Origin of the sequence: Mesorhizobium sp. C268A (assembly GCF_040324475.1) — a bacterium.
GTDB lineage: Bacteria > Pseudomonadota > Alphaproteobacteria > Rhizobiales > Rhizobiaceae > Mesorhizobium.
Genome location: NZ_JAMYVX010000003.1, coordinates 789094 through 844088 on the forward strand (window position 1 = coordinate 789094; position 54995 = coordinate 844088).

At 63.1% G+C, this 54995-nt stretch carries 57 protein-coding genes and 2 pseudogenes (2 of these 59 only partly in view); 21 read left to right on the plus strand and 38 right to left on the minus strand.

Going from position 1 to position 54995, the window contains the following annotated elements; all coding sequences use genetic code 11:
* A protein-coding gene (locus NKL06_RS30685; RefSeq protein ID WP_023690860.1) for a serine hydrolase domain-containing protein crosses the window boundary here: on the minus strand, positions 1 to 882 show its 5' portion. It extends 498 nt beyond the left edge of the window; only the first 882 of its 1380 coding nucleotides appear in the window; the start codon lies at positions 880 to 882; its stop codon lies off the left edge, out of view.
* A 283-nt stretch (positions 883 to 1165) separates the two neighbouring features.
* On the opposite strand from NKL06_RS30685, the gene NKL06_RS30690 reads away from it, so the two are divergent.
* Positions 1166 to 1963, plus strand: coding sequence for a glycoside hydrolase family 25 protein (locus NKL06_RS30690; RefSeq protein ID WP_023682151.1), 798 nt, complete (start codon positions 1166 to 1168; stop codon positions 1961 to 1963).
* A 32-nt stretch (positions 1964 to 1995) separates the two neighbouring features.
* Positions 1996 to 3225: a lytic murein transglycosylase gene (locus tag NKL06_RS30695; protein WP_023690859.1), complete on the plus strand. Its 1230-nt coding sequence runs from the start codon at positions 1996 to 1998 to the stop codon at positions 3223 to 3225.
* A 135-nt stretch (positions 3226 to 3360) separates the two neighbouring features.
* Here the strand turns inward: NKL06_RS30695 and NKL06_RS30700 are convergent.
* Positions 3361 to 4149: pseudogene (locus tag NKL06_RS30700) on the minus strand (LysR family transcriptional regulator); the annotation flags it as partial.
* A gap of 131 nt (positions 4150 to 4280) precedes the next feature.
* Here NKL06_RS30700 and NKL06_RS30705 point away from each other — a divergent pair.
* A complete protein-coding gene (locus NKL06_RS30705) occupies positions 4281 to 5012 on the plus strand; it encodes an SDR family oxidoreductase (RefSeq protein WP_023690857.1) in 732 nt (243 codons plus the stop codon).
* Here the strand turns inward: NKL06_RS30705 and NKL06_RS30710 are convergent.
* Complete coding sequence (locus NKL06_RS30710; RefSeq protein WP_023668250.1) at positions 5009 to 6229, minus strand: alanine racemase; 1221 nt, start codon at positions 6227 to 6229, stop codon at positions 5009 to 5011. The genes NKL06_RS30705 and NKL06_RS30710 overlap by 4 nt on opposite strands.
* A 211-nt stretch (positions 6230 to 6440) precedes the next feature.
* Between NKL06_RS30710 and NKL06_RS30715 the strand changes: the two genes are divergently transcribed.
* Positions 6441 to 7358 carry a DMT family transporter gene (locus NKL06_RS30715; RefSeq protein ID WP_023682155.1) on the plus strand — a complete coding sequence of 306 codons (918 nt, stop codon included), beginning with the start codon at positions 6441 to 6443 and terminating at the stop codon, positions 7356 to 7358.
* Between the two features lie 451 nt (positions 7359 to 7809).
* Here NKL06_RS30715 and metF read toward each other — a convergent pair whose 3' ends face one another.
* Positions 7810 to 8727 (minus strand): methylenetetrahydrofolate reductase [NAD(P)H], encoded by a 918-nt coding sequence (gene metF, locus NKL06_RS30720; RefSeq protein WP_023690856.1) that lies wholly within the window; start codon positions 8725 to 8727, stop codon positions 7810 to 7812.
* Positions 8727 to 9749: an ArsR/SmtB family transcription factor gene (locus tag NKL06_RS30725; protein WP_023690855.1), complete on the minus strand. Its 1023-nt coding sequence runs from the start codon at positions 9747 to 9749 to the stop codon at positions 8727 to 8729. The genes metF and NKL06_RS30725 overlap by 1 nt, the downstream gene beginning before the upstream one ends.
* A gap of 167 nt (positions 9750 to 9916) precedes the next feature.
* On the opposite strand from NKL06_RS30725, the gene tsaA reads away from it, so the two are divergent.
* Both tsaA and NKL06_RS30735 read left to right on the plus strand, forming a co-directional pair.
* Positions 9917 to 10423 carry a tRNA (N6-threonylcarbamoyladenosine(37)-N6)-methyltransferase TrmO gene (gene tsaA, locus NKL06_RS30730; RefSeq protein WP_023690854.1) on the plus strand — a complete coding sequence of 169 codons (507 nt, stop codon included), beginning with the start codon at positions 9917 to 9919 and terminating at the stop codon, positions 10421 to 10423.
* Positions 10420 to 10734: a DUF2293 domain-containing protein gene (locus tag NKL06_RS30735; protein ID WP_023668245.1), complete on the plus strand. Its 315-nt coding sequence runs from the start codon at positions 10420 to 10422 to the stop codon at positions 10732 to 10734. Before tsaA ends, NKL06_RS30735 begins: the two co-directional genes overlap by 4 nt.
* A gap of 6 nt (positions 10735 to 10740) precedes the next feature.
* Here the strand turns inward: NKL06_RS30735 and NKL06_RS30740 are convergent, their stop codons facing one another.
* Positions 10741 to 11247 carry a hypothetical protein gene (locus NKL06_RS30740; protein ID WP_023682159.1) on the minus strand — a complete coding sequence of 169 codons (507 nt, stop codon included), beginning with the start codon at positions 11245 to 11247 and terminating at the stop codon, positions 10741 to 10743.
* Between the two features lie 151 nt (positions 11248 to 11398).
* On the opposite strand from NKL06_RS30740, the pseudogene NKL06_RS30745 reads away from it, so the two are divergent.
* Positions 11399 to 12360: pseudogene (locus NKL06_RS30745) on the plus strand (D-amino acid aminotransferase).
* Between the two features lie 145 nt (positions 12361 to 12505).
* Positions 12506 to 13348, plus strand: coding sequence for an SDR family oxidoreductase (locus tag NKL06_RS30750; RefSeq protein ID WP_023690853.1), 843 nt, complete (start codon positions 12506 to 12508; stop codon positions 13346 to 13348).
* Positions 13349 to 13407: 59 nt separating this feature from the next.
* On the opposite strand, the gene NKL06_RS30755 is transcribed toward NKL06_RS30750, so the two are convergent.
* Positions 13408 to 14019, minus strand: coding sequence for an MOSC domain-containing protein (locus NKL06_RS30755; protein ID WP_023690852.1), 612 nt, complete (start codon positions 14017 to 14019; stop codon positions 13408 to 13410).
* A 196-nt stretch (positions 14020 to 14215) separates the two neighbouring features.
* Between NKL06_RS30755 and NKL06_RS30760 the strand changes: the two genes are divergently transcribed.
* Positions 14216 to 14782, plus strand: a complete 567-nt coding sequence (locus tag NKL06_RS30760; RefSeq protein WP_023690851.1) for a methyltransferase family protein — start codon at positions 14216 to 14218, stop codon at positions 14780 to 14782.
* Here NKL06_RS30760 and NKL06_RS30765 read toward each other — a convergent pair whose 3' ends face one another.
* From NKL06_RS30765 to ettA, 5 genes are all read right to left on the minus strand, one after another.
* Positions 14783 to 15904, minus strand: coding sequence for a beta-ketoacyl-ACP synthase III (locus tag NKL06_RS30765; protein WP_023690850.1), 1122 nt, complete (start codon positions 15902 to 15904; stop codon positions 14783 to 14785). It lies immediately after the preceding gene.
* A gap of 131 nt (positions 15905 to 16035) precedes the next feature.
* A complete protein-coding gene (gene tam, locus NKL06_RS30770; RefSeq protein ID WP_023690849.1) occupies positions 16036 to 16824 on the minus strand; it encodes a trans-aconitate 2-methyltransferase in 789 nt (262 codons plus the stop codon).
* Positions 16821 to 17087, minus strand: coding sequence for a type II toxin-antitoxin system RelE family toxin (locus NKL06_RS30775; RefSeq protein ID WP_023668237.1), 267 nt, complete (start codon positions 17085 to 17087; stop codon positions 16821 to 16823). The genes tam and NKL06_RS30775 overlap by 4 nt, the downstream gene beginning before the upstream one ends.
* Entirely contained in the window at positions 17084 to 17332 is a 249-nt protein-coding gene (locus tag NKL06_RS30780; RefSeq protein WP_023668236.1) for a DUF6290 family protein, read from the minus strand. The genes NKL06_RS30775 and NKL06_RS30780 overlap by 4 nt, the downstream gene beginning before the upstream one ends.
* Positions 17333 to 17394: 62 nt before the next feature.
* Complete coding sequence (ettA, locus tag NKL06_RS30785; protein WP_023688009.1) at positions 17395 to 19044, minus strand: energy-dependent translational throttle protein EttA; 1650 nt, start codon at positions 19042 to 19044, stop codon at positions 17395 to 17397.
* A gap of 235 nt (positions 19045 to 19279) precedes the next feature.
* On the opposite strand from ettA, the gene NKL06_RS30790 reads away from it, so the two are divergent.
* The gene (locus NKL06_RS30790; protein ID WP_023690848.1) at positions 19280 to 20566 is read left to right on the plus strand and encodes a GGDEF domain-containing protein; all 1287 of its coding nucleotides are present in this window, start codon (positions 19280 to 19282) and stop codon (positions 20564 to 20566) included.
* Positions 20567 to 20571: 5 nt separating this feature from the next.
* On the opposite strand, the gene NKL06_RS30795 is transcribed toward NKL06_RS30790, so the two are convergent.
* The 4 genes from NKL06_RS30795 to NKL06_RS30810 all read right to left on the minus strand — a co-directional run bounded on the left by NKL06_RS30795 (position 20572) and on the right by NKL06_RS30810 (position 23696).
* Positions 20572 to 21186 carry a hypothetical protein gene (locus NKL06_RS30795; protein ID WP_155927127.1) on the minus strand — a complete coding sequence of 205 codons (615 nt, stop codon included), beginning with the start codon at positions 21184 to 21186 and terminating at the stop codon, positions 20572 to 20574.
* 70 nt (positions 21187 to 21256) lie between these two features.
* A complete protein-coding gene (locus tag NKL06_RS30800) occupies positions 21257 to 22270 on the minus strand; it encodes a ribonuclease T2 family protein (protein ID WP_023690846.1) in 1014 nt (337 codons plus the stop codon).
* Positions 22271 to 22368: 98 nt separating this feature from the next.
* A complete protein-coding gene (locus NKL06_RS30805) occupies positions 22369 to 22791 on the minus strand; it encodes a MarR family winged helix-turn-helix transcriptional regulator (protein ID WP_245267064.1) in 423 nt (140 codons plus the stop codon).
* Positions 22792 to 22814: 23 nt separating this feature from the next.
* On the minus strand, positions 22815 to 23696 hold the full coding sequence (locus NKL06_RS30810) for an alpha/beta fold hydrolase (protein WP_196814066.1): 882 nt from the start codon (positions 23694 to 23696) through the stop codon (positions 22815 to 22817).
* Positions 23697 to 23837: 141 nt separating this feature from the next.
* Here NKL06_RS30810 and NKL06_RS30815 point away from each other — a divergent pair, with 141 nt between their 5' ends.
* The 3 genes from NKL06_RS30815 (at position 23838) to NKL06_RS30825 (ending at position 27674) form a co-directional block, all read left to right on the plus strand.
* Entirely contained in the window at positions 23838 to 24770 is a 933-nt protein-coding gene (locus NKL06_RS30815; RefSeq protein WP_023690843.1) for an alpha/beta fold hydrolase, read from the plus strand.
* Positions 24771 to 24852: 82 nt separating this feature from the next.
* Positions 24853 to 26028 carry a CaiB/BaiF CoA transferase family protein gene (locus tag NKL06_RS30820; protein WP_023690842.1) on the plus strand — a complete coding sequence of 392 codons (1176 nt, stop codon included), beginning with the start codon at positions 24853 to 24855 and terminating at the stop codon, positions 26026 to 26028.
* Positions 26025 to 27674 carry a thiamine pyrophosphate-binding protein gene (locus NKL06_RS30825; RefSeq protein WP_023690841.1) on the plus strand — a complete coding sequence of 550 codons (1650 nt, stop codon included), beginning with the start codon at positions 26025 to 26027 and terminating at the stop codon, positions 27672 to 27674. The genes NKL06_RS30820 and NKL06_RS30825 overlap by 4 nt, the downstream gene beginning before the upstream one ends.
* Before the next feature lie 246 nt (positions 27675 to 27920).
* Here the strand turns inward: NKL06_RS30825 and NKL06_RS30830 are convergent, their stop codons facing one another.
* A complete protein-coding gene (locus NKL06_RS30830; protein ID WP_023690840.1) occupies positions 27921 to 29204 on the minus strand; it encodes a cystathionine gamma-synthase family protein in 1284 nt (427 codons plus the stop codon).
* A gap of 122 nt (positions 29205 to 29326) precedes the next feature.
* Between NKL06_RS30830 and NKL06_RS30835 the strand changes: the two genes are divergently transcribed.
* On the plus strand, positions 29327 to 29785 hold the full coding sequence (locus NKL06_RS30835; RefSeq protein WP_023690839.1) for an Lrp/AsnC family transcriptional regulator: 459 nt from the start codon (positions 29327 to 29329) through the stop codon (positions 29783 to 29785).
* Positions 29786 to 29833: 48 nt separating this feature from the next.
* Here NKL06_RS30835 and NKL06_RS30840 read toward each other — a convergent pair whose 3' ends face one another.
* From NKL06_RS30840 to NKL06_RS30855, 4 genes are all read right to left on the minus strand, one after another.
* Entirely contained in the window at positions 29834 to 30805 is a 972-nt protein-coding gene (locus NKL06_RS30840) for an ABC transporter substrate-binding protein (protein ID WP_023690838.1), read from the minus strand.
* 38 nt (positions 30806 to 30843) lie between these two features.
* Complete coding sequence (locus tag NKL06_RS30845) at positions 30844 to 31998, minus strand: ABC transporter permease (RefSeq protein ID WP_023682179.1); 1155 nt, start codon at positions 31996 to 31998, stop codon at positions 30844 to 30846.
* Positions 31995 to 32873 carry an ABC transporter permease gene (locus NKL06_RS30850; RefSeq protein WP_023690837.1) on the minus strand — a complete coding sequence of 293 codons (879 nt, stop codon included), beginning with the start codon at positions 32871 to 32873 and terminating at the stop codon, positions 31995 to 31997. The genes NKL06_RS30845 and NKL06_RS30850 overlap by 4 nt, the downstream gene beginning before the upstream one ends.
* 330 nt (positions 32874 to 33203) lie before the next feature.
* Positions 33204 to 33995, minus strand: coding sequence for an ABC transporter ATP-binding protein (locus NKL06_RS30855; protein WP_023687997.1), 792 nt, complete (start codon positions 33993 to 33995; stop codon positions 33204 to 33206).
* Positions 33996 to 34105: 110 nt separating this feature from the next.
* Between NKL06_RS30855 and NKL06_RS30860 the strand changes: the two genes are divergently transcribed.
* Positions 34106 to 34510 (plus strand): cupin domain-containing protein, encoded by a 405-nt coding sequence (locus NKL06_RS30860; protein ID WP_031207984.1) that lies wholly within the window; start codon positions 34106 to 34108, stop codon positions 34508 to 34510.
* A 17-nt stretch (positions 34511 to 34527) separates the two neighbouring features.
* Here the strand turns inward: NKL06_RS30860 and NKL06_RS30865 are convergent, their stop codons facing one another.
* From NKL06_RS30865 to aptA, 6 genes are all read right to left on the minus strand, one after another.
* Positions 34528 to 34911, minus strand: coding sequence for a hypothetical protein (locus NKL06_RS30865; RefSeq protein ID WP_031194883.1), 384 nt, complete (start codon positions 34909 to 34911; stop codon positions 34528 to 34530).
* Positions 34912 to 34927: 16 nt separating this feature from the next.
* Positions 34928 to 35305 (minus strand): hypothetical protein, encoded by a 378-nt coding sequence (locus NKL06_RS30870; RefSeq protein WP_023690833.1) that lies wholly within the window; start codon positions 35303 to 35305, stop codon positions 34928 to 34930.
* The gene (hydA, locus tag NKL06_RS30875) at positions 35302 to 36753 is read right to left on the minus strand and encodes a dihydropyrimidinase (RefSeq protein WP_023682186.1); all 1452 of its coding nucleotides are present in this window, start codon (positions 36751 to 36753) and stop codon (positions 35302 to 35304) included. The genes NKL06_RS30870 and hydA overlap by 4 nt, the downstream gene beginning before the upstream one ends.
* A gap of 62 nt (positions 36754 to 36815) precedes the next feature.
* Positions 36816 to 38066 carry a Zn-dependent hydrolase gene (locus NKL06_RS30880; RefSeq protein ID WP_023690832.1) on the minus strand — a complete coding sequence of 417 codons (1251 nt, stop codon included), beginning with the start codon at positions 38064 to 38066 and terminating at the stop codon, positions 36816 to 36818.
* A 3-nt stretch (positions 38067 to 38069) separates the two neighbouring features.
* Complete coding sequence (locus NKL06_RS30885; protein WP_023690831.1) at positions 38070 to 38516, minus strand: endonuclease domain-containing protein; 447 nt, start codon at positions 38514 to 38516, stop codon at positions 38070 to 38072.
* A 112-nt stretch (positions 38517 to 38628) separates the two neighbouring features.
* Positions 38629 to 39957 (minus strand): omega-aminotransferase AptA, encoded by a 1329-nt coding sequence (aptA, locus tag NKL06_RS30890; protein WP_023687994.1) that lies wholly within the window; start codon positions 39955 to 39957, stop codon positions 38629 to 38631.
* A gap of 255 nt (positions 39958 to 40212) precedes the next feature.
* Between aptA and NKL06_RS30895 the strand changes: the two genes are divergently transcribed.
* Positions 40213 to 40842 carry a TetR family transcriptional regulator C-terminal domain-containing protein gene (locus NKL06_RS30895; RefSeq protein ID WP_023668211.1) on the plus strand — a complete coding sequence of 210 codons (630 nt, stop codon included), beginning with the start codon at positions 40213 to 40215 and terminating at the stop codon, positions 40840 to 40842.
* Positions 40843 to 40851: 9 nt separating this feature from the next.
* On the opposite strand, the gene NKL06_RS30900 is transcribed toward NKL06_RS30895, so the two are convergent.
* Positions 40852 to 41724 (minus strand): helix-turn-helix transcriptional regulator, encoded by an 873-nt coding sequence (locus NKL06_RS30900; protein ID WP_023668210.1) that lies wholly within the window; start codon positions 41722 to 41724, stop codon positions 40852 to 40854.
* A 99-nt stretch (positions 41725 to 41823) separates the two neighbouring features.
* On the opposite strand from NKL06_RS30900, the gene NKL06_RS30905 reads away from it, so the two are divergent.
* Complete coding sequence (locus NKL06_RS30905) at positions 41824 to 42663, plus strand: SDR family oxidoreductase (protein ID WP_023690830.1); 840 nt, start codon at positions 41824 to 41826, stop codon at positions 42661 to 42663.
* The gene (locus tag NKL06_RS30910) at positions 42660 to 43382 is read left to right on the plus strand and encodes an SDR family oxidoreductase (RefSeq protein ID WP_023690829.1); all 723 of its coding nucleotides are present in this window, start codon (positions 42660 to 42662) and stop codon (positions 43380 to 43382) included. Before NKL06_RS30905 ends, NKL06_RS30910 begins: the two co-directional genes overlap by 4 nt.
* Before the next feature lie 3 nt (positions 43383 to 43385).
* On the opposite strand, the gene NKL06_RS30915 is transcribed toward NKL06_RS30910, so the two are convergent.
* The 6 genes from NKL06_RS30915 to NKL06_RS30940 all read right to left on the minus strand — a co-directional run bounded on the left by NKL06_RS30915 (position 43386) and on the right by NKL06_RS30940 (position 48482).
* A complete protein-coding gene (locus tag NKL06_RS30915; RefSeq protein ID WP_023690828.1) occupies positions 43386 to 43763 on the minus strand; it encodes a DoxX family protein in 378 nt (125 codons plus the stop codon).
* A 76-nt stretch (positions 43764 to 43839) separates the two neighbouring features.
* Positions 43840 to 44298, minus strand: coding sequence for a carboxymuconolactone decarboxylase family protein (locus NKL06_RS30920; RefSeq protein ID WP_023690827.1), 459 nt, complete (start codon positions 44296 to 44298; stop codon positions 43840 to 43842).
* Positions 44299 to 44324: 26 nt separating this feature from the next.
* Positions 44325 to 44843: an RrF2 family transcriptional regulator gene (locus tag NKL06_RS30925; protein WP_023690826.1), complete on the minus strand. Its 519-nt coding sequence runs from the start codon at positions 44841 to 44843 to the stop codon at positions 44325 to 44327.
* 109 nt (positions 44844 to 44952) lie between these two features.
* Entirely contained in the window at positions 44953 to 46266 is a 1314-nt protein-coding gene (gene preA, locus NKL06_RS30930) for an NAD-dependent dihydropyrimidine dehydrogenase subunit PreA (RefSeq protein WP_023690825.1), read from the minus strand.
* 12 nt (positions 46267 to 46278) lie between these two features.
* Positions 46279 to 47121 carry a class I SAM-dependent methyltransferase gene (locus tag NKL06_RS30935; RefSeq protein ID WP_023690824.1) on the minus strand — a complete coding sequence of 281 codons (843 nt, stop codon included), beginning with the start codon at positions 47119 to 47121 and terminating at the stop codon, positions 46279 to 46281.
* A gap of 5 nt (positions 47122 to 47126) precedes the next feature.
* Entirely contained in the window at positions 47127 to 48482 is a 1356-nt protein-coding gene (locus tag NKL06_RS30940) for an NAD(P)-dependent oxidoreductase (protein ID WP_023690823.1), read from the minus strand.
* Positions 48483 to 48890: 408 nt separating this feature from the next.
* On the opposite strand from NKL06_RS30940, the gene NKL06_RS30945 reads away from it, so the two are divergent.
* Positions 48891 to 49274, plus strand: a complete 384-nt coding sequence (locus NKL06_RS30945; protein WP_023807319.1) for a hypothetical protein — start codon at positions 48891 to 48893, stop codon at positions 49272 to 49274.
* Between the two features lie 46 nt (positions 49275 to 49320).
* Here NKL06_RS30945 and NKL06_RS30950 read toward each other — a convergent pair whose 3' ends face one another.
* Entirely contained in the window at positions 49321 to 50013 is a 693-nt protein-coding gene (locus NKL06_RS30950; RefSeq protein WP_023690821.1) for a gamma-glutamylcyclotransferase, read from the minus strand.
* A 193-nt stretch (positions 50014 to 50206) separates the two neighbouring features.
* On the opposite strand from NKL06_RS30950, the gene NKL06_RS30955 reads away from it, so the two are divergent.
* Complete coding sequence (locus NKL06_RS30955) at positions 50207 to 50983, plus strand: VOC family protein (RefSeq protein WP_023690820.1); 777 nt, start codon at positions 50207 to 50209, stop codon at positions 50981 to 50983.
* Between the two features lie 76 nt (positions 50984 to 51059).
* Here NKL06_RS30955 and NKL06_RS30960 read toward each other — a convergent pair whose 3' ends face one another.
* Positions 51060 to 51548 (minus strand): hypothetical protein, encoded by a 489-nt coding sequence (locus NKL06_RS30960; RefSeq protein ID WP_023690819.1) that lies wholly within the window; start codon positions 51546 to 51548, stop codon positions 51060 to 51062.
* 207 nt (positions 51549 to 51755) lie between these two features.
* Here NKL06_RS30960 and NKL06_RS30965 point away from each other — a divergent pair, with 207 nt between their 5' ends.
* A complete protein-coding gene (locus NKL06_RS30965) occupies positions 51756 to 52148 on the plus strand; it encodes a DoxX family protein (protein ID WP_023690818.1) in 393 nt (130 codons plus the stop codon).
* A 93-nt stretch (positions 52149 to 52241) separates the two neighbouring features.
* Here the strand turns inward: NKL06_RS30965 and NKL06_RS30970 are convergent, their stop codons facing one another.
* Positions 52242 to 54683, minus strand: coding sequence for a GcvT family protein (locus tag NKL06_RS30970; protein ID WP_023690817.1), 2442 nt, complete (start codon positions 54681 to 54683; stop codon positions 52242 to 52244).
* Positions 54684 to 54761: 78 nt separating this feature from the next.
* Positions 54762 to 54995, minus strand: the 3' portion of a protein-coding gene (locus tag NKL06_RS30975; protein WP_023690816.1) for a trimethylamine methyltransferase family protein. Its footprint extends 1305 nt past the window's final position; 234 of the gene's 1539 nt are visible here — the last part of the coding sequence; its start codon lies off the right edge, out of view; the stop codon is at positions 54762 to 54764.

The following is a 54995-nucleotide window of genomic DNA, read 5'->3' on the forward strand; positions in this document are numbered from 1 at the left end:
CGACAGCATCACCGCCGTGCCGCTCGAATAGGAAAAGACCTTGCCGACGTCGCCGGTCAGCGGCTTGGCCTCGGCGAAGCCCGCCATATCCGGTTCGAGGTAGAGCATGCGCGTCACATCGGCAACGTCGCCATAATCCTCGTTGAACTCGAGTCCGCTCGACATCGCCATCATATCGGCAAGGCTGATGGCGGCGCGGCCGTCCGCCTTCCATGAGCCGAACAGGCCCTGATTGGTCACCGCCATCTTGCCGTCCTTGACCAGCGTGCCGACGAGCGCGGCGTTGACTGTCTTGGTCATCGACCAGCCCAGCAGCGGCGTTTTCGCCGAAAAGCCGTCGCCATAACGCTCCGCAACAATGCGGCCATTTTTGACCACCACCACGGCGCGCATGCCGATGCCGGTCATCGCCGCACCGTCGAGGATCTTGTTGATTTCGGGATTTTGCGAGGCATCGACTCGATCTCCCTCGGGCCACAGATCGCCCTTGGTGGCCGCCGACGCCTCGGCAGGGATTGACGTGCGCCGTGCCTTGCCGACGTCGCCATCAGGAACCGAGGCGCAACCCAGGCCGGCGCGCGCAACGGCAACGCTCTTGCCGAGGAAGCCAAGCAGCCCGGCCGAGACGGTCCCCCTGTTCTTGTCGACCGACACCTTCATCAGCCTGAGAAGCGGATGGCCGGGCGCCTGCACGTCGATGGCAAGCACCTCATTGGGATCACGGCCGGCGATAAAAACATTCGAGCAGACAATCTTGGCGGAATAGCCGGAACCGACGCGGATCAGTTCGGGCGGCGCGACGTAGAGCCAGGTAAACAGGGCGGCTATGGCCAACACGACCAGGCCGAGCAGCCATTTGATGATCTTCACGGCGATCCGCATCTTTCCGTCCCTGCTTTTCCGCTGCCCGTGGCTTGCGGCCCGATTTATGTCATCGATTTGCCGCCATTGCTTCCGCAAAATCGGTGTTCTTGTCGAGCGCCGTCAACCTGTTATCAACCATGATCGGCGATCACTGGTGCATGTCGCCCAAAAGTGCGCAGCGGTTTTGGAACAACGACATGCACGAAAATAGCGTATCAGGCGATGCTGTGGGGCGATCGCCTGAGGGGCACCTGCAACGACAACCCAACAGCGACCGGCTGATTCCGGCTCGGGAAATGCGATGCGCCGTTTCGCGGCCCTCATCACGTTGACGCTGCTGGCCGCCTGCTCGACCGCCGGCGATCTCGTGCCCTCGATGTCGCCATCCAGCAGCCCGACGGTTGCCGTGCGTGCACCGCGTTTCGAAGACTCCAAGCCGCATGAATGGGATAGCGGCGCGCCTTGGAACTATGCCGTTCACGGCACCGACGTCTCCAAATACCAGACCTCGGTCGACTGGCCGACGGCCAAGGCCAGCGGCATCTCCTTCGCCTTCATCAAGGCGACCGAGGGCGGCGACCGTTTCGACGAGTATTTCAACGAGCATTGGTCGCGCACCAAGGCCAATGGCATTCCGCGCGCGGCCTACCATTTCTTCTATTTCTGCACGCCTGCCGCCACCCAGGCGCGCTGGTTCATCCAGAACGTGCCCGTCGACCGCTCGGCCATGCCGCCGGTGCTCGACATGGAGTGGAACCCGCAATCGCCGACCTGCCGGCTGCGCCCGGATTCAGCGACGGTGCGGGCCGAAATGACCACCTTTCTCGAGATGATCGAGCGGCACTATGGCAAGAAGCCGATCATCTACACCTCGGTCGACTTCTTCGACGATAACGACCTTGCGACCTTCCGCGGCTATCCCTACTGGCTGCGCTCGGTGGCCGGCCACCCCCGCCAGAAGTACGGCAGCCACCCTTTCACCTTCTGGCAATACACCGGAACCGGTATCGTGCCCGGCATGAACGGCAAGTCCGATATCAACGTCTTCAACGGCACTGAGGCAGCCTGGAAAAAGTGGCTGCGGCAGAACACCCGTTGACACCGGCTCTGCCGCCTGCTTTTCGACGTCCCATGCGCACCTACCTGCAGCCACTGGGATATTTACGCCGGAAACAGTCGAAGAGCCGCCTGCGCTCCGGGCTGCTCGCGGCCCTGCTGCTCGGCGCTACGGCGATGCCGGCGGCGGCGCAGGAATGCGGCGGCGACTTCGAAACCTGGAAGCAAGGCGTGGCGGCGGAAGCCAAGGCAGCCGGTGTCGGCGCTGTCGGCCTTAACGCGCTGGAGGCCGCCACCATCGACGACAAGGTGCTCGCGCGTGACCGCGCCCAGGGCGTCTTCGCCCAGACCTTCATTCAGTTCTCCAACCGCATGATCTCGGCCTACCGGCTGAAGCAGGGCGCGGCCAATCTGAAGAAATACGCCGAAATCTTTGCGCGCGCCGACCAGCAGTTCGGTGTCCAGGCGCCGATCATCACCGCCTTCTGGGGGCTGGAGACCGATTTCGGCGCCGTACAGGGCGATTTCCACACGCTGAGCGCCTTGGTGACGCTGTCGCATGACTGCCGCCGCCCGCAGCTGTTTCGGCCGCAACTGCTGCCGCTGTTGACGCTGATCGATCGCGGCGTCGTTCCGGCCGACGTCACCGGCGCCTGGGCCGGCGAGATCGGCCAGACCCAGATCCTGCCTTCCGATTATCTCGCGCGCGGAGTCGACGGCGACGGCGACGGCATCGTCGACCTCAGGCGCAGCGTACCCGACGTGATCATGACCACGGCCAACAAGGTGCTGTCGCGCGGCTGGAAACGCGACCAGCCCTGGATCGAGGAAGTGCGCGTGCCCGAGGACATGCCCTGGGAGCAGACCGGCCGCACCAACAAGTTGCCGCTGTCGCAATGGGCCGCCTGGGGCGTCACCAATCCCGATGGCACGCCGCTGATCGACAATGGCCTGAAGGCCGGCCTGGCGCTGCCGATGGGCCGCAAAGGTCCGGCCTTCCTCGCCTACGACAATTTCGACGTCTATCTCGAATGGAACCAGTCCTTCACCTACGCGCTAACCGCCGCCAACTTCGCCAGCCGGCTGGCCGGGGCACAGCAGTTCGACCCGCGCAATCCCGAAACCGGGCTCAATGGCGACCAGATGAAGGAATTGCAGACCAAGCTCGAAGCCAGGGGCTATGACGTCGGCACCGTCGACGGCATTCTGGGCACCAACACCCGCGAAGCCATCCGCAAGGAACAGATGCGGCTCGGCATGCCGGTAGACGGCTGGCCGACGCCGGAGCTTTTGGGGAAACTGTGAGTAGAATCTGCCCAAGCTGGGTTCCTTATTCCCTACTCCTTGCCCGGAAGAAGTCGATAAATGCCCGCAAAGCCGGGGGACGTGCCTCGAACTCGGGTGATACAGGAAGAAGCCTGGAAAGCTGGGCGACCAGGGCTCTAGAAATCTCATCAGCCTGCCCGCATCGATCCAGGACTGGACCTGATAGTCGATCATGTAGGCAACGCCTGCTCCACCCAGCGCCGCGTTCAGCATCAGCTCGGTGTCGTTGACAGTCAGGCTGCCCTCGACGGCGATTTCCAGAGACCGTTTGCCGCGCGCGAACTCCCATCGATAGAGGTTGCCGCCACCAGGCCACTGGAATTTTATGCATTGGTGCTGATGCAACTCCTGCGGATGGCGCGGTATGGCCCGATTTTCGAGATAGACGGGAGCGGCCACCGCCGCCATCTGCAAATCCCCGCTCAGTTTCACTGCCACCATGTCCTTCTCCAGCCGCTCGCCAAGCCTGATTCCGGCATCGAACCGTCCTCGAACAATGTCGGTCAGCGTATCGTCGACGATGACGGTCAGCGCTATATCAGGATAGGCGCGTTGGAAGTCGCCAAGGATCGGGCCGATGAACCGCACCGCGGCAACACGCGGCACGTTTATTCGTAGCGAACCCGCCGGCCGATCACGCGCGGCATGAATGTCCGCTACGGCGCCCTCTAGCTCTTCGAACGCAACGGCAAGGCGCGCAAACAGCGTCTCGCCGGCACCAGTGGGTGAAACACTACGCGTCGTGCGATTCAGCAACCTGACGCCGATGCGAGCCTCCAGTTGCCGGATCGACTGGCTGAGCGCCGGCGGGGAAACACGCAGCCGGGCGGCGGCGCGGACGAAACTACGCTCTTCCACGATTGCGGCAAATGCCTTGAGCTCGGCGAATTCAGAACCGCGCATTGTGTATCCCTAGATTAACAAGCTAGTCAGATAATAGGCCATTATCTGATCAGTTGCATGGCCCTATTTCTCGACTAGCGGACCCGTCGGATGAATCCGGCACGGGCCTGAATGATTGAAGGAAACGTATCATGCCCAAGTCCTTGCAAGGCAAAACCGCACTCGTCACCGGCAGTTCGCGCGGCATTGGGCGAGCCATCGCCGAAGGCCTCGCCTCCAAGGGCGCTGCCGTCGTCGTCAACTATGTCGGCAACCACGAAGCCGCTGACGAGGTCGTGGCCGCCATCGCCGGCAAGGGAGGAAAGGCGATCGCCGTCCAGGCCGACATATCAAGCGTCTCGGATATTCATCGCCTGTTTGACGAGGCTGAGAGTGAGTTCGGCGCGATCGACATCGTGGTTGCCAATGTCGGCGTCGCCGTCATCAAGCCTCTGACCGAGGCAACCGAAGCCGATTTCGACCATGTCTTCGGCACCAATGCCAAGGGCACGTTCTTCGTGCTTCAGGAAGCAGCGCGCCGTGTGCGAAACGGCGGCCGCATCATCGCGGTCTCCACCGGCGGCACCAAGATGTTCTTCACGCAAACGGCGCTCTATCTCGGCAGCAAGGGCGCCGTCGAACAATTCGTCCGTGTGCTCTCGCGTGAACTCGGACCGCGCGGCATCACCGTGAATGCGCTGTCGCCTGGCTTCACCGACACGGACCTGCTTCCCGAGCGCGATCGCGCCGTGGCGGCCGGCATGTCTCCATTTGGCAGGATCGGCGCGCCCCGCGACGTTGCCGATGTCGCGGTCTTCCTGGCCAGCGACGAGGCCCGCTGGCTGACCGGCGAGAATATCCAGGCCGGTGGCGGGGTCGCTTAGTCCGCCATCGTCTCCAGGCTGGCGAATCCCTGCGGCGCATCGCCTTCGTCAAACGGCGTCGTCACCTCGACGAAGGTATCGGGATAAAAGCCGTTGAAGCGGGTTCTCAGCGACAGCGAATAGGCGCCGATATGGCCGATCTCGATCCAGTCGCCGGTGTCGACGGTTTCCGGCAGCCAGAACGGCCGCGACAGGATGTCGACGGAATCGCAGGTCGCGCCGCAGACCTTGAACGGCACGATGTTCTTCTCCTCGCCATTGCGCGAGCGGATCGCCGGATCGGGGATGAAGCGGGCCGGCAGTGTGATCTTGCCGGTCCAAGAATCCGACAGCGACGCCCAGATGCCGTCATTGATGTAGAGCCGCTTGCCCTTGCGCAGCAGCACCCGCACGATCAGCGACAGGCAGCGCGCCACGATCACCCGGCCGGGCTCGGCCACCAACGGGATCTGGTCGAACTGGTATTCCCTCAGGTCGCCCGACAGCCGCGACATGATCTGGCCGAGCGACGGCATCTCGATCTGCTTGCGATTGGGGTCATGGCCGTACTCGGCGGGAAAGCCGCCGCCGACATCGAGGCCCGCAATGTCGAAGGTCAGCCGGTTGCGCACCCAATCGGCGGAGGCCAGCGCCCGTTCATAGGTGTCGGGATCCTCGATCTGGCTGCCGACATGGAAGCACAGGCCGACCTTGTAGCCGGTGCGGTTGAGCCGCTCGGCGAGTTCCACCGCATAGGCCGGCCCGGCGCCGAATTTCTTCGACAGTTCATAGGCCGCCGAACCCTTGGTCTGGATTCGCACGAACACGCTGATGGAGCCCGGATCGATGTCAAGCGCCCGCACCACCCGCGTCAGCTTGGTGATCTCGTCCTCATGGTCGAGCGAAATGACCCGGATGGCGTATTTTTCCAGCGCAAGCTTGATGTCCGACTGCGCCTTGACCGGATGCATGTAGAGCATCTCGGCGTCGGGTGAGACGGCGCGCACTGCGGCGAACTCGCCGGGCGAGGCCACATCGAAAGCGGTGACGCCGGCTTCGACCAGCGCCTTCAGCACGATCTGCTCGCCATTGGTCTTGACTGCGTAGGCGGTCTTGCCGGGAAACATGCCCATGAACTGTTTGGCATCCGCCTTCAGCACCTGCGGGCGAAAGCAGTAGACCGGATCGTCCGGCCGAAGCGCCAGCGCCGCCTCGCGGGCATTCTCGAATCGCTGCATGGACGAATCCCCTGACTTCTCGGCTGCGCACAATTAATCCAAGCTAGCGGCCAAAGAAAACAATTCTGTGTCTGGCGGGCACTGACCCAGCGGCGCACCCTCCTGGCAGCACTGTTGCCAGCAATCAGGTTTCGGGTGGCTCTTGTCGCCGGACCCGATATGCCTTCTGCCTGAGTGGCTGGCATTGATGCCGCGGGGAAGGACGTTCACGATGGCAATAGCCACGACAGCCGTGCAGCGCGGACCGATGACGCTGAGGGACTGGGGACAGCTTCTGCTGCTCGGCGCCATCTGGGGCGGCTCGTTCTTCTTTGCCCGCATCGCCGTTGCCGAAATGCACCCGCTGGTGCTGGTGCTGTTTCGCGTTGCCATCGCGGCCATTGCACTGCAGCTCTATCTCGGCATTCGCGGTCCGTCCTTCCGTCTCGCCTTCCCGCATGCCGGCCTGTTTTTCCTTTTGGCGCTCGCCAACAATGTCGTCCCGTTCTCGCTGATCTTTGCCGGCCAGACCGCGCTTGGCGCCGGCGTCGCCTCGGTGCTCAATGCGACGACGCCGTTCTGGACGCTGATCCTCGCCAACGCGCTGACAGCGGACGAAAAGCTCTCCTGGAACAAGCTTGCCGGCATCGGGCTCGGCATCGCCGGCACCGCTGTCATGATCGGCCCCGGCCTGCTGGCCGGGCTCGGCGGCCCGGTCTGGGCGAAATTCGCGCTGATCGGCGCTTCGCTGTCTTACGCCGTCGCGCTGATGATTGCCCGCCGCTTCAAGGGCGTGCCCTCGCCGGTCATCGCCACCGGACAATTGACGGCGTCGACCATCATCATGATCCCGGTGGTGCTGCTCACCTATGGCCCGGCCGGCCTGTTCTCGGCCTCGCCGCCGGTCTGGACGGCGGTGCTGGCGCTGGCGCTGCTCTCCACCGCCTTCGCCTACATCCTCTATTTCAACCTCGTCGCCTCGGCCGGCGCCACCAACGCCTCGCTGGTCACGCTCATCGTCCCGGCCAGCGCCATCCTGCTCGGCCTCCTGTTCCTCGGCGAGCGGCTCGCTCTGTTCGAGTTCTGCGGCATGGCACTGATCGCGCTTGGCCTGGTGACGATCGACGGGCGGTTGTTTGGTCGGCGCTAATGCCTGTCGACCAAAAGTGCGCAGCGGTTTTGGGACAACGACGCGCTTTAGGTCTGGTAGCGCTGCCATGCCTCGCTTTTGCCACGGCCGCGTCACAATTTATTCACAGGCTGCCAGCGGCTTTTGCCGAAGAGTTTCAACGCTTAACGACAGGTGGCAGGTCGCAAATTCCACAATCGCGTCGCATTGCAGCATATTTTCCGCTTGCCTGTGGCACAAATGCCCCTAGACTCCACCCATAGCTCTTGAAGAGGAGACTATGACATGGGACTTACGAGGCCAATCAACGCATTGATGATCTGTGCTGCATTTGCCTTCATTGGCGCCCTTATCATAGGTGTTCTTCCGTAACCGCCGGAGCGGAAGAAAACAGCAGCAATAGCCCACAAATTCGAAAGGCCGGGTGTTTCGCCCGGCCTTTTGCATTTCAGATTTCATACCACGATGAAGCTCAGGCGGCGGCGGATCCAGCTGCCTCTGTTTCGTGGGAGCGGATGCCGATCATATGGCAGATGGCAAACACTAGGTCGGCCCGGTTCATGGTGTAGAAATGGAAGTCGCTGACGCCGCGCTCGACGAGATCGAGCACCTGCTCGGCCGCCACGGCAGACGCCACGAGCGCATGCGTCTGCGGATCGTTGTGCAGCCCTTCGAAACGCTCGGCCAGCCATGCCGGCACCAGCGCGCCGCAGCGTGCCGAGAAATTGGCGACCTGGGTGAAATTGTGCACCGGCAGGATGCCAGGCACGATCGGGATGTAGATGCCGGCACGGCGCGCCTTCTCGACATAACGCTCGTAGAGATCGTTGTCGAAGAAGAACTGGGTGATCGCCCGCGTCGCGCCATTGTCGGCCTTGCGCTTCAGCATGTCGAAGTCGGTGGCGAAGTCGGGGCTTTCCGGATGCTTTTCGGGATAGGCCGAGACCGAGATGTCGAAATCGCCGGCGTCCTTCAGCGCTCCGACAAGTTCGGCGCCATTGGCATAGCCATCGGGATGCGGCCGGTAGGCGGTGCCGACACCCGCCGCCGGATCGCCACGCAAGGCGACGAAGCGCTTCACGCCCATATCGGCGAATTCGCGGACCACGGCGTCGACCTCATGGCGGGCGGCGTCGACGCAGGTCATGTGCGCCGCCGGCGTCAGCGCCGTCTCGTTCAGGATGCGCTTGACCGTGCGCGCCGTGCGCTCCCGCGTCGAGCCGCCGGCGCCATAGGTCACCGAGACGAATCTCGGCTTCAGCGGCTCCAGCCTGGTGACGGTGTCCCAGAGCCTGGCTTCCATCTCGTCGGTCTTCGGCGGGAAGAACTCGAAGGAGACGCGGACCTTGTCGCCAATGTCGGGACGGCGGGAAAAGCGGAACTGGTTCATCAGGCGATTTCCCCCATAGGGTACGCTGTGGTGGGTTGGGTGTCATTTGAAGGCTCGGCGATCAGCATGCGGCGGTCGCGGCCGAGCCACAGCTTGACGGTGAGCCTGGCTTCGTTGCCGCCGCGCGGCTCGAATTCCTGGGCATCCTCGAGATCGAGCCCGGCATCGGCAAACCATTCGGAGATCTGGCGGTCGGAAAAGCCCAGCCTGACATGCGCATGCTGGTCGCGCAGGAATTCCAGTGCATGCGGCGCGAAATCGACGATCACCAGCCGGCCCGACGGGCGCAGCAGCCTTGCCGCCTCGCGGATGGCGCGGGCGGGATCGTCCAGATAGTGCAGCACCTGATGGATGGTGACGAGGTCGAAGGCGTCGCGCTCGACCGGCGGCGCGAAAATGTCGCCTTGGCGGACCTGGGCATTGGCGATGCCTGCCTTGTCGAGATTGGCCCGCGCCACCGTCAGCATTTCGCGCGACATGTCGATGCCGACACCGCGCCGGTAGAGCGGCGAAAATATCTCCAGCAGCCGCCCGGTACCGGTGCCGAGGTCTAGCATCGACTGGAATGGCCGCTTGCCGACCAGCTTGAGGAGTGCGGCTTCCACCGCGCGGTCCGGCACATGCAGCGAGCGGATGTGATCCCAGCTGGCGGCGTTCTCGGAGAAATACTCGGCGGCACGGTCCTGGCGCTTGCGCTTGACCGATGCCAACCGCTCGAGATCGCGCTCGACCTGTGGATCGGCGCCGCGAATGCCAGAGACCAGCCCCATGACGAAGTCGCGCGCGGAATCCGTATCCGACAGCCGGAAGAAGGCCCACGAGCCCTCCTGGTAGCGGCCGATCAACCCGGCCTCCAGCAGCAGCTTCAAATGCCGCGACACCCGCGGTTGCGACTGGCTGAGGATCTCGGTGAGGTCGGACACGGTGAGATCGCCGCGCGACAGCAGCGCCAGGATGCGGAGCCGGCTCGATTCGGCCGCAGCCTTCAACGTATCAACCATCGTATCGAGCGAAACATGCATCGGCGCGTTCTCGTTGAAAAAGATATAAACATATGTTTATGTCAGCTTTGACGACATGGCAAGGCCTATGTCGCATCCTGACAAGAAAATGCCGCACACATGATCCCCGCCTGAGAGAACCGCTTTTCCCTGACGATCGGCTGGAAACTTGTGCTAGGGCGAAAGCCATGTTCGAGAAGCGCGACGGCGAAAAGCTCCTGCAGACTGACCCGGCTGACATGCCGGCGGATGGCCATATCGTGTTCATCGGCCGCATCGCCTCGCCATGGACATCCAGGCAAACCTGCCCAAAGAACATGCGCGCGGCGCGCGAGGCCGGACAGGCGGCCACGGTTCTCATCGACCCTGCCTATCGCGACGGCCTGCTTGCGCTGGAGCGGGCCAGCCACATCGTCATCCTGTCCTGGCTGCATCACGCGCCGCGGGCACTGATTGTCCAGAGACCCCGCCATGCGGCTGAGCCGAAAGGCGTTTTCTCGCTGCGCTCCCCTGCCCGGCCGAACCCAGTCGGGCTGCATATCGCCGGCCTGATCGCCGTCGACATCGACCACGGCCGCATCGCCATCGACGCCATCGATGTGCTCGACGGCACCCCGGTGATCGACATCAAGCCCTATTTCGCCTCGACCGACGCCTTTCCCGAGGCGACCATTGCCGGGCGTGACGAAAAATGAGCGCGCCCACCGGCCGCCGCCGCGCCATCGCCAAGGCGCTGACCGCACTGCTGCCCCTGGCGCCCTATGCCGATATGGAGAAAATCCGCACCGAGGCCGGCGCCGTGCACATGAAGACGCTGCCGCCGGGCATCGCGGTCTGGCTGGCGACGATCGCCCATATCAGGCACGGCCATACCGACTATGAAAAGCTGCTGGCCGAGGGTTATGACCGCGACTCGGCGCGGTTCTTCGTCATCGAGCAAACAAACATGGTGCTGACCCGTTGGCGCGCCACGCGCCTGCTCGATGCAGAGGACGAAGAGGAATAACTTCAGCTACCGTCGCTTCAATACGGCAACCGCATTGTAGGGCTGGCCGTCGGCCTGGCCAACCCAGGTCCAGGACAGGTTCCCTTTGAAAAATCGGACGGTGATGCCGCCACCGTCGATGCACTTGTCCTGGCCGTAGCTGATGTTTTCCCGGTATTCCGCCGAACTGTCGTCGCGAGAAATCTGGGTCAACGATCCGCCGCAGCCGAGCGACGGATAGTCGATCGACGCGGCGCCATCGCCGATTGTCATTGCGATCGCCCAATCGGCGCCGGCAGCCCCGGCCGGACTTTGATGACCGCTGCCGGTCCAGACGCCGTTGAGCCCCGCCGCGTTGACCACGCAAGGCACGTTCTGAAAGATCGGCGTCAGCTCGCTGCCCGTCTTCTCGCAACGATAGGTCTGGCCGTTCTGGCACAGCGCCTCGCCCTCGCGAGCGCATTGCGCGAAGGCATGGCCAGTGACGAAGACGAGGAAAATTGCAAAGCTGATGGTCCGAAAAGATCTGCCCATTTTGCCCCTCCCGGCCGGATATTTTCAAGCCGGACCATAGGGCATATCGAATGTGCTACCTAGGACAAACAGCGATGGTTGGGTGGCCCTATGCCGCCTGCAGGGGACCACTAGCTTGACTCTGCCGCATCAAGCCGAAGGACCAATCGCCATGAACCGAAGCGCAGCAGCCGGTAGCATTGTGCCATTGCCGGCTTTGTCGGATCGCCATATCGATCCGCATTCCTATCCCGACGGCATCGCCTTTCTCGATGGTCAGTATCTGCCGATGTCGCAGGCCAAAATCTCGGTGCTGGATTGGGGGTTTCTGCATTCCGACGCCACCTACGACACCGTGCATGTCTGGGACGGCAGCTTCTTCCGCCTCGACCTGCATCTCGACCGCTTCTTCGCCGGCTTGCAAGAACTGCGCATGACGATCCCATTCGACCGCGACGGGGTGAGTGAAATCCTGCACAATTGCGTGGCGCTGTCGGGCCATCGCGCCGCCTATGTCGAAATGCTGTGCACGCGCGGCGCCTCGCCGACCTTCAGCCGCGACCCGCGCCAGGCGGTCAACCGCTTCATGGCTTTCGCCGTTCCCTTCGGCTCGGTCGCCAATGCCGAGCAGTTGCGGCGCGGCCTGCATGTCGCGATCAGCGACAAGGTGCGCATTCCGCCGGCTTCGATCGATCCGGCGATCAAGAACTATCACTGGCTCGACCTGGTGCGCGGCCTCTACGCCGCTTATGACCGTGGGGCCGAAACCGCATTGATACTCGACTTCAACGGCAATGTCGCCGAAGGCCCCGGCTCAACGTGTTCTGCGTCAAGGACGGCAGGCTGTCGACGCCCGCGGTCGGCGTGCTGCCCGGCATCACCAGGCGCACCGTCTTGGATCTCTGCGCCGAAGCAGGCCTTGCCGCCGACTCGGCCGATGTCAGCGTTGCCGCGCTGAAGGCTGCCGACGAAGTCTTCATCACTTCCACCGCCGGCGGCATCATGCCGGTGACAGTGATCGACGGCGCTGCTGTCGCCGACGGCAAGATAGGCGGGATCACAAAGCGCTTGATGGCGCTCTACTGGCAAAAGCATGACGACCCGGCCTGGTCGAGCCCGGTGCGCTATCCCTGACCGGCGAAGGTCCTGCTCCACACGATGTCGTGACCAAAAAGATTCCCCCCCGCCTCTGGAAAATCGCTCGACGCACCGTATATCGCGGAAGCGGAGAAGCCTCCGCTTCCCAGTTCACGGACCGCATGGGCAAGGATTCCACGTCATGACAAGCAAGGTTTGGTTCATCACCGGATCGTCGAAAGGCTTTGGCCGAGTCTGGGCCGAGGCCGCACTCGCTCGCGGCGACCGTGTCGCCGCAACCGCGCGCGATGCCGGCACGCTCGCCGATCTCGTCGCGAAATACGGCGATAATGTCGCCGCGATCAAGCTCGACGTCACCGACAAGAAGGCTGTCGATGCGGCCATCGCCGAGGCGCACAAGCGCTTTGGCCGGCTCGACGTCGTCATCAACAATGCCGGCTATGGCCATTTCGGCGCCATCGAGGAAGTCAGCGAACAGGAAGCCCGCGACCAGATCGAAACCAATGTGTTCGGCGCGCTCTGGGTCACCCAGGCGGCTTTGCCGATCATGCGGGCGCAGGGCTCCGGCCACATCATCCAGATCTCGTCGATCGGCGGCGTCAACGCCTTTGCGTCGCTCGGCCTTTACCATGCCTCGAAATGGGCGCTCGAAGCCTTCAGCCAGTCGCTCAGCATCGAGGTCGCCGAATTCGGCATCCATGTGACGCTTGTCGAACCGGGCGGCTTCTCAACCGATTGGTCCGGCGCCTCGGCCAAGGTCTCCAAAGCGATCGAGGCTTACGCGCCGGCCCGCGCCAAGATGGCGGAACGCCGCGCCAACTCGGTCGCCGGCGACCCCGAGGCCACCGGACCGGCGATGCTTGAAATCGTCGACGCGGCCGAGCCGCCGCTGCGCGTCTTCTTCGGCGATGGCGGCCTGCCGATGATCAAGCAGGAATACGCCAACCGCATCGCGCTGTGGGAAAAGTGGGACCACGTTTCCGTCGAGGCGCAGGGCGCCAAGAAGAACCGCAAGGCGGCCTGAGCGCGTCTTGAAATCCGGCTGCGTCGCCCCGGCGGCGCAGCCCGTGCCCTAGCCCGGTACTAGGATCGATAAATCCACTGCTCGGGCACGCGCACCGAGATCTCTTCCCCTGTTGTCATACGACCCGGTTTCTCGACCCAGGCAACGAGGCCGCGCAGCCGTTTCGCCGCCTTCGGGAAGGCCAGCGCGCCGGCCTCCCGATCGGCCATCCCGGCGTTTTCGGCGATCGAACGTCCAGCAAGCCGGCAAGGCCCGTTCTGCGCATCGACCTTGATCGTCACGCCACCTCTAAAGAACAGCAGCGTGCCTGACGGCAGCATCGAGAGATGCGGCACGCCTTCGATCAGCAGATTGGCGCCGATCCATTCCGGCTTGATCTCGGCCAGCCCCATCCGCTCGGCAACGACGGCGAGTTCATCCGCTGCTACGATTGATATCTGCCGCTCGTTGCGGATTTCGGTGCCGCGCGGATACCAGGGTTCGCGACCGCCGGAACGACGGGTGGCGCCGGCGTGGAAGTCGCCGTCGATGCCTTCGAAACCGAGCTGCAATGCTTCCACCGGGCGCGTCTGGAAGTGATTCGACGGGGCGACGTAGAGCGCCGTCACCCTGGCTACGAGTTTTCGCGCTGAAATGATCTCGATCGGAGCCTCAGGGAAAAGATCCAGCATGGCTTACTCCTTGTGCAAGGTCGCATTAGCGATAGCCATGAGCCCGGTCCAGTCCAAAGCAATGATGATCCGATCAAGCGGGCTGATGGCAGCCGATCACGATCTTCTTACCGCGGATCGCATATCCTATCGTACTGCGCCGCATTGCCGCCGTGCTGCACCGGCCTCACGGTGAGACAAGTCTGCGGAGGTTTCCATGCGTCCCGGGACTGCAATCGCGCTGCTTTGGCTGATCTGGGTCGTGTCCTGGTTTCTAGCCGCCTTCTGGGCCGACCCGGCGAAAAAGCGTGCCGGCATCCAGGAGGAGCTTCGCTATCGCGCTTTGTGGTTGATCGGCGCGGTGCTGCTGTTCATTCCCGCGCATGGCTATGCCGGCCGGCTGCGATTCTGGTTTCCGACCCTTGCCGAAGCGTGGATCTGCGCAGGGCTTGTTGCCGTTGGCCTGTTGTTCGCCTGGTGGGCGCGGTTGCATCTCGGCCGTCTCTGGTCGGCTTCGGTGACGGCCAAGGCCGAGCACCGTGTCGTCGACACCGGTCCCTACAGAATGGTCCGCCACCCGATCTATACCGGACTGCTTCTGGCGATGCTTGCCACAATGGCGGCCAAAGGCACGGTCTGGGGAATCGCCGGCGCGATTCTTCTCACCATCGGCATCGTCATGAAGGCAAGGCTGGAGGAACGCTTTCTGCGCGGAGAACTCGGCAACGCCTATGACGATTATGCCCGCAGCGTACCGATGCTGGTGCCGTTGATGCCGGCCTGATTACAGCATCCGCAAAAGCGCGCCGCCGATCGAATAGCCGGCGCCGAAGGCGCACAGCACGCCGAAATCGCCGGGCTTCATGTCGGCGTGGTTTTCCGACAGCGCGATGATGGCGCCAGCGCCGGCGGTGTTGCCGAGCCGCTCCAGCACCATCGGCGCGCGGTCATGGTCGACCTCGTGGCCGAAGGCCAGTTTCAGAATCATGGCGTTCATTCGCGCATTGGCCTGATGCAGCCAGAATCGCCTGATGGCTTGCGGCGTCAGCCCGTGCTCGGCGAGGAATTCGACAATGAATTTGTGGCCGGCGACGGTGACTTCCTTGAACACCTTGTTGCCGACCTGTTTGATCAGATTGCCTTCGAGGTTGATCATGTAAGGATCGTCCTGGGCGGTGCGGGTGTGATAGCCCAGATTGGTGCGGATATTGTTCGACATCTGCGTCCAGGTGCGCGTGTCCAGCACCTCGAAACGCCCCGGCCGCCTCTCGCCCTCGCCCAGCCCCTCGACCACCATCGCCACCGATGCATCGCCGAAGATGAAATGCGTCTGCCGGTCGCGGAAATTGAGATGGCCGGTGATGATCTCCGGCGTGACCACCAGCACGCGCTTGTGCGCGCCCGCCCGCACCAGATTGGCCGCAATGTGCAAGGCGGCCGCGGCCGATGAACAACCAAGCCCCATGTCGAAGCCGGCGCCCTTGGTGCCCAGCGCCTCCTGCATTTCGATGGCGATCGCCGGATAGGGCCGCTGCTGGTGCGAGGCCGAGCAGATCACCAGGTCGATGTCGGAGGCTTTCAGCCCGGCATGGTCGAGCGCCTTCCGGGCCGCGGCCACGCCGAATTCGGCCTGCAGCGACAGTGCATCGTCCGGTCGCGCCGGGATGCGCGGCGCCATGCGAGTCGGATCGAGAATGCCTTCGCGCTCGATCACATGCCGGGTCTGGACGCCCGAGGCATGGACGATGAAGGCGCTGTCGGATTTCTGCAGCAGCGTCTCATCCGTGCCTTGCCGGCGCGCATTCTCCGTGTCGACCCAGGCATTGAAACTGGCGACCAGTTCTTCATTGGTGATCTTGGCTTCAGGGATTTCAACGCCAATGCCGCTGATGATGACGCGATGCATATCCAGTCCGTCCATGCGCAGGCGTTGTCGTTCTCATGTGAACGACCAGGGGGCGCGACACAACACTTTTCTCACCCCACCGGTTTACGCCGGCTTAAACCACAGGCTGTGGCCGGATGTCATCGGGAGTGCTAGCCGGCCCGCTTGGCGACGATGAAAATGCGCGGGAAGCGCAGCAGCACCTTGCCGTTTGCGGTCTTCGGATAGGCCTTGGCGATTTTGGCCGTGTAGCTGTCGAGGAAGATTTTGCGCTCGCCGGCGTCCAGCGGATCGAGGAAAGGCTTCAGCCCCGTCGACTTCACCCATTCGACGATCGCCTCGGCGTCGGTCAGCGGATGATTGTAGGCCGTATGCCAGATATCCACCCGGTCGGAGAGCGGCGACAAGAGATCATAATAGAACGACACCGCCGGCAGCGGTCCGCGCGCAGCACCTGCCATCTTGGCGGCGAACGGCATTTCGGCGGCCGTCTCGCGCATCACCTGATGCGACGGCTCAAGCAGATTGTCGGGCATCTGGACGGCGAGCGCGCCACCGGGGGCGAGAAAGCCCATCAGCCGCTGGAACACTACCGGGTGGGTGGGCAGCCACTGGAATACCGCGTTGGCGAAGATGACGTTGACCGGCTCGGCCGGTCGCCATGTCGAGACATCGGCGAGGTCGAAATTGACGCTGGGCAGGCGCGCCTTCGCCTTCTCGATCATGTCGGGAGAGGTGTCGAAGCCGCTGATATCAGCATCCGGCCAGCGCTCGACCAGCAGCTCGGTCGAATTACCCGGGCCGCAGCCGATGTCGACCACCCGGCGCGGGAAATCCACCGGCACCTGCGCAACAAGATCGCGCGCGGGCCGCGTGCGCTCATCCTCGAATTTCAGATATTGGGCGGCGGACCAGTCAGGTTTTGCGGCTGTGCTGTTCATCGATAAACCTCACGACGGTTGCCAACCTCCACGACCAGCACGACAAGCCGGCTGTCCTGGAACTGAGTAATGATCCTGTGGTCACCGACACGAAACCGCCAAGCTTCTTCCTTTGTGCCCGTCAGGCGCTTGGCAAGGGCTCTCGGATTGGGATGCGCTGAAACTCTCTGATTCAGGAACTCCAGGATGCGCCGTTGATCTTTCGTCGAAAGCCGTTCGATGTCTTTCTCGGCGCGCGGCGTGAACTCGACACGCCAGGTCATTCAGCGGCAGGCTTCTTGCGACGCTCCTCGGCTTCACGACGTTCGAGCTTCCGGATCACTTCATCCAGCGGAATGCGCACACCGTCATCATCTCTCAGGCGTTCGTCCGCAATTGCGGCGTCGTGCCAATCTTCGATGGCCTCGAGGATCGCTTCGGCTGCAACCTGGTCGGCGGTGCGACCGCTGGCCTTGGCCATTTCGGCCAGCAGTTTCTCGGCTTTTTGCGGCAGTTTGACTGTGATCATGGACGACTCCATCCGATCAATTTAGGTCAAACGCACACCGCCTGCAACGGATCGCCGCAGCCCTACCGCGTCAGCCTCTTGTACGTCATCCTGTGCGGGTTGACGGCTTCGGGGCCGAGACGACGGATCTTGTCCTGCTCGTAGTCCTCGAAATTGCCCTCGAACCATTCGACATGACTGTCACCTTCAAAGGCCAGGATGTGGGTGGCCAGCCGGTCGAGGAACATACGATCGTGCGAGATGATGACGGCGCAGCCACCAAAATTTTCCAGCGCGTCTTCGAGCGCCGCCAGCGTTTCGGTGTCGAGATCGTTGGTCGGTTCGTCGAGCAGCAGCACATTGCCGCCGGTCTTCAGCATTTTTGCCAGATGCACGCGGTTGCGCTGGCCGCCGGAGAGGTTGCCGACCTTCTGCTGCTGGTCGCCGCCACGGAAGTTGAACGATGCGCAATAGGCGCGGGTGTTGGCTTCGAACTTGCCGAGCTTGACCACTTCGGCGCCGCCCGAGATTTCTTCCCAGACGGTCTTTGACGGATCGAGCGCATCGCGGCTCTGATCGACATAGCCGAGCTTCACCGTTTCGCCGATGCGGACAGAGCCGGCATCCGGCGTTTCCTGGCCGGTGATCATGCGGAACAGCGTCGTCTTGCCGGCGCCGTTCGGGCCGATGACGCCGACGATGCCGCCTGGCGGCAGCTTGAATTCCAGACCCTCGATCAACAGCGTGTCGCCAAAGCCCTTCGACAGGCCTTCCGCCTCGATCACCACATTGCCGAGCCGCTCGCCATGCGGAATGACGATCTGCGTATCGCTCGGCCGCCGCTTGTCGGCTGCATCCAGCAGGTCCTGGAACGCCTGGATACGCGCCTTGGACTTGGTCTGGCGGGCTTTCGGGCTGGACTGGATCCACTCGCGCTCGCGGCCGATAGCGCGCTGGCGGGCGTCGTCCTCGCGACCTTCCTGCTTGAGGCGCTTGGCCTTGGCTTCGAGGTATTTGGTGTAGTTGCCCTCATAGGGAATGCCGCGGCCGCGATCGAGCTCGAGGATCCATCCCGTGACATTGTCGAGGAAGTAGCGATCGTGGGTGATGATCATCACGGCGCCCGGATAGGCGCGCAGATGCTTTTCCAGCCACGCCGTGGTTTCGGCGTCGAGATGGTTGGTCGGTTCGTCGAGCAGCAAGAGGTCGGGCTGACGCAGCAGCAACTGGCAGAGCGCGACGCGTCGGCGCTCGCCGCCTGAAAGCTTGGTGACCTCGGAATCCTTGGGCGGGCAGCCCAGAGCTTCCATCGCCATTTCGACCTGCTGTTCGAGATCCCACAGGTTCAGCCGGTCCATCTCGTCCTGGAGCTTGGCCGACTCGTCAGCTGTCTCGTCGGAATAATTCATCATCAATTCGTTGTAGCGCTCGATGATGGCGGTCTTGGCGGCGACACCTTCCATGATGTTCTCGAACACCGTCTTGTTGGCATCGAGCGCCGGCTCCTGCGCGAGATAGCCGACGGTGGCGCCTTCGGCGAGCCAGGCTTCGCCGTTCCACTCCTTGTCGAGCCCGGCCATGATCTTGAGGATCGTCGACTTGCCCGAGCCGTTGGGGCCGAGGATGCCGATCTTGGCGTCGGGATAGAAGGAGAGATGGACATTCTCAAGCACCTTCTTGGTGCCATAGGCCTTGTTGAGGCCGGCCATGTGATAGATGAACTGGCGTGCCACGCGCGCTTTCCTTGATGATTGACCGAAAATGTCGGATTGAATGGAGGTTGGCCGCTATGTAGGCGATGCCGGGCCGAACGGCAATCGCTTTTGCCATTTCAAGCCGGGTGTACACCGCACGTTAAGTTTTCCGCCGGTTGTAGGGCGCGTTGAAATCCCCGGTTAACCCTTCAGCGTCAAAACAGGATCGATCGCTGACCTGTCGCGATCGAAAGTAAAGATCGGACCGAAGGTAGTGCTGAACAGTTTCCTGCTCCTTGCCGAAGCGGTCGTCTACTTCAGCGTCATGGTCACGCTGTTCCGCTTCAGGGATCGCATCGGCCTCGGCGTCTTCGTCTGCGCGCTCGGCGCCATGCATTTCCTCGAAACCTATCTCGCCAGTGTCTTCTACGTCGCCCTGCCCTTCGGCATGGTCTCGCCAGGCTCGGCGGTGCTGTTTTCCGGCAAGCTGGTGATGCTGCTTCTGCTCTACATGAAGGAAGATGCGGCCACGGTGCGCCAGCCGATCTATGGTCTTTTGCTCGGCAACGCCTTGATGATCGGGCTGGTCCTGATCCTGCGCCTGCACGATATTTCAGCCCTTTCCGACGGCAAGCTTCCCGATATCGGTTTCATCGACCAGTTGGGCTGGCTGATGGTGTGGGGCACGACGCTGCTCTTCATCGACGCCATCCTGATCATCCTGCTTTACGAAAAGCTCGGGCGTTATCTGCGCAGGGCGCCGTTCTCCCGCATCCTGATTTGCGTCGCCTGCGTGCTCACCTTCGACCAGGCCGGATTTTTCAGCGCCCTGCATTTCGTCGCCGGCGCGCCGATTGCGGTCTTCTTCGGCGGCTGGTTCGCCAAGATGGGTGCCGCTTTTGCCTACAGCGCCATGCTTGTCGCCTACCTCAGATGGTTCGAAACGCGTCAGGTCGTGGCACCACGTGGGTTGTCCGACGTCTTCGACACCTTGACCTATCGCGAGCGCTACGAAGCCCTGGTCGAACATGTCGGCCGCGACGGCCTCACCGGCCTGTTGCACAGGGGACGCTTTGACAGCGACGGCGAACGTCTGGTCGCTGTCAGCCTGCGCACGGCCCAACCGCTCAGCCTGCTGATCGTCGACGTCGACCATTTCAAGTCGATCAACGATCGCTTCGGCCATGCCGAGGGCGACAGGGTGCTGAGATCGATCGCCCAGGTGCTGACCCAGGCGGCCGGCGCGCACGATCAGGTTTTCAGGATCGGCGGCGAGGAGTTCGCCATCCTTTGCTCGCAACCGCATGCGGTCGCCAGGTTGCTCGGAGAAAACCTCCGCCAGGCCGTCAAGGCGTGCGTAAACCGGTTCGACATCAGCGTCAGCGCCGGCATCGCCACTGTCGATGAGACCGTAGGCTCGCTTGCCGATCTCTTCGCCCTTGCCGACGAGCGTCTCTACAGGGCCAAGTCCACCGGGCGTGACCGCGTCGTCGGCGAAGCGCATGACGATGCCGAAGACCTAACCGCGTGGACATTGCCCACGCGTGGCGTCAGCGGATAAGGCTGTCAGCTCCGCTTGCGCTGCTGCAACGCGCCGACCGCAACTGAAACGGCTATCAGCGCGATGGCCAGCCATTTCAGCACGGTGATGATCGGACTGGCATCGATGTCATAAGCGATGAACAACAGAATGCCGGGCACCAGCAGGCCGCACATGACCAGCATGATGCGGTTGATCTGCCAAGACACTTTTGCCGCCAGCGCTTCGTCACCGGCTTCGCCGACAAGACCGGCGCGCATCTCCCGGGAGATGGCCAACGCGCTCGACAGGCGCATGGAGATCGGCAAGCCGAGCCCGATTATGAGGAAGGCACACGCCGCCAGCAGAGCCGAGAATTTGAGCGCGCTGGTGTCGGCCGGCACCGGAAACAAAAGTGTCGCCAGCGGCAGGAAGACACAGACGATGCCGAGCGCGGCAATGGCGATGAAGATCGCGGCATTGACCCAAGTGAACAGCTGGTAGCGGCCTGCCCCGATCGGCGCGGCAAGCACGCGCATGCGCGCCCACTCGGCATCGGTATAGGAAAAGCCCGGCCATTCCATGCGGCCGTCTTTTATGGCTGTCATTCCCCTGGCCCAGAAAGCCAGCCGCGCCAGCCCGCCTGATGTCATGCCACTCATCGCCACCCCCGCCGAATGAAACACATCCAGACCATATCACCGCGTCACTGCCAAGCGACAGACGGATATCCTACTGGAACCCGGCCGCATCGACCGAACCCTTCGGACAGCCCGCCTTGGTCGTCGGCGCCGAGGCGAGCATGAGAGTGCCCAGCGAACTGTCGGGGCCGATCGGGCCGGTCAGGCCCAGCGTCAGCTCGCCGATCAGCCGCCTGCCGCTCGACGGATCGACCAGGCAGGAGACACGCACCCGCGCGCCCGCCCCGGCGCCGAAGGCGCTGTCGAAGGTGCTGCGGATCTGGTCCGAAGTCAGCTGCTTGCCGACATTCCTGGTGAAGAGCTGGCGCACCGGCGAGGCATTCACCGCCCGCATCAGGTTCAACGCCTCGGCAAAATACTCCTGCTGGCTCTTGCCGTAGCAGGTGCCGTGCTTGATCCATTCATGCCGTTCGAGCTTGGAGGCGGTGCCAGGCATCACCTGGTCGAGTTCGGCGCGCGTATTGGCATCGAGGTTGACCGGCGGCAGGTCGGCCCAATGGGCCGGATTATCATTGGCCTTGTCGCTCGCCGGCACCTGGCAATAGAAATTGCCGTTCGGTTGCGGCCACAGACCATGCAAAGTGAAATGCGACGCGTCGAAACCGCCCGCCGTCTGCGCCTGGCATTCGGGCTTGCTTGCCTTGGTTTCGCAGAAGGCCGGCTGCCAGCTCAGCGCGAAAACATATTCGGGTTTTCCTGAAGCCGGCGCCGCAGGCTTGCCCTGATCGGAGGGCGCGGCCGGCTGGGCGGCTGCGCTGCCGCCGGCGACATGACCGCAGCTGATCTTGACCCAGCGACGCTCAGGATCGGCGCCCGGCACGCGGATGAGGTAATGCGTCGGCGCATCCTTGTTGCCGGCCAGAAGGTCGTAGCTCAGTCCAGCCGTTGTCGCGATATTGCCGGGGTTCTTGCCGCTCTTGATCGCCTGGGTCGCTGGACAGGCGGCATCGGCCACGAAGGAGCCGCTCATCTTCACATCGGCACGCGCTAGGCCGACACCGGCCAGCGCCACCAACACCGCACCCCATATCGCCGATATCCGCATTCCAGCACTCCTAGCGTTTCATAGCGCAAGCTAGAAACGTGTGACATGTCAGAATTACGATTTCTTTCGTCCGCCGCAAAAAACAATCGCTCGGTCGATCAGACCCCGCCCTCCTCGACCCGCTTCGTCAACATACGCAGCAGATCAAGCGCTGTCTCGAGCGCGCGAGCCTCGATGCCCTCGCTGATGCGGTTGGCCCAGACATGCTGGCGCGTGCCGATATCCCGGATCGCGGCCCGGCCGGCATCGGTCATCGCCAGGAGCTTCGCGCGGCGGTGCGCCGGGTTGTCCGCATAGGCGGCAAGCCCTTCGGCGGCCAGAATATCGGCCAGGCGCTGCACGCTCTGGCGCGCAAGCCCCATGTCGCGGGCAATGTCGGCCACCGATTTCGGCTCCTTCAGCACCGCGCCCAGAACCTGCCAGCGCGCCGCCGTCAACCCGGCAGGCTCCGCCAGCCGGTCGGCCGCGTCGAGAAACCCGCCATTCAGCCGGAACACGGCAAGCACCAGTTCGGTGAGCACATCTCCGGCTTCGGTCCTGCTTGTCATTTCTGGCCGGCCTCGATGGTGGAAACGAAAGTGTTGACGGCTTCAGCCACCGCCTCCGGCTTGTCAAGCATCACCCAATGGCCGGAACCGGCGACGGTTCTGTGGCCAATTCGGCTGCGCAGCCGAAACAGAGCCGCCGCATTGTCATTGGCCTCCGTGGCCAGCACGAAGATCGGCCCATGATAGGCGTCGAGCGTCGGCTCGGGATTCCATTCCGCCAGCGCCTTGCCGACGCCTGCCCGAGCCGCCGGATCGACCACCGCCGCATCGGCGATGACCTGTTTGCGGACATCTGGGTTGGAGCCGGCGATCGAGATGTAATAAGCGCTCAGGACATCGCCGCCGTTTGGCCCCGCGAGATCGTGCACGAACCCGTCGCGAATCTCTTTGGGCAGGGCGCGCGGATCGGTCGCCGGATCGACCAGCAGGATGCCGGCAACACGGTCGGGATGGCCGGAGGCATAGGCGAGCGCGGCCCCACTGCCGCCGCTATGTGCAACGAGGACAAACCGCTTCAGGCCGAACGCATCGGCCACCGCACCAATATCGTCGGCACGGCCGTCATAGCCGTAGTCGGCATCAGCTGCAGGCGCCGATGCGCCATGGCCGCGAAAATCGAAGGCGACCGCCTCACGGCCACCTGCGGTGAGCTGCATCACCCGGTTCCACTGTGTGGCGCGGCTGCAATCGCCATGCGCGAACAGGATCGGCAGGCCGCCGCCGGATTTGATGTCGTAGCCGGCAAGCTGGCCCTGCGGGCCGGCAATGGTTGAGGTCTTCATGGTCGTCTCCCTGGTCTGGCTGGAAGCAATGCCGGGCAGGAGCATTGCGGATGAAAGGCTCGCCAGCAGAAACGCGCGGCGCGAAACGGTTTTCATGCTCATGTTCCCGATGTAATTTGACAGCATGCTGTCATATAGCCAAATTGACAGCACACTGTCAATAGTGACGCCGGCTGATTTCGACCTCCCCTTGACGTCGGTCACGCGGTCGCCCAACAGTCGCCAAGGGAGCGAGACATGGCATTTGACAAGCAGACGACGCTGGCCTCACCGACCGGGGCCACGCTCAATCTCTATGTGAAGCACGCGGGGGGCTCTCCACGCGCGGTAGTCCAGGTCAATCACGGCCTGGCCGAACACGCCGCGCGCTATGCCCGCTTCGCCGATTACCTCAGCACCCGCGGCTTTCATGTCTACGTCCACGACCATCGCGGCCATGGCGCGACCAAGGCGCCCGATGCCCCGCTCGGCAGATTCGCCGGCACAAGCGGCCCGGCCAAGGTGATCTCCGATGTCGACGCAGTCCACGATTTGATTGCGAAGGAGCAGCCCGGCCTGCCGGTCATCCTGTTCGGCCATTCGATGGGTGCGTCGGTGGCGCTCAACTACCTGCTGGCGCACTCGCCGCGCGTCCACGCCGCGGCGATCTGGAACGGCAATTTCTCACAAGGCTTGCTCGGCCGGCTTGCGCTCGCCATCCTCGCTTATGAGCGCTTCAGGCTCGGCTCCGATGTCCCCTCACGCGTCTTGCCCAGGCTGACCTTCCAGGCCTGGGGCAAGGCGGTGCCCAGCCACAAGACGCTCTTCGACTGGCTGTCGCGCGACGAGGCAGAAGTGGCGAAATACATTGCCGACCCGCTGTGCGGCTGGGATGCCTCGATCTCGATGTGGCGCGATGTCGTGGAGATGGCGCAGAAAGGCGGCAAGGATGCGGGCTTTGCCGGCATCAGGCGCGACCTGCCCGTCAGCATCGTCGGCGGCGAGAAGGATCCGGCCTCCGACTATGGCAAGGGCATCGACCATCTCGCCAAGCGCATGCGCGCGATGGGCTTTTCGAATCTGGTTTCAAAGGTTTACGCCGACACCCGCCACGAAAGCTTGAACGAGGTGAACCGCGACTCCGTCATGACCGATTTTGCCGCGTGGGCCGATGGTGTGTTGAAACGCTGACATCGCTGGCCCACCGCAAGGCCCGTGACAGCGGCATCCCGGGTTGATAGAGGCTGCGGTTCCGACCCGTTTTTGGTGATTTATGGCTGAACCTCCGCTGAAAGGCGTCCGCGTCGTCGAACTCGCCCGCATCCTGGCCGGCCCGTGGGCAGGACAATTGCTGGCCGATCTCGGCGCCGATGTTATCAAGGTCGAGAGCCCTGATGGCGGCGACGATACCCGCAAATGGGGTCCGCCCTTCGTCATGAGCCATGATGGCGAGAACCTGTCGGCCGCCTATTACCACTCCTGCAATCGCGGCAAGCGCTCCATCGCGGTCGATTTCTCGACGCCCGAAGGGGCCGAGACGGTGCGCCGGCTGGTTGCCACGGCCGACGTTCTGATCGAGAACTTCAAGCTCGGCGGCCTGAAGAAATACGGGCTCGATTACGAGAGCCTGAAGGCGATCAATCCAAAGCTCGTCTACTGCTCGATCACCGGCTTCGGCCAGGATGGGCCTTACGCACCCCGCGCCGGCTATGATTTCATCATCCAGGCCATGGCCGGCATGATGTCGATCACCGGCGAGGTCGGGCGCGAGCCGCAAAAAGCCGGCGTCGCCATATCGGACATCTTCACCGGCCTCTATTCGGTGATCGCCATCCAGGCAGCGCTTCGCCATGCCGAAAAGACCGGCGAAGGCCAGCATATCGACATGGCCCTGTTCGACACCCAGATCTCGGCGCTCGGCAACCAGAACCTCAACTATCTCGTCTCCGGCAAGGCGCCGGTGCAGATGGGTAATGCGCATATGAACATTGCGCCCTATGAGGTTGTCCCGGTCAGGGACGGCCATATCATCCTGGCGGTCGGCAATGACGGCCAGTTCGCCAAATTCTGCGCCGCCGTCGGTCTCGACCATCTCTCAGCGAATCCCGATTTCGCCACCAATCCGGCCCGCGTCGCCAACCGGGTGAAATTGCGCGAGCACATGATCGAGACGCTGAAGAACTGGGACCGAGACCCGTTGCTGGCCAAGCTCGAAGCGGCAAGCGTGCCGGCGAGCCCGATCAACAATATCGGCCAGATGTTTGCCGACCCGCAGACGATCGCACGCGGCATGCGCCTCGACCTCGACGATGGCCATGGCAATCGTCTGCCCTCGGTGCGCGCGCCGATGGTGATGTCCGGCACACCGCTGGTCTATGAACGCCCTTCGCCACGCCTTGGCGAACATACCGAAGAAATTCTTGCCGAACTGGAGAAGTCTGGACGATGAAGACCGGTGGACAACTGATTGTCGACGCACTCGAGGCGAACGGCACCGACCGCATCTTCTGCGTGCCTGGCGAATCCTATCTCGCTGTGCTGGACGCGCTGCATGACTCGCCCACCCGCACCATTGTCTGCCGACAGGAAGGCGGCGCCGCCATGATGGCCGACTGCCAGGGGCGGCTGACCGGCAAGCCCGGGATCTGCTTCGTCACCCGCGGCCCCGGCGCCACCAATGCATCGGCCGGCATTCACATTGCCATGCAGGATTCGATACCCGTCATCCTGTTCATCGGCCAGGTCGCCAGCCACGCCAAGGAGCGCGAGGCTTTCCAGGAGGTCGACTACAAGCGCTTCTTCGGCGACATCGCCAAATGGGTGGTGGAGATCGACGATGCCGCGCGCATCCCCGAACTCGTCACCCGCGCCTTCGCCGTCGCGACATCGGGCCGCCCCGGCCCCGTCGTCGTCTCGCTGCCGGAGGACATGCTGACCAGTCTTGTCGACGCGCCCGCGGCCTTGCCGCACACGCCGGTCGAAACCCGGCCCGGCGAAGCCGAACTCGATGCTTTGGAAAAGCTTCTGGCCAAGGCCAAGCGTCCCTTCGTCATCCTCGGCGGCACACGCTGGGACGAGGAAGCGGTGGCACGTATGCGCACCATTGCCGAGGCCTGGTCGCTGCCGGTCGGCTGCTCCTTCCGCCGCCAGATGCTGTTCGACCATCTGCACCCGAACTATGCCGGTGATGTCGGCATCGGCATCAACCCGAAGCTGGCCACCGCCATCAAGCAGGCCGACCTGGTGCTGCTGATCGGCGGCCGCATGGGCGAGATGCCGTCCTCCGACTACACGTTGCTGAAAAGCCCCTATCCCGACCAGACGCTGGTTCATGTCCATGCCGATGCCGGTGAACTCGGCCGCGTCTACCGGCCGACCCTGGCGATCAACGCCTCGCCATCGGCCTTCGTCGAGGCTTTTGCCAAGCGCAAGCCAACCTCCACGCCAGCCTGGGCGGATGAGACAGCGAAAGCACACGCTGCCTACCTCGACTGGTCGACGCCGCCTGAGACCGGCCCCGGCCCGGTCCAGATGGGGCCGATCATGAACTATCTGGAAAAGATTTTGCCCGATGACGCCATTTTCACCAACGGCGCCGGCAATTACGCCACCTGGGTGCACCGCTTCCACCGCTTCCGCCGCTTCGCCACCCAAGGCGCGCCGACCTCCGGTTCGATGGGTTACGGCACCCCGGCTGCGGTCGCCGCCAAGGCGCTCCATCCCGACCGCACCGTGATCGCCTTTGCCGGCGACGGCTGCTTCCTGATGAACGGACAGGAATTCGCTACCGCCGTGCAATACGACCTGCCGATCATCGTTATCGTCGTGAACAACGGCATCTACGGCACCATCCGCATGCACCAGGAGCGCGACTATCCCGGCCGTGTCGTCGCCACCGATCTGAAGAACCCTGACTTTGCCGCTCTTGCCCGCGCCTATGGCGGCCACGGCGAGACGGTCGAGAACACGGCAGATTTTGCCCCTGCCTTCGAGCGTGCCCGCGCCAGCGGCAAGCCGGCGATCGTCGAAATCAGGCTCGACCCCGAGGCGATCACGCCGACGCGGACGATGACGCAGATCCGCGACAAGAGCTGAGAAGTTAGCAGCGAAAGCCGAGTTCCGTCACACCCCCCTCTGTCCTGCCGGACATCTCCCCCTCAAGGGGGGAGATTGGATGTCATGTCGCCCTTCGCCAATCTGCAGCGTTGCAGACAGGGCGCTATGGTCAGAGCTGCTGATCTCCCCCCTTGAGGGGGAGATGTCCGGCAGGACAGAGGGGGGTGCTGTCCCGCCGACGCTGCCAAGGCGATCGCCCCTTTCCTGATATCTACAAGCGAGCTATCAGACCGCTGCCAGCGCCTGCGTCAGGTCGGCGATAAGATCGTCCGGATGCTCGACGCCGATCGACAGCCTGACCGTGGTCTCCAGCACGCCGATGCGCTGGCGCACGTCGAAGGGAATGCCGGAGTGCGTCATCGCCGCCGGGTGGCTGGCGAGTGACTCCGTGCCGCCAAGGCTCACCGCCAGCTTGAATATTTGCAGCCCGTTGAGAAAGGCGAAGGCCGCCTTCTCTCCGCCTTTGATATCGAAAGAAAATGTCGACCCGGCGCCGCTGCATTGCGCCTTGTAGGCCCGTCCCGCTGCCGTATCCTCGCCCAGGAACGGCAGGTAATGCACCTTCTCGACCTTGGCGTGATCGCGCAGGAATTCGGCCACGAGCCGCGCATTGTCGTTGGCGCGCTCCATGCGGATGGACAGCGTCTCCAGCGAGCGGCCGAGCATCCAGCAGGAATGCGGGTCGAGTTGCGTCCCGATGGCGCCGCGCAGCGCCTTGATCGGCTTGGTCACCGCCTTGCTGCCCATCGCCGCCCCGGCGATCAGGTCGGAATGGCCGCCGACATATTTGGTCAGCGAATAGACGGAGACATCGGCGCCATGTTCGATCGGCCGCTGGAACACCGGGCCGAGCAGCGTGTTGTCGCAGACGATGATCGGCGTCGAGCCTTGGCTAGCGCCGATTTCGTCGGCAATCTTCCGGATCAGTGCGATCTCGACCAGGCTGTTGGTCGGATTTGACGGCGTCTCGATGAGAATGACCGACACACGCCCCTTCGCCACCGCAGCATCCGCAGCCGAGCGCACCGCCTTCTCGTCGACGCCGTCGGCAAAGCCGACAGCGCCAATGCCGAAGCCGGACAGCGTGCGCGTCAAAAGCGTCTCGGTGCCGCCGTAAAGCGGCTGTGAATGCAGGATGACATCGCCCGGGCGGGCATAGGCGAGCAGCGTCGTGGCGATCGCCGACATGCCCGACGAGAACAGGATGCAGGCGTCCGTTCCCTCATAGACCGCCAGCCGGTCCTCGACGATCTCCGAGTTGGGATGGTTGAAGCGCGAATAGACCAGGCCGGACGCCGTGCCGCTCGGCGGCTCCTTGCGGCCGGATGTGTAGTCGAAGAAGTCGCGCCCCTCCTCCGCCGATTTGAACACGAAGGTCGAGGTCAGGAACACCGGCGGCTTGACGGCGCCTTCCGACAGTTGCGGATCGAAGCCATAGCTCAACATCAACGTTTCCGGATGGAGCTTGTGGTTGCCGATGTGGGTTTTCGACGGGCGCGGCGCGGTCATGGCTTTTCCTGCATCTGGAGGAGTCTCGTGCAGCAATTTATGCGATCCCGGCCCACCAGTCCTTGCTATTTTCGGCCTCGCATGGCTGCATCCCGGCAACAAATTGCCGAGCGAGAGCAAAAGTGCAGCAGAAGATAGCCGACGATTTCGACCGCAAGATCCTGCGCGAGCTGCAGGCCGACGCCCGCATCACCAACAATGAGCTTGCGGAGCGCATCGGCCTGTCGCCATCGCCATGTTTGAGGAGGGTACGCCGGCTGGAGGAGGCCGGCATCATCAGGGGCTATACCACGCTGGTTGATCCCTCAGCCTTCGGCTGGAACATGGTCGCCATCGCCACCGTTCGGCTCAGCCGCCAGAACGAGGACGAGATCGTCATGTTCGAGGACGCCATCCGCGGGTGGGAGGAGGTGCTGGAATGCCACCTCGTCACCGGGTCGCGCGACTATGTGCTGAAGGTGGTGACCGGCAGCCTCGAACAGTACGAGCGCTTCATCAAGGAAAAGATCGCGCGGCTGAAATGCGTCGCCTCGATTGAGACCAGCTTCGTCATGAACACCATAAAGGAACGGCGCCTCTGACATTTGGTCAAAGGCGCCGCTCTCGAGGTCGAAATTGCCTGGCCAGGCTTATTTGATCGCCTTGTCGGTGATGGCCGTGGTGTAGGCGCCGGTCGGCGCCTTGGTGATGATCTTCTGGTCGAGCAGCGCCTTGGCGGTGCGCTCGTAGGTCGCCGGGTCGAGCTTGCCGTCGGCATTGTCGATCAGCTTGGCGACTTCGCTCATCATCCGCTTCTGGTGGTTTTCGTCCTGGCCACCGCCGTCCATGACAATGCCCGCGGCCTCGTCATTGTTGTCGATGGCATATTTCCAGCCCTTCATCGAGGCGCGCACGAAACGCACCATCTTGTCGTCGAAAGCCGGATCCTTGAGCTTGTCTTCCGAGGCGTAGAGCCCGTCCTCCAGCAGGTCGTTGCCCATCGCCGAGTAGTTGAACACGGTCAGCTGGTCCGGCTTGTAGCCGGCATCGATCAGCTGCCAGTACTCGTTGTAGGTCATGACCGAAATGCAATCCGCCTGCTTCTGGATCAACGGCTGCACGTCGAAGCTCTGCTTCAGAACCGTGACGCCGTCCGGGCCGCCTTCGGTCTTCAGGCCGAGCTTGTTCATCCAGGCGTAGAATGGATATTCGTTGCCGAAGAACCAGACGCCGAGCGTGTGACCCTTGAAATCGGCTTCGGTCTTGATCGGGCCGTCCTTCGGGCAGACCAGCTCCATGCCGGCCTTCTTGAACGGCTGGGCGATGTTGACCAGCGGCACGCCCTTTTCGCGCGCGGCGAGTGCCCCGCCCATCCAGTCGACGATGACGTCGGCGCCACCGCCGGCGATCACCTGCTCGGGTGCGATATCGGGACCGCCCGGCTTGATGTCGACGTCGAGGCCTTCGGCTTCATAAAAACCCTTGGCCTTGGCGACATAGTAGCCGGCAAACTGCGCCTGCGTGACCCATTTCAGCTGCAACGTCACCTTGTCGGCGGCCATTGCCTGGAACGCGGCCAGCGACATCGCGCCGGCCAGCATCGGAATGATCAGTCTTTTCATGTTTTTACCCTCTGAAGTTAACACCCGAACCCACCGCCCTATCCACCACGGACAGAGGGATGCCAAAACGTGACGGCTCTCTCGACGAGAGCGACCACGCCATAAAAGACCGAACCCGCCAGTGCTGCAACTGCGATTTCGGCCCAGACCATGTCGATGTTCATCCGCCCGACCTCGGTCGAGATGCGAAAGCCCATGCCGACCACAGGCGTGCCGAAGAACTCGGCGACGATGGCGCCGATCAGCGCCAGCGTCGAGTTGATCTTGAGCGCGTTGAAGATGAAGGGCGCTGCCGCCGGCAGTCTGAGCTTCAAGAGTGTTGGCCAGTAGCCCGACGCATACGTGCGCATCAAATCGCGCTCCATATGGCCGGAGGCGGCAAGACCGGCAACCGTGTTCACCAGCATTGGGAAGAAGGTCATGATGATGACGACCGCGGCCTTGGACGGCCAGTCGAAGCCGAACCACATCACCATGATCGGCGCCACACCGATGATCGGCAGCGCCGAGACCATATTGCCGATCGGCAGCAGACCGCGGCGCAGGAACGGCACGCGGTCGGCCGCAATCGCCACCAGGAAGCCGGCGCCGCTGCCGATGACATAACCGAAGATCACCGCCTTGAAGATGGTCTGCCTGATATCGGCGCCGAGCACCGGCAGGGAACTGGCGATGCGCACACCGATGGCGCTCGGCGGCGGCAAAAGGATGAAGGGAATGCCGGCGCCACGCGTCACCGCTTCCCATATGATCAGGATCCAGGCGCCGAAGATCGCCGGGATGATGAGGCGCAGCGCCATCCGCGCCCCTTTTGCCATCGGGCGAAGCCCCGACAGCACCGCCACACAGCGCCAGGCCAGCAGCCAGGCAGCGGCGAGCAGCAGGAAATAAGGCGCCAATGCCGTGCCTTCGAAACCTGTAATGCCCGAGATCAGCATCCAGGCGACGAGATGAGCGCCGATGAACAGCACCGCAGCCTCGGCCAGCGGCGAAATTCTGATCATCGAGATCAGCCCTGCCAGCACGGCCAGGCCGATCATCGGGGTCTTTATCCCGAAATAGGGGTAGTCGAAGCTTGCTGTCGGGTCTGCAAGGGCGGCCGCTTCCGGCTTCGACATCGCACCGAGCGCGACGGCGACGAGGCACAGCGCAATGGCCAGCACGGCTTGCCAGGAGGGCTTCAGCCAGTTCATGCCGGCCTCCCGCCCATCGCGCGGTCAACGAGGCGCCCGGCTATGCCGACCACCATGACCAGAAGGGCCGCCACCACCGAGCCCGCCACAAGGGCGGACCAGATGTCGATGGACTGGCTGTAATAGGCGCCTGCCAAAAGCTTGGCGCCGATGCCGGCGACAGCACCGGTCGGCAGTTCGCCGACAATGGCGCCGACCAGGCTCGCCGCCACCGCCACCTTCATCGAGGTGAACAGGAACGGCACCGAGGCCGGCACCCGCAGCTTCCAGAAGGTCTGCGAGACACTGGCATTGTAGGTGTGCATCAGGTCGAGATGCATGAGTTCGGGCGAGCGCAGGCCCTTCACCATGCCAACCGTCACCGGGAAGAACGACAGGTAGGTCGAGATCATCGCCTTTGGGATCAGACCGCTGATGCCGATCGCCCCCAGCACGACGATGATCATCGGCGCCACCGCCAGAATGGGAATCGTCTGGGAGGCGATGATCCACGGCATCAGGCTGCGGTCGAGCGTCGCCACATGCACGATGCCAACCGCGATGACGATGCCGAGCGCCGTGCCGAAGGCAAAGCCGAGCAACGTCGACGACAGGGTCACCCAGGCATTGTAGACGAGGCTTCGGCTCGATGTGATGGGCCGCAGGAAGGTGTTCTCGAAGAAGTTCACCGCCACCTGATGCGGCGCCGGCAGCGTCGGCTTGGGCTGCGACAGCGTCTTGCCGATGAATTCGACGGTGTCGTGGGTTTCCCCGGCGCGCCGGTCGAGGTCGCGCTGGAAGGGCGCGTTTAGGATGACGGCGAAGACATACCAGAGCACCACCACGCCCAGGAGGATGGAGGTCACGGGGATGAATTTTTCGCGGAAGGTGTCCATCAGGCGCGCTCCCCTTCTCCTCTCCCCGCCGGGAAGAGGGTGGCCGGAGCGAAGCGGAGGCCGACCACCTCCGCGTTCGTCATCCTAGGGCGGAGCGACGCGAAGCGTCGTGCAGACCCTAGGATCCATTCCGTGACGTTGGCCGAGGGGTATAAGCGGTTGAGAATGTTCGCCTTCGCGGGCGCAGCGGCGTGTGCACCGTTTTGCACCGTTGCGGACCGTATAGGTAACGGTATGGATCCTAGGGTCTGCGCCGCGTCGCTTCGCTCCTTGCTTCGCCCTAGGATGACGAAGGCGTGGCGGCGACGTCCGCACTCATTCGCTACCCCCTCAATCATCATAGCTGTGCCCTGCCCTCAAGCCATCGCGTACCCTGGCCGCGATCGCCAAAAATTCCGGCGTCTCGCGGATGTCCAGTGGCCGCTCCTTTGGCAGCGTCGATTCGATGATGTCGGTAACCCGACCTGGGCGCGGCGACATGACGACGATGCGCGTCGACAGATACACCGCCTCGGGGATGGAATGGGTGACGAAGCAGATCGTCTTGTTGGTGCGCGCCCACAATTCCAGAAGCTGTTCATTGAGATGATCGCGCACGATCTCGTCCAGCGCGCCGAAGGGCTCGTCCATCAGCAACAGGTCGGCGTCGAAGGCGAGCGCGCGGGCGATCGAAGCGCGCTGCTGCATGCCGCCGGAAAGCTGCCAGGGGTATTTCTTCTCGAAGCCGGAGAGGTTGACGAGCTCCATCGTGCGCTTGATGCGCTCGGCCTGCTCCGCTCTCGAAAGGCCGATGATCTCCAGCGGCAGCGCCACGTTACGCTCGATCGTGCGCCACGGGAAAAGGGCTGCCGCCTGGAAGACGTAGCCATAAGCGCGTTTCTCGCGCGCCTGTTCCGGCGTCATGCCGTTGACCGAGATCGTGCCCGATGTCGGTTTTTCCAGATCGGCGATGACGCGCAGCAAGGTGGTCTTGCCGCAGCCCGATGGGCCGATGAAGGAGACGAACTCGCCCTTGCCGATGGTCAGGTCGACATTGGAGAGCGCCTCTACCGGACCGTCATTGGTCTGAAAGGTAAGGCCAAGTCTGCTTGCCGAGACGACGGCTGGCGATTGTCCCGTCATCGCTTGCTGCCTGCCTCTCGCAGCCGCCCAGGATGAAATGCCGTTGCATTCGCGTTGATGTTGCTTTCCACTCGTCCAATCCCACCCAATCGACGCCCGGAGCCTTGCCGATGTCGCCCAAACCCACTTGTCACCTTATCCGTCCTGAAAGCACTTATGAAGGCAAGCAGGGACTGACCTATTTTGCCGGCATTGCAGCCGAGACGGTCGGCTCGTCCGGCATCTGCATGCATCTGCTCACCCTGCCGCCTGGCGCCCGCGCCGAGGCGCATCTGCATGAAAGCCATGAGACGGCGATCTATGTGCTCTCGGGCGAGGTCCACACATGGTATGGCGACAGGCTCGAGAACCACATCGTCGTCAAGGCCGGCGACCTCTTCTACATCCCGGCCGGCGTACCGCATCTGCCGGCCAATCTGAGCAACGCCCCGTCCTCGGCCGTCATCGCCCGCACCGATCCCAATGAACAGGAAAGCGTCGTCCTGTTGCCGGAACTGGATGCGCTGGTGGCCTGACGCTGACGGGACTGCCGTCATTTGCACCGCGCCACTTCGCCCATGACATTGCCGTCGTCGTCGGCGACCGTCAGCTTCTTGGCGTTCTTGGCGCTGCGCTTGATGGTGAATTTGGTCGGCTCCTGTCCTTCTTCGCCTTCCGCCTCGCATGTTGCCGTCACCACCAGCGACCCATCAGCCTGCGCCTGCTTGTCCGTGAAGGTGCAGGCGCTGGCGGCGGTGACCAATGCCTCGTCGGTCAAAAGCAGCATCCGATCGGCGGCGACTTCCTGGCCGTTGCGGTTGATGCAGCCATATTTGTCCCCATAGGGTTTCGTCAGGTCGATGCCTGCCGCAAGGGCCTGACCCGCAGCCAGAACGACTACCATCGCAACAGACGGCCCCAAACCGCGCGCGCTCATTCCCCCAGCTCCAACGTCACGAACACGGTTGCAACGGCCCCATTTCTTCAAGACAGGGAATGGTCACGAAGAACCCACCCTCGCCCTTGTTGGTGACCACAACGGTTTCAGCCGTCGTCCCCGCCTCGCCTTCGGCGGAACAGGTCGCATCAAGCGATTGCGTGCCCGGCGCCCACGTCAATTGCTGCGCGAACCGGCAGCCGCTGCCATAGGTCTCGATGCCTTCGGCGGTCAGCACGATATAATCGTCCCGGCCCTGAAAACCGGCCTTTGCAAAGACACAGCCGGCATCGTTGCCCCAGGAGCCGGCCAGCCTCTCGGCCCCTGTTGCCGGACCAGCGACCACCATCGCCACGACCAGTGAAATGAGCGCCCCCGGGCTCCGCAACGTCAAACGCCTGTCGCCGGAATGCCGGTGCGTTCCACCTTGCGCGGCGCGGTAATGTCCTTCCAGGTCGACAGAGCCCGGTTGACCGCCGCGTTCGGCTCGCGGGCGACGAATTCGCCATGGCCGGGCTTGGCCTTGACCTCCGCTTCCTCGACCGACAATTCGCCGCGCGAAAAGACGAAGCGCGGCAGGCCGGTCACCTCAAAACCTTCGAAGACGTTGTAGTCGATCACCGATTGCTGCTTCTTCGAGGTGATGGTCTTCTTGGCGCTGGGGTCCCACACCACGATGTCGGCGTCCGCGCCTTCGACGATGGCGCCTTTCCTAGGATACATGTTGAGGATCTTGGCGATGTTGGTCGAAGTCACCGCGACGAACTCGTTCATCGTCAGCCGCCCGGTGTTGACGCCCGTCGTCCACAGCACGGGCAAGCGGTCTTCAAGCCCGCCGGTGCCGTTCGGGATCTTGGTGAAATCGCCGACGCCATTGCGCTTCTGCTTGGTGGTGAAGGCGCAGTGGTCGGTCGCCACCACCTGCAGCGATCCCGCCTGCAGGCCGGCCCACAGCGAATCCTGGTGCAGCTTGTTGCGGAAGGGCGGGCTCATGACGCGGCGCGCCGCATGGTCCCAATCCTTATCGAAATACTCGCTTTCATCCAGCGTCAGATGCTGGATCAGCGGCTCGCCGAAAACCCGCATGCCCTTCTGGCGGGCGCGGCGGATGGCTTCGTGGCTCTGCTCGCAGGACACATGCACGACATAGAGCGGCACGCCGGCCATGTCGGCGATCATGATGGCGCGGTTGGTCGCCTCGCCTTCCACTTCCGGCGGCCGCGAATAGGCGTGTCCCTCGGGACCATTATTGCCGGCAGCGAGCAGCTTTTGCGACAGCGCCGCAACCACGTCGCCATTCTCGGCATGAACGAGCGGCAGCGCGCCGAGATCGGCGCAGCGCTGGAACGACGCGTACATCTCGTCGTCGTCCACCATCAGCGCGCCCTTGTAGGCCATGAAATGCTTGAACGAGGTAATGCCCCTGTCGACGACGGTGGCCATCTCGTCGAACACCTGCTTGCCCCACCAGGTGATCGCCATGTGGAAGGAGTAGTCGCAGGCAGCCTTCGAGGTCTTGTTGTCCCACATCTGCAACGCTTCCAGCAGCGATTGCTGCGGCGCCGGCAGGCAGAAATCGACCACCATCGTGGTGCCACCGGAAAGGGCCGCACGCGTCCCGGACTCGAAATCGTCGGCCGAATAGGTGCCCATGAACGGCATTTCGAGATGGGTGTGCGGATCGATGCCGCCCGGCATGACGTAACAGCCGCTGGCGTCGAACTCATGGTCGCCATGCAGGTTCGAGCCAATGGCGACGATCTTGCCGTGCTGCATCAGCACATCGGCCTTCCAGGTGCGGTCGGCGGTGACGATGGTGCCGTTTCGGATGACTTTGGTCATTGTCGTGTTCCCTTGTTCTCTTCGCGCTTCTTGTGAGCGTCGTTTTGAATACAGATCTTAGTTCACGCCACGATCCCCGCTGTCTCTACCACCGCATGGAACAGCACGTCGGCGCCGGCGCCGGCCCATTCCTTGGTGATTTCCTCAGCCTCGTTGTGTGACAACCCGTCAACGCAGGGGCACATCACCATGGCGGTCGGCGCAACGCGGTTGATCCAGCAGGCGTCGTGGCCGGCGCCGGAGACGATGTTGCGGTGGGAATAGCCGAGCCGATCGGCGGCGTCGCGGATCGCCTTGACGCAGCCGGCATCGAAGGTGACCGGATCGAAAGCGCCGACCTGCTCGACCTTGTACTGGATGTCGAGCGCCTCACAGATTGTGTCGATGCCTTCGCGTATGCGCCCATCCATCGCGTCCAGCACTTCCTTCTCGGGCGAGCGGATGTCGATGGTGAAGACGGTGCGCCCGGCGATGATGTTGCGCGAGTTCGGAAACACCTCCATGTGGCCGACCGCGCCGACGGCGTCGGGCTGGTAGTCCATGGCGATCTCGTGCACCAGTTCGATGACCCGAGCCATGCCGAGCCCGGCATTACGGCGCTTGGGCATCGGGGTCGAGCCGGTATGCGCCTCCTTGCCGGTCAGCGTTACCTGCAGCCATTTCAGGCCCTGGCCGTGGGTGACGACGCCAATGTCGATGCCTTCGTCCTCGAGGATCGGCCCCTGCTCGATATGCAGTTCGAAGAAGGCGTGGATCTTGCGATCACCGACTTTCTCGGTGCCTTTCCAGCCGATGCGCTCCAGCTCCTCGCCAAATTTCCTGCCCTGTTTATCAGTGTGCTGATACACGTCCGCCTGATCGAGCACACCGGCGAACACGCCGGACGCCATCATAGCCGGGGCAAAGCGCGAGCCTTCCTCATTGGTCCAGTTGGTAACGACGATCGGATGCCTGGTCTGGATGCCGAGATCGTTAAGCGAGCGAATAATCTCCAGCCCGCCGAGCACGCCGAGCACGCCGTCATATTTGCCGCCGGTCGGCTGCGTGTCGAGATGGCTGCCGACATAAACCGGCGGCAGGCTGGGATCAGCGCCTTCCCGGCGGGCAAACATGGTGCCCATTTCGTCGAGCCCCATTTCGAGCCCGGCCGCCTCGCACCAGCGCTTGAACAGATGCCGTCCCTCGCCGTCCTCGTCGGTCACGGTCTGGCGATTGTTGCCGCCGGCAATACCGGGGCCGATCTTCGCCATCTCCATGATGGAATCCCACAAACGGTCTGAATTGATTCGCAGATTCTCGCCCGGGGCGGCCATGCTCTAAAACCTCATCGGTTGCGGGGCGGCGGCGTCCCCCTCCCCCTCGAGGGGAGGGTGGCCGCGAAGCGGTCGGGTGGGGTCGCCCGCGACGCGCGCGACCTTCTCTTTGACCACCTGCGCGACGTGCCAAGCGCTGTTTATGACATCGGGCTCGTCAACACGGAAGACTTCAAATCCGAGCGATCGCAGATAAGCATCGCGAACGGCATCGTGCCGCCTACCCCTGTCGTGTTCGTGCATGTCGCCATCGACCTCAACGATCAGCTTCACCGCCAAGCAGGCAAAATCCACGATGTACGGGCCAATCGGGCACTGACGGCGAAACTTGATGCCGGCTGATTTCAGGTCCCGCAGTTCATACCACAGCAGCGATTCTCCCTTGGTCGCGTGAATTCGAAGCGCTCGCGCCTTTTGGCGCATTTCGAAGCTCACGCGGGTACGGGGCATCAGGAGCGGCCTCGGAACAAAAGAGCAGGTCGGCGTCCGGTCGCACCGACCCCACCCGACCGCTTCGCGGCCACCCTCCCCTCGAGGGGGAGGGCTATCCGCGCCCGGTTTGTCAATCGATCGCCCTCAGCACTTCTCTGACATGGTCGATCAATTCGTTGATCTGGCCCTTGGTGATGATCAGTGGCGGCGACAGCGCGATGATGTCGCCGGTGGTGCGGATCAGCGCGCCGCGCTCGAACGCCTTGACGAAGGCCGAGAAGGCCCGCTTGGTCGGGCTGCCGGCGATCGGCGCCAGTTCGATCGCGCCGATCAGGCCGATATTCCGGATGTCGATGACATGCGGCTCGCCCTTCAGCGAATGCAGCGCATCTTCCCAGTACGGCGCCAGTTCCTCGCCACGGGTGAGCAGGCCCTCTTCCTTGTAGGTGTCGAGCGTGCCGAGTGCGGCGGCACAGGCGATCGGATTGCCCGAATAGGTGTAGCCGTGGAAGAACTCGATCATGTGCTCGGGGCCGGTCATGAAGGCGTCGTGGATTTCCTTCTTCACGAAAACCGCGCCCATCGGGATGACGCCGTTGGAGACGCCCTTGGCGGTGGTCATGATGTCGGGCGTGACGCCGAAATAATCCGCTGCGAACGGCGCGCCGAGACGGCCGAAACCGGTGATAACCTCGTCGAAGATCAAGAGGATGCCGTGCTTGGTGCAGATTTCGCGCAGTTTCTGCAGATAGCCCTTCGGCGGCAGGATGACGCCGGTGGAGCCGGCGACCGGTTCGACGATGACGGCGGCGATGGTCGAGGCGTCATGCAGGGCAACGATGCGCTCCAGCTCGTTGGCGAGTTCCGCGCCATATTCCGGCACGCCCTTGGAGAAGGCGTTCTTTTCCGGCAGATGCGTGTGCGGCATGTGGTCGACGCCGCCGAGCAGCGTGCCGAACATCTTGCGGTTGGTGACGATGCCGCCGACCGAGATACCGCCGAAATTGACGCCGTGATAGCCGCGTTCGCGGCCGATCAGGCGGGTGCGCGCGCCCTCGCCCTTCACACGGTGATAGGCGATCGCCATCTTCAGCGCCGTTTCGACCGATTCCGAACCGGAATTGGTGAAGAAGACATGGTCCATGCCCTTGGGCGCGAGATCGACCAGGCGGTTGGCCAGCTCGAACACGATGGGGTGGCCCATCTGGAAGGCCGGCGCATAGTCGAGTTCGGCCGCCTGGTGCTGGATCGCCTCGGTGATCTTGGGACGGCAATGGCCGGCATTGACGCACCAGAGGCCGGCGGTGCCGTCGAGCACCTTGCGGCCGTCGCTGGTGGTGTAGTGCATGTCCTTGGCGGACACGAACATGCGCGGCGCCTGTTTGAACTGCCGGTTTGCCGTGAACGGCATCCAGAATGCGCTGAGATCGTTCGGCGTGACTTTCAGCCGGTTGGACATGACCAAGACTTCCCCTTGTAACCTGTTTCGGTGCGGCTAACGCTTGGTCTTTCCAAAGCTTGGTCTTTGCTGCGTTTTCATGCTACGCAAATTTTTGACCGATTGGACAAACGTTAGCACCGCCCTGTCGGCGGTCAAGGGATTACTAGCGGAAATGCGGCCTGCGAAGTGCGCTCCACGGGTAAGAGAAAAACTGGTCCAGAGAATTGGTCCAGATGAACCCTGCGGCCAAGGCTTGCAGGGGTGAGCGGCGCCATGGAAGGCTCAGCCCCTCGCCGCACCCGCATCCAGCAGGAAAAGCGCGAACTGATCCTGGAGGCAGCCCTCGAAGTCTTCTCCGCCAACGGCTTTCGCGGTTCGACCATCGACCAGATCGCCGAGGCCGCCGGGATGTCGAAGCCGAACCTGCTCTACTATTTCCGCCGCAAGGAAGACATCCACGAAACGCTGATGGAGCGGCTGCTGGCGACGTGGCTGGCGCCGCTACGTGAACTCGACGACATCGGCGACCCCCTGACCGAGCTCAGGAGCTACATCCGGCGCAAGCTCGAAATGGCGCGTGATTTTCCCAGGGAAAGCCGGCTGTTCGCCAACGAGATCCTGCAAGGCGCGCCGCGCATCATGCCGCTGCTGGCGGGTGAGCTGAAAACGCTGGTCGACGAGAAGGCCAACGTCATCAAGGGCTGGATGCGCGCAGGAAAAATCGCCCGCACCGATCCCTGGCACCTGATCTTTTCGATCTGGGCGACGACGCAGCACTATGCCGATTTCGATGTCCAGGTCCGCGCGGTGCTTGGGCCCGATCGCGGCGGCGACGGCCGCTTCGAGGATGCGGCGCGGTTTCTGGAGCAGTTGTTCATTGATGGGCTGAAGCCGAAGGGCTGACCTTGGGCGTCAGGCGCTGCGGCGCTCCGCCGACATCGCCTCAAGCAAATTCTGCAGCTTCTCGATCGAATTCTGTTCGGCCAGCGGCGTGTAGACGATCAGCTTCATGTCCGAGCCGTCGTCGATCGACAGGCTCATATGCTCGAACGTCATGGCGCCGGCGCTCGGATGTCGGACATGTTTCACCCCCGACAATCGGCGTGCCACGTCGCGTTGCGGCCACCAGTCGCGAAACTCCGGACTTGAGCGCGTCATAAGCACGATCAGCCGCTCGAAATCCGCATCGCCCACATAGCGGGCGCTTTCCGCCCGGAACGAGGCCAGCACGGTGCGCGCCAATTGCTCCCAGTCAACCAGCAGGCGCCGGTGATGCGGATTGGTGAACACCATGTGGACGATGTTGCGGGCGTCGCCCTCTAGCAGGCCATAATCACCGAACACCGCTACCGCCGCCGGATTCCAGGCCAGCACATCCCAGCGCCGCCCGACGACATAGGCCGGCTGCAGCACCAGGCTCTCCAGCATATGCATTAGCGGGCCATCGACCTTTTCCGGCGCAGCCACGCGGTTCTCCGGTTGCTGGCGGCCTGCCAGGATGAACAGATGCCGCCTTTCAACGGCGTCGAGGCGCAGCGCTTCGCTGAGCGCCGCTAGCACCTCCACCGAGGGTCTGACCTCGCGCCCCTGCTCTAGCCATGTGTACCAGGTGGTGCCGACGCCGGCGATCATCGCCACTTCCTCGCGACGCAAGCCTGGCGTGCGTCTCCGCAGGCCGGTCGCGATGCCGGTGGCGGACGGCGTCAATCTTTCGCGGCGCGAGCGCAGGAAGGCGCCAAGCTCGCGCCGGCGGCTGTCTTCAGCGGAGTGCGTGGGGGCATCCATGAGAGCTATTATAGCAGTATTGATACCAGGATAAAGTTTGAACTGTTTGGGCTGGGTCAGGCGCCCCATCTTCCATCCAGAGAGATGGAGGCTCTGAATATGGATCTGAAAGACAAGACAATCCTCATCACCGGTTCGACCGACGGCGTCGGCCGTGTCGTCGCGCAAAGGCTGGGCGCCGGCGGCGCGCGCGTGCTGGTGCATGGCCGTGACGCGGCTCGCGGCAAGGCAACCGTCGCAGAAATCGAATCCGCCGGCGGCAAGGCCGAGTTCCTCGCCGCGGACCTCGCCTCGCTAGCCGAGGTCCGCCGCCTCGCCGAGGCCGTACGCGCAAAAACCGACCGGCTCGACATCCTCATCAACAATGCCGGCATCGGCACGGCCGGCGCCAAGCGACAGCTCAGCGCCGACGGCTTCGAACTGCGCTTTGCGGTCAACTATCTCGCCGGTTTCCTGCTGACCTCGGAACTGCTGCCGCTGCTCAAGGCGAGTTCGCCGGCGCGCATCATCAACGTCGCCTCGGCCGGCCAGCAGGCGATCGATTTCGGCGATGTCATGCTGACACGTTCCTATGACGGCGTGCGCGCCTATTGCCAGAGCAAGCTGGCGCAGATCCTGTTCACCATCGACCTCGCCGGAGAGTTGAAAGGCAGCGGCGTCACCGTCAACGCTCTGCATCCGGCGAGCTACATGAACACCACCATGGTCCGCCAGGCCGGCGTGACGCCATGGAGCTCGGTCGAGACCGGCGCCGACGCCATTCTCAACCTCGCGACATCGCCCGCGCTGGAGGGCCGCAGCGGCCTCTATTTCGACGGCCGAAGGGAGGCCCGCGCCGACGCACAAGCCTATGACGCCAAGGCCAGACAGCAATTGCGAACCCTGAGCCTCGACCTCGTCGGCCAGGCTTCCCCAAAATCGAAGGAACAGCATTCATGACCGGCAAGATCGAACACACGGTCGTCATCGGCGGCTCATCCGGCATCGGCCTGGCAACGGCGCGAAAACTGCTAGGCCCAGGCATGAAGGTGACCATCACCGGACGAAACCAGGACAAGCTCACCAGCGCTTGGAAGAGCCTCGGCGGCGCCGCCGAGAAAGCTGCCTTCGATGCTTCGAAGCCGGACGAAGTCCGCCAGTTCTTTGGGGAACTCGGACCGTTCGATCACCTCGTGCTGGCTGCCAGCGGCGGCAAGGGACTTGGGCCGTTCGAAACCCTCGACCTCTCAGACATCGCCGGCGGCGTCGACGAGAAAGTCCGGCCGCAGCTGTCCTGCCTGCAGGCAGCCTTGCCGACGCTCAACAGATCGGGATCGGTCACTTTCATCTCGGCGGTGTCGGCACAATTGTCGGTGCCCGGCGTGGCCGGCATCGCCGCCGTCAACGGCATGTTGTTGACGGTGGTGCCGATCCTGGCGGTCGAACTGAAGCCTCTGCGCGTCAACGTCGTGGCGCCCGGCGTCATCGACACGCCATGGTGGGATTTTCTGGCCGAAGACCAGCGGCAGGCGGTGTTCAGCGAATATGCCGGCAAAACCCCGGTGGGCAGGATCGGCCGCGCCGAAGACGTCGCCGGCGCAATCGCCTTTCTCGTCTCCAACGGCTTCATGACCGGCCAGGTGCTGACCTGCGATGGCGGTTTGCGCTACGCGGCGTAGTCGCTAAAGCGACTGCGCAATCAGCGTCAGGAATCCGCCGGCCAGCGCAACATTGCCGACAAAGCCATTGATGCGCGAGGCCCGGTCCGGGCCCTGATGGTCCCAGAAATTGTGGAACATCGGCGTCGCGACAATGAGAAACAGCACCAGCACAGCACTGGCGATCGCGGTCCACAGGCCGGCCATCACCAGCGCGCCGGCAATGGTCTGCAGGACGATGCCGGCCCACAACGCCAATCTCGCCTGCGGCACGCCGCGCGCGGCCATCAGCCCGGTCAGGAACGCCTCGTTTTGAACATTGCGCAGTCCCGCGACAACGAAGGCGCCGCCAAGCAACAGGCGGCCGAGAAACAACAGGGTCGAAGGCAAATCGACAGGCATGAAATCTTCCCCGTACTTAAGCATGAAACAGGTGGAGCGCCGCCCTTTCCACGGCGCTCCATGACTAACCGGACGGTCAGGCTGCTTTGGCAGCCGGCATCGGGTGAATGGCGTGGAACGGGATGCAGAGCCGGTTCCAGGTGTTGATCATGCCGATCGCGACCGACAGCTTGACCAGTTCCTCTTCCGAGAAGTGCTCTAGCGTGCGGGCATAGAGTTCGTCCGAAACGCCATTGTTGGCGATCAGGGTCGTTGCCTCGGTCCAAGCAAGGGCCGCGCGTTCGCGTTCGGAAAACAGCGGCGATTCCTGCCAGGCCGAAACCAGATAGAGCCGTGTCTCGGTTTCGCCATCGCGCCTCGCCTCGCGGCTATGCATCTCGACGCAGTAGGAGCAGCCATTGATCTGCGAGGCGCGGAGCTTGATCAAATGCAGCAGGCTCACTTCAAGCCCGCATTCGTCGACCGCCTTGTTGAGCGCTGACACCGCCTTCATGATTTCCGGCGCCTTGGCAAAGAATTGCAGTCTCTGTTTCATCGTCTTTCCTTTCTGTCTGGCGGGGGTTAACTTTGCTTGGCTGCAGCGGGTTTCTGCGGCCGCTGATGGCGCGCGACAAAGGCACAGCTGGCGGCAAACGATCGCGGATCGCCTTCGGCCTTGTAGTCAGCCAGGATGTCGGACAACCGGGTTTCCGCGAGGGCCGCGCGATAGGCGCGCTCGGCCTTCAGCATCGCGGCATTGATGCCGCACGGCTTCACATAGGCCGAAGCATCGATCTTGACCGGGCCGCGCTGGCGGATCTCGCCGCAGCGGAAGGCCGGCTCGCGACCCTCGACCGCAAGCACGATATCGAGCAGCGTGATGCGCTCGGCCGGACGCGCCAGCCGGTAGCCGCCCGCCGGTCCCGGCACCGATTCCAGGATGCGCGCAGCCGTCAGCTGGTTCAGATGTTTCAGCAGATAGCTCGGCGACAGGCCGAAGGACTCTGCCAAGGCAGCACCCGGCATCGTGCTGTTGCCCTCCACGCTGGCCAGTGTGGCCGCGCAATGGATGGCCGCTTCTACACCTTCGCCCAGCTTCACGATGTTGCGCTCCTATTCATGGATATCTTTTATCCTAGATAGATTTTATCTGCAATAGTAAAATGAAAAACGGCGCTCGAAAGCGCCGCTTTTTTCTTCGACCCGTTCCTTACTCTGCGGCCACCTTGGCCATCGGGTTGTTCGGGTGCGTCGTCCAGTTGGCATAGACCGGCGACACCGGCTTGCCGGTGCGCTGGTCCATGACGCCGGCGGCCAGCGGCTCCATGGTGATGCAGTTCTCGACCGGGCAGACATTGACGCACAGATTGCAGCCGACGCATTCGGCCTCGATCACCTCGAAATGCCTGACGCCGTCGACCATGTTGGTGATTGCCTGGTGCGAAGTGTCCTCGCAGGCGATGTGGCAGCGGCCGCATTTGATGCAGGCGTCCTGGTCGATATGCGCCTTGGCGATGTAATTGAGGTTGAGATACTGCCAGTCGGTGACGTTGGGCGTGGCGCGGCCGACAATGTCGTTGAGCGAGGCGTGGCCTTTCTCGTCCATCCAGTTTTCGAGACCGGCGATCATCTCCTGCACGATCTTGAAGCCGTAAGTCATCGCCGCCGTGCACACCTGCACATTGCCGGCGCCGAGCGCCATGAATTCAGCCGCATCGCGCCAGGTGGTGATGCCGCCAATGCCGGAGATCGGCAGGCCGTGCGTTTCCGGATCGCGGGCGATCTCGGCCACCATGTTCATGGCAATCGGCTTCACCGCCGGGCCGCAATAGCCGCCATGCGAGCCCTTGCCGTCGATGGTCGGCTGCGGCGCGAAACTGTCGAGGTCGACGCCGGTGATCGAGTTGATGGTGTTGATCAGCGACACCGCGTCGGTGCCGCCGGAGAGTGCGGCGCGCGCCGGCTTGCGCACATCGGTGATATTCGGTGTCAGCTTGGTGATGACAGGCATGCGGGTGTTGGCCTTGCACCAGCGCACCACCATTTCGATGTATTCCGGCACCTGGCCGACAGCCGCGCCCATGCCGCGTTCCGACATGCCGTGCGGGCAGCCGAAATTGAGCTCGATGCCGTCGGCTTCGGTCTCCTCGACCACCGGCAGGATCGCCTTCCAGCTTTCCTCGACGCATGGCACCATCAGTGAGACGACGATGGCGCGGTCGGGCCAGTCCTTCTTGACCTGCTTGATCTCGCGCAGATTTACCTGCAAATCGCGGTCGGTGATCAGCTCGATATTGTTGAGGCCGAGCAGGCGCCGGTCCGCCCCCCAGATCGCGCCATAACGCGGGCCGTTGACGTTGACCACCGGCGGACCTTCTTCGCCCAGCGTCTTCCACACGACGCCGCCCCAGCCCGCCTTGAAGGCGCGGATGACATTGTAGGCCTTGTCGGTCGGCGGCGCCGAAGCCAGCCAGAACGGATTGGGCGATTTGATGCCGACGAAATTGTTGCGGATGTCTGCCATGACAGGTCCCTTTCAACCGAGACGAAGGAGCATTTCCACGGGTGCGAGAATGCCGCCTTTAAGCGCGGGGGTGAGATTGGCGATCTTGGTGCCGGCGTTCTCGCCCATGATAAGATTAACGCCAGGCGGCGGCTTTTTTCCTTCCGCCTGCGCCGCAGCCATGCGCGCCCGTATCGTGTCGAAAAATTCGATGGCGAAGGCGCCACGAGGGCGCTCGGCGGTTACAGAGAACCCCGCGGCGGCGGCAGCCGAACGATAGTCGTCGGGCGTGGCAACGAAGGACATGCTCTCGTCGGATGCCCATGGCAGCGGATAGGTCAGCGCACCTGCCTTGAGCCGCATCACATCGTAGACGGCAAAGACGCCGCCCGGCTTGAGCACACGCGCCGCCTCGCTCATCAGCTTTTTCTTGTCGGGAAGATTCATGCCGACATGCAGGATCATGGCCGTATCAAAGCTTTTGTTGCTGAACGGCATGTCCAGCGCGCTGCCCTGCACGAACCGGACTTTGTCGGCCATTCCCACCCGCTTCGACAGGCTGGTCGCGATGTCGACATAGCTTTGCGTCAGATCAATGCCGGTGACATCGGCGCCGGCATTGTTGGCGGCGAAGCGGGCTGGACCACCCACGCCGGAACCAATGTCGAGCAGCCTGGCCCCCGGCTTCAAACCCATCTGGCCGATGAGTTCCCTGGTGGCGGCGATACCGCCAATGTGGAACTCGTCGACCGCTTCGAGATCGCCAGCGCGTAGATGGGCAATTTCCACGCCGGTATCGGCGAGCACGGCAAGAATGTGCTGCTCAAGATCCGAGACGTCGTAGTGACGCGCGATGCCTGATTCCACTGAGGCCATGATCTCTATCCCTGTGCCAGACTCCGGTTGATGCTCTCCGCCGCATCGCGGCCTTGCGCGACGGCCGATACCGTCAAATCGTCGCCGCCAAAAATGCAGTCGCCGCCGGCCCAGACATTGGCGAGCGAGGTGCGCCCTTCGGCATCGACCTTGATGCGGCCGGCTTCGAGTTCGATCGCAGCACCGCTGCCGTTAAGTGCCGCCGGCACAAAGCTCTGGCCGATTGCCTTGAACACCTGGTCGGCGGCCAGCGTCAGCCGCTCGCCGGTGCCGACAAGCGTGTCGCCGTTCATCGCTGTGTATTCGAGCTCGATGCCCGACACTTTGCCACCTTCGACAATGACCCGCTTCGGCTGCAGCCAGTGGCGGATGGTGACGCCGTTGGCGGCTGCCAGATCCTGCTCGAACTCGGAAGCGTTCATGTGTTCCTGGCCGCGCCGGTAGCAGATCGTCACCTCCTCGGCGCCGAGCAGCTTCGACTGCACGGCGGCGTCGATCGCCGTCATGCCGCCGCCGATGACGACGACGCGCCGGCCGATTGGCAGGCTCGCGAGATCGCTGGCCTGGCGCAGTTCGGCGATGAATTCGACTGCATTGACGACGCCACCGACCTCCTCGCCATCGGCGCGCAGCGCATTGACGCCGCCAAGCCCCATGCCGAGGAAGACGGCATCGTAATTCCGGATCAGGTCCGACAGCCGGTAGTCGCGGCCGAGCGCCCTGCCGTTCTGGATATCGATGCCGCCGATCCCCGTGACATAGTCGACCTCGGCCTGGGCGAAATTGTCGATGCTCTTGTAGGCGGCGATGCCGTATTCGTTGAGGCCGCCGGCCTTCGGGCGGGCTTCCAGTATGGCCACCTCGTGGCCATGGCGGGCGAGCCGGTGCGCCGCGGCTAGGCCGGCCGGACCGGCGCCGACCACGGCGACCGACTTGCCGGTCGATTCAGCGCGCGAATAAAACTGCTTGTGCTCGGCCATGGCGACATCGGTGGCGTAGCGCTGCAGGCGGCCGATCTGCACCGGCTTGCCTTCCGCCACCTCGCGCACGCAGACCTCTTCGCACAGCGTCTCGGTCGGGCAGACGCGGGCGCACATGCCACCTAGTATGTTCTGGTCGAAAATCGTCTTGGCCGAACCGATCGGGTTGCCGGTCGATATCTGGCGGATGAACAGCGGAATGTCGATCGAGGTCGGGCATGCATTCATGCACGGCGCGTCGTAGCAGAAATAGCAGCGATCGGATTCGACCAGCGCTTCGTGGTGATCGAGCGGCGGATGCAGATCGGAAAAATTCTCGGCGTACTGGTCGGCGGCAAGCCGGCCGCCGGCAATGCCGTCCTTGAACTGGCCTTCTGGCATCGTCAGTTCCCCTGTTTTCGTTTTGGGGAAGGCTAGCACGTTTTATTTTTTTATCAATTGGTCAATTTTCGACCCAAGCCGCTGAAAAGACTAGCTGATAATATGATTTAGTTGCTCATGTTATGAGTGACGGTTGCGTCCTCAAAGAGGGGAGCGCGACAAGCTCCAAGTCGCGGCAAGCTGTTCCAGGTCAGCGCGAAATGATAGGGCGCTTGAGCACGATGCGCGGCTTTCATTCAACGGAGAAGGCGATGACCGATGATAGGGAGACGGCTCACCGGTGGGAGCCCGTGGGAGATTTACCTCTGGCTGCCTGCCAGGTGTGGCGTCTGCGAACCGACAATTACTTTGTGAAAAGGCCTTGGAGAGCGGCCCCGGAGAAGCGAGAATACTCAACCGGAGGAAGCGATGTCCAAGTTCCAAATGCAGATCGAGACCACGCACCCGATCCTGTTTCTCTCCGACGCATCGCCGAACGTGAGATTTCCCGACAACACAGGCCAGTCCTTTGCGACAGCGACGGCTAATTGCTTGTGTTTCTATGTGCTCTCCTATGTCGACGGAGCCTCGCTCGTCACCGTCAGTGACGAGAAATGTGATGCCGGGGGAAAAGAAATGTTCACCGGTGTTATCGAGGCTGCGACTGGCGTGCTAACCGTGAGCGACAGCGCTTCGTTCCACTATCTAAATATACCCGTTCCACCCGGTCCTGTGTCGGTCGAAATCTGGGCCGACGACGACAGGAACCCCGAATGGGTTTGGATCAAGCTCGGAGCGATCCAAAATCACTGAGCATCCGCCCACCGTCGTTTATGGGTTCACGACCTAGTAATGGACCTCAGGGAGTACCCCTGTGGATCGACCTGATCTCATCGGCGACCAGTTGCTGCAGCCGCCACAGATTGCGGTCGCGGATGCCGAATTCCTCGAGGTGGCTGACGGTGTTGTAGAGATATTCCGCGCCTGAGCCGACATGGCCGCAGGCTCTGGCAAGCACCCCCGCCACGGTGTCCAGCGGCTGCCCGAGCGAGGTTCCCCTGCCCGTCACCCCGACCCAGAAGCCGAGCGCCCGTATCCGGCCCTGCTCCGTGCGCACCGGAACCCACCGGACCGAGCTGACACTCTCATGGTCGTCGATCTCGCGCCGCAACAGTCTTTCGATCTGCTCCGGCTTGTCGCCGTCGGGCAGGCGGTAGATGACGCCGTCGCATCGGCCGCCGCGTTCGAGTGCCATCATCAGCCCCGGCTGCGCGACGCTGCCGCGCCAGCGCACCATGTCGAGGCAGAAGGAGCGGTGCCAGCCGAAAGCGGTGGCGCGCTGGCGTTCGACGGACTCGAAAGCCGGCTTCCAGATCAGCGAGCCATAGGCGAACACCCATAACGGCCCCTCGTCTGCTTCTTCAGACAGCCGCAAGGCTAATGTCCGGTAATCCTCATCGTTCAGCTGCGTCCAACTGCAGTCGGGTCCGGGATCGACCTCTTCGCGATGACACAGTGACACAAGCTCAGGCGTGAGCGACATAAGGCGCATGAAACGACTACCCCTCGTTTGCCCCAAGGAAAGTCGAAAACCGCCCCAAGTGCAAGCCGCCGGTGGGGCGAAGTGCGGAACGATGTGTCAACGCAGCCGTTGAATTTTCTCCGCTTCGCTGTCGGATTCGCGTCGCTGAAAACGTCCTTTGATGGATCGGACGACGATCGATGCATAGGTGAGGAGACCGAGAATGCCGAGATCCCCAATGCCCTTCTTCTGGTACGAGTTGATGACCAGCGACCTCGATGCGGCGCAAGCGTTCTACACCACCGTGGTCGGCTGGCGGGCCGAGCCCTTCGACAAGGCGCCCGGCATGCCGCGCTATATCGTGGTGAACTCCGCCGAGCGTGGCGTCGGCGGGCTGATGACCCTGCCCGAGGAAGCAGCCAGGACGGGTCTGAAGCCGGCCTGGTTCGGCTATGTCCACACCAGCGATACCGATGCCTCGACCGAGGCACTGAAAGCCGCCGGCGGGACTGTTCACCGCGAACCCGACGACATTCCCGGCGTCGGCCGCTTCTCCGTCGTCGCCGACCCGCAAGGCGCCGCCTTCATGTTCCTGCAGCCCAATGGTCCCGACCAGCCCGTCCTTCCGGCAACGACGCCGGGCCATGTCGGCTGGCACGAGCTTTATGCGTCCGACCGCCAGAAGGCCTTCGATTTCTACTCCAGCCAGTTCGGCTGGACCGATGCCGGTAGCATGGACATCGGCGAGATGGGCATCTATCAGACCTTCTCGGCCGGCCCCGAAAATGGCGGCGGCATCATGAACAAGCCACAACAGCTGCCGGTGCCGGTGTGGCTGTTCTACTTCAATGTCGACGCCATCGACGCAGCCGCCAAACGCGTCACCGACAATGGCGGCAAGATTGTCATGGGTCCGATGCCGGTGCCGACCGGCCAATGGATTGCCCAGTTCACCGATCCGCAAGGCGCCTATTTCGCGCTGATCGCGCCGGGCCGCTGATCCCCCTCCTGTACTCGCCTGCACGGAACTGCTCTCATCGCGCCGCCGGTGCGATGAGACGCGCATCCGGGCGCGGTCACTCCGGCGCCAGCACCGCGACCTTGAGGTTCTCTTTCCTGGCGCCGCTGAGCTGGATCGTGGCTGCGCCAGGCGTCAGCTTGAAGCGCACGCTCTTGCGGATGCCGGGGCAGGTCTTCACGCCGCTGAAACCCGCTGATTTCACGGCCTGGCCATCCTGAATGACGTCGACCCAGGCCTCGTCGGACAGGCTGATCTGGAGCTCTCCTTCCGGTGGCACGGCCACGTTTGCCGTCGCGCCGAACGTGCCGGCTGCCGGCGCGCGTTGCGGTGAGACCGTGAAGCTGACCGCATCGACCGGCTCCAGCGCCATATCCGCGGCTTCGCCGAAAGCAAGAGAGGCACCTGACTGCGCGGCGGGCGCAGCCGGAAACAGTTCCTGCTCGCGTGTCACCGGCCATTTGAAGGCATCGCAGCCAGCATCAGCGGCCATGGCGAAACTGGTGCTTGCGAGGATTGCGAACAGGCTGATGGCGACTTTTTTCATGGCGAAGGAACCCGTCTGGTTTGAAGTGTCTACACGCAGATATACAACCTTAACGAGATGTATGCAACCATAACGAGAGCAAATTTCGAAGTCAGACTGGAAATAATTGCAATCACCGATTGTTGATGACAGGCCATGGGAAGTGAATGGTCCAGCGCCGGGTGATGATTTATGGCCGGGCCACATGGTTGGAAAAATGGAGTTTAGATGAAGCTTTTTGACGGTCTCGCCAGATTTCAGCCGCAGGCGCTCGGCGTCCTGCGCATCATCACAGCCCTGCAGTTCCTCGAGCATGGCTCGCAGAAACTGTTCAATTTTCCGGTCAGCGCCGAGCCTCACGCTCTTACCGGCCTGACGATGACTGCAGGCATCCTGGAGTTCGCCGGTGGCATCCTGCTGGCGCTCGGTCTGTTCACCCGCCCGGTCGCGTTCCTTCTGGCCGGCGAGATGGCCATCGCCTATTTCATGGCGCACTACCCGCGCGACTTCTTCCCGGTCAACAACAGCGGCGACGCGGCAATCTCCTTCTGCTTCATCTTCCTCTATCTGGTGTTTGCCGGCGCCGGCGCTTTCGCGCTCGACAACCGCCGCAACGCCTGACGCGCAATGCATGTCGCCCAAAGGTGCGCAGCGGTTTTGGGATAACGACATGCACAAAGGAATCTGAAGCGCCTCGGCGAAAGCCGAAGCGCTTCAGGCGCGCATTCGCTCGAAGTTCGCGTCAAAGAGCGGCGCTGCCTGAACGCGCGCCGCGTGGCGCTTGCCCAAAAGTTCGATTTCGAAGCCGTCGCTCTCATCGGCGATCTCCTTCGGCACATAGCCGATGGCGACGGATTTCTTCGAGTGATGCGCATAGCCGCCTGACGTCACCCAGCCGCGCACGGCGCCGCCGAACCAGATCGGCTCGTCGCCGATGACATCGGCATCGTCGGCATCCAGAATAAAGGTGCGCAGTCTGAGCTTGCCGCCCTGCTTGCGCTCGGCAAGAGCGCCGGCCTTGCCGATGAAATCCGCCTCCTTGCCATAAGCGACGAAACGGTCGAGCCCGGCCTCCAGCGGCCCGTAGATCGGCCGGTATTCGCGCGCCCATGAGCCGTAGTTTTTCTCAAGCCGCAGCGCGTTGAGCGCGCGCGTGCCGAACAGGCCGAGGCCGAATTCCGCGCCGGCCGCCATCAGCGCCTGGAAGGCAGCGCGCTGATATTCCGGCGCCACCCAGATCTCGTAGCCGAGATCGCCGGTATAGCTGACGCGGCCGACCAGGCACGGCGCCGTGCCGATGTCCATTTTCGCGACCGCCATGAACGGAAAGGCGGCATTGGAGACATCCGCGCGGCTCACTTTGGCCAAGACATCCCGCGCCTTCGGGCCGGCGATTGCGAGGCCGGTCAGCTTCTGCCCCAGCGCCTCTAAACGAACCGATCTATCCGCAGGCAGATGCGCCTCGAACCAGCGCATATGATACTGCTCGGCAATGCCGGAGCCGGCGATGAACCACTCATCGCCGTTGGAATTGGGGGCACCGAGATTGGCCAGGGTGAAATCGCCGATCAGTTTTCCGTCGTCCTTCAGCATCGGCGCCAGCGTCATGCGGCCGGGCTTCGGCAACTTGCAGGCAAAGATCCGGTCGAGCCAAGCGGCCGCCCCTTCTCCCGTCACCTTGTATTTGGCGAAGTTCGAAATCTCCGCCAGGCCGACGCTCTCACGAACCGTCGCGACCTCATTGGCGACATGGGAAAAATCGCTAGACCGCCGCCACGAGAACTCGTCCTTGACACCCTCGGGCGCAAACCAGAGCGGCACTTCCAGCCCATAGGACACGCCCCATTGCGCGCCCTTGGCCGACAGCAGATCGTAGATCGGCGTCGTCTTCAGCTGCCGCCCGGCGGGCAGTTCCTCATTGGGGAAGCGGATCGAGAAGCGGCGCGAATAATTCTCGCGCACCTTTGCATTGGTGTAGGCCATCGTCGCCCAGTCGCCGTAGCGCGCCACATCCATGGCCCAGATGTCGGCGCCGGGATCGCCCTCGATCATCCAGTTGGACAGCGCCAACCCAACGCCCCCACCCTGGCTGAAGCCCGCCATGACGCCGCAGGCGACCCAGAAACCCGGTAGCCCGCGCACCGGCCCAACCAGCGGATTGCCGTCCGGTGCAAAGGTGAAGGGCCCGTTGATGATCTGCTTGATGCCGGTCCTCTCGAAGGCCGGGAAATGCCGGAAGCCGACCTCGAGCGACGGCGCGATGCGGTCGATGTCCGGCTCCAGCAATTCATGGCCGAAATCCCAAGGCGTCTGGAACTCGGACCACACCTTGTTGGCCTTCTCATAGGTGCCCATCAGCATGCCGCCGCGCTCCTGGCGCAGATAGAGCTCACCGTCGAAATCGACGGCGTGGATGATCTCGGTGCCGGTCTTGGCGTTCCACGCCGCGACTTCCGGCATATCCTCGGTGATCAGGTACATGTGCTCCATTGCCAGCACCGGCAGCTCCAGCCCGACCATGCGGCCGACCTCGCGCGCCCATAACCCGCCGGCATTGACGACATGCTCGGCCACCACTTCGCCCTTGTTGGTGATGACGCGCCACATGCCGTCGGGCCGGCGCACAATGTCCTCGACCTTGGTGAAGCGCTCGACCTCGGCGCCCAGTTTCCGCGCGGCCTTGGCATAGGCATGGGTCACGCCGGAGGGATCGAGATGGCCGTCCTCCTTGTTGCGGACGGCGCCGACGAATTGTTTCGGGTCGAGCAGCGGCATCAGCTCGGCCGCTTCATTGGCCGATATTTCTTCGAGCTCGATGCCGAGGTAACGCCCTTTGGCGACGACGCCGCGCAGCCAGTCGAGCCGCGCCTCGGTCGCCGCCAGAAGCACGCCGCCCGTCAGATGTACGCCGGTCGCCTGTCCCGACAGCTCCTCGATGTCCTTGTAGAGCGAGATCGTGTATTTCTGCAGCTTGGCGACGTTGGGGTCGCCATTGATCGTGTGCATGCCGCCAGCCGCATGCCAGGTCGAGCCCGAGGTCAGCTCGTCGCGCTCCAGCAGCACGACATCGGTCCAGCCATGGCGGGCCAGATGGAACAGCACCGAACACCCGACGACGCCACCGCCAATGACCACGACCTTTGCATGCGATTTCATGAGTTTTGCTCTGTTATCAATGAGTTGAGGAGATAAGGTGAATCAGAAAGGCAGCGCCGCGCGCCGATGTTGAAAAAGTCACGGCTCGCCCTGCCCGATCGCTTCCTTGCGCCTGGCCACATACGCCTCCAGCGCCTCGCGCACGGCGATATCCATTACCGGCTCGACATAATCTTCCAGCGCCTTCTTCCACAGCCGCGTCGCGCGCGCCGTGGTGTCGAGGCCGCCGGCTTCCTGCCAGGCCTCGTAATTCTGCCAGTTGGACAGCATCGGCTGGTAGAAGGCCGTGGCATAGCGTTCCAGCGTGTGCGG

Coding starts and splice junctions, on each gene's coding strand:
- NKL06_RS30695 (WP_023690859.1), top strand. CDS start 1,996: ATGCGCACCTACCTGCAGCCACTGGGATATTTACGCCGGAAACAGTCG.
- NKL06_RS30840 (WP_023690838.1), bottom strand. CDS start 30,805: ATGAAAAGACTGATCATTCCGATGCTGGCCGGCGCGATGTCGCTGGCC.
- NKL06_RS30845 (WP_023682179.1), bottom strand. CDS start 31,998: ATGAACTGGCTGAAGCCCTCCTGGCAAGCCGTGCTGGCCATTGCGCTG.
- NKL06_RS30815 (WP_023690843.1), top strand. CDS start 23,838: ATGGCATTTGACAAGCAGACGACGCTGGCCTCACCGACCGGGGCCACG.
- NKL06_RS30895 (WP_023668211.1), top strand. CDS start 40,213: ATGGAAGGCTCAGCCCCTCGCCGCACCCGCATCCAGCAGGAAAAGCGC.
- NKL06_RS30855 (WP_023687997.1), bottom strand. CDS start 33,995: ATGACGGGACAATCGCCAGCCGTCGTCTCGGCAAGCAGACTTGGCCTT.
- NKL06_RS30715 (WP_023682155.1), top strand. CDS start 6,441: ATGGCAATAGCCACGACAGCCGTGCAGCGCGGACCGATGACGCTGAGG.
- NKL06_RS30970 (WP_023690817.1), bottom strand. CDS start 54,683: ATGAAATCGCATGCAAAGGTCGTGGTCATTGGCGGTGGCGTCGTCGGG.
- NKL06_RS30705 (WP_023690857.1), top strand. CDS start 4,281: ATGCCCAAGTCCTTGCAAGGCAAAACCGCACTCGTCACCGGCAGTTCG.
- tsaA (WP_023690854.1), top strand. CDS start 9,917: ATGTTCGAGAAGCGCGACGGCGAAAAGCTCCTGCAGACTGACCCGGCT.
- NKL06_RS30710 (WP_023668250.1), bottom strand. CDS start 6,229: ATGCAGCGATTCGAGAATGCCCGCGAGGCGGCGCTGGCGCTTCGGCCG.
- NKL06_RS30965 (WP_023690818.1), top strand. CDS start 51,756: ATGAAGCTTTTTGACGGTCTCGCCAGATTTCAGCCGCAGGCGCTCGGC.
- NKL06_RS30945 (WP_023807319.1), top strand. CDS start 48,891: ATGTCCAAGTTCCAAATGCAGATCGAGACCACGCACCCGATCCTGTTT.
- metF (WP_023690856.1), bottom strand. CDS start 8,727: ATGAACCAGTTCCGCTTTTCCCGCCGTCCCGACATTGGCGACAAGGTC.
- NKL06_RS30780 (WP_023668236.1), bottom strand. CDS start 17,332: ATGATCACAGTCAAACTGCCGCAAAAAGCCGAGAAACTGCTGGCCGAA.
- NKL06_RS30760 (WP_023690851.1), top strand. CDS start 14,216: ATGCGTCCCGGGACTGCAATCGCGCTGCTTTGGCTGATCTGGGTCGTG.
- NKL06_RS30810 (WP_196814066.1), bottom strand. CDS start 23,696: ATGAAAACCGTTTCGCGCCGCGCGTTTCTGCTGGCGAGCCTTTCATCC.
- NKL06_RS30830 (WP_023690840.1), bottom strand. CDS start 29,204: ATGACCGCGCCGCGCCCGTCGAAAACCCACATCGGCAACCACAAGCTC.
- NKL06_RS30940 (WP_023690823.1), bottom strand. CDS start 48,482: ATGCCAGAAGGCCAGTTCAAGGACGGCATTGCCGGCGGCCGGCTTGCC.
- NKL06_RS30915 (WP_023690828.1), bottom strand. CDS start 43,763: ATGCCTGTCGATTTGCCTTCGACCCTGTTGTTTCTCGGCCGCCTGTTG.
- NKL06_RS30880 (WP_023690832.1), bottom strand. CDS start 38,066: ATGGCCGCCCCGGGCGAGAATCTGCGAATCAATTCAGACCGTTTGTGG.
- NKL06_RS30820 (WP_023690842.1), top strand. CDS start 24,853: ATGGCTGAACCTCCGCTGAAAGGCGTCCGCGTCGTCGAACTCGCCCGC.
- NKL06_RS30900 (WP_023668210.1), bottom strand. CDS start 41,724: ATGGATGCCCCCACGCACTCCGCTGAAGACAGCCGCCGGCGCGAGCTT.
- NKL06_RS30765 (WP_023690850.1), bottom strand. CDS start 15,904: ATGCATCGCGTCATCATCAGCGGCATTGGCGTTGAAATCCCTGAAGCC.
- NKL06_RS30885 (WP_023690831.1), bottom strand. CDS start 38,516: ATGCCCCGTACCCGCGTGAGCTTCGAAATGCGCCAAAAGGCGCGAGCG.
- NKL06_RS30910 (WP_023690829.1), top strand. CDS start 42,660: ATGACCGGCAAGATCGAACACACGGTCGTCATCGGCGGCTCATCCGGC.
- NKL06_RS30850 (WP_023690837.1), bottom strand. CDS start 32,873: ATGGACACCTTCCGCGAAAAATTCATCCCCGTGACCTCCATCCTCCTG.
- preA (WP_023690825.1), bottom strand. CDS start 46,266: ATGGCAGACATCCGCAACAATTTCGTCGGCATCAAATCGCCCAATCCG.
- NKL06_RS30775 (WP_023668237.1), bottom strand. CDS start 17,087: ATGACCTGGCGTGTCGAGTTCACGCCGCGCGCCGAGAAAGACATCGAA.
- NKL06_RS30795 (WP_155927127.1), bottom strand. CDS start 21,186: ATGAGTGGCATGACATCAGGCGGGCTGGCGCGGCTGGCTTTCTGGGCC.
- NKL06_RS30935 (WP_023690824.1), bottom strand. CDS start 47,121: ATGGCCTCAGTGGAATCAGGCATCGCGCGTCACTACGACGTCTCGGAT.
- NKL06_RS30865 (WP_031194883.1), bottom strand. CDS start 34,911: ATGAGCGCGCGCGGTTTGGGGCCGTCTGTTGCGATGGTAGTCGTTCTG.
- NKL06_RS30950 (WP_023690821.1), bottom strand. CDS start 50,013: ATGCGCCTTATGTCGCTCACGCCTGAGCTTGTGTCACTGTGTCATCGC.
- NKL06_RS30755 (WP_023690852.1), bottom strand. CDS start 14,019: ATGCTGGATCTTTTCCCTGAGGCTCCGATCGAGATCATTTCAGCGCGA.
- aptA (WP_023687994.1), bottom strand. CDS start 39,957: ATGTCCAACCGGCTGAAAGTCACGCCGAACGATCTCAGCGCATTCTGG.
- NKL06_RS30920 (WP_023690827.1), bottom strand. CDS start 44,298: ATGAAACAGAGACTGCAATTCTTTGCCAAGGCGCCGGAAATCATGAAG.
- tam (WP_023690849.1), bottom strand. CDS start 16,824: ATGAACAGCACAGCCGCAAAACCTGACTGGTCCGCCGCCCAATATCTG.
- NKL06_RS30860 (WP_031207984.1), top strand. CDS start 34,106: ATGTCGCCCAAACCCACTTGTCACCTTATCCGTCCTGAAAGCACTTAT.
- NKL06_RS30750 (WP_023690853.1), top strand. CDS start 12,506: ATGACAAGCAAGGTTTGGTTCATCACCGGATCGTCGAAAGGCTTTGGC.
- NKL06_RS30825 (WP_023690841.1), top strand. CDS start 26,025: ATGAAGACCGGTGGACAACTGATTGTCGACGCACTCGAGGCGAACGGC.
- NKL06_RS30905 (WP_023690830.1), top strand. CDS start 41,824: ATGGATCTGAAAGACAAGACAATCCTCATCACCGGTTCGACCGACGGC.
- NKL06_RS30800 (WP_023690846.1), bottom strand. CDS start 22,270: ATGCGGATATCGGCGATATGGGGTGCGGTGTTGGTGGCGCTGGCCGGT.
- NKL06_RS30690 (WP_023682151.1), top strand. CDS start 1,166: ATGCGCCGTTTCGCGGCCCTCATCACGTTGACGCTGCTGGCCGCCTGC.
- NKL06_RS30725 (WP_023690855.1), bottom strand. CDS start 9,749: ATGCATGTTTCGCTCGATACGATGGTTGATACGTTGAAGGCTGCGGCC.
- NKL06_RS30960 (WP_023690819.1), bottom strand. CDS start 51,548: ATGAAAAAAGTCGCCATCAGCCTGTTCGCAATCCTCGCAAGCACCAGT.
- NKL06_RS30735 (WP_023668245.1), top strand. CDS start 10,420: ATGAGCGCGCCCACCGGCCGCCGCCGCGCCATCGCCAAGGCGCTGACC.
- NKL06_RS30740 (WP_023682159.1), bottom strand. CDS start 11,247: ATGGGCAGATCTTTTCGGACCATCAGCTTTGCAATTTTCCTCGTCTTC.
- NKL06_RS30955 (WP_023690820.1), top strand. CDS start 50,207: ATGCCGAGATCCCCAATGCCCTTCTTCTGGTACGAGTTGATGACCAGC.
- hydA (WP_023682186.1), bottom strand. CDS start 36,753: ATGACCAAAGTCATCCGAAACGGCACCATCGTCACCGCCGACCGCACC.